Source organism: Pseudomonas sp. (genome assembly GCF_035512415.1).
Classification (GTDB): domain Bacteria; phylum Pseudomonadota; class Gammaproteobacteria; order Pseudomonadales; family Pseudomonadaceae; genus Aquipseudomonas.
Genome location: NZ_DATKDZ010000026.1, coordinates 111,762 through 169,432, shown reverse-complemented (window position 1 = coordinate 169,432; position 57,671 = coordinate 111,762). Strand labels below are relative to the sequence as shown.

The following is a 57,671-nucleotide window of genomic DNA, read 5'->3' as shown; positions in this document are numbered from 1 at the left end:
GGCGCACTTCTGGAGCAGCACCCAGGGCCTGTTGCAGCAGCAGGTCAGCCAGCTCGATGGCAGCGTCGAGGCGCGGCGGCGGCTGGCCAACGAGATCGCCCGGCTGGCGGTGGAATACGTACGCAACCAGTTGCTCAACCGCCGGGAGCATCTGTTGGCCGAGCAGGCCTTTCAGCAGGAAGCCCTGCTCAACCCGCGTCTGCATGCGCTGGTGCGGGCCCATCGGCAAATTCTGCTGCAGGGCGTCACACACTTTTTCCAGGTGCTGGGTTCGCAGCAGCCGGAGCAGGATGCCAAGCTATTGACGGCGATTATTCTGCGCATGGAGTATCAAGGCCTGCTCGACGGTGTCGACCATCTGGACAGCGAGGATATGTTGGCCATTCTTAAACGTTATATGCATCTGGTGCTGGGCCTCTGAGCCCCGCGTATGTGCATCCACAAGGAGAGTTTGATGAAGGCTTGGCGCGCGTTGTTTGCCCTGTCTTTCCTGTTACTGGGTGGCTGCCTGGTCACCTTCAAAGACCCGATCCCGGCCAACGAGGCGGCTCCTATTCCCTTGCTGGGCGAGTGGTCACGCAAGAACGAATGGGGCGAGCAGCTGTACCTGCAGATCAGCCGTGCCGGCTCCAACCTGTACAAGGCCCAGACCTATGTGGACAGCCCGGATAACCTCGACAGCCTGGAAGAATACGGCTTTACCGTGGCTCACCATGGTCGCCGCTGGTACCTCTCGGCGGGCTTGCCGAAAAGCCTGGGGGCGAACTTCACCATTGCCGGTTTTGAACTGACCCTGGATGGCGAGCTGGTGCTCTATAACCTGGACGTCGAGCGCATCATGCAGGAGCTGGAAGCCGGCAGCCTGACGGGTGAGGTGTTCGACAGCGGCCAGGGCGATGGCGTGCTGGTGACCAGCCCATTGGAGCTGGTGTTCGCCTACCTCGACGACCAGGCCAATACGGACGTGTTTATCGAAGTCGCGCGCTATCAGCGCGCAGGTGAATGAGAGGATTGACGGGTGGTTTTTCGGCGACCCGCTGGACGAATATGGGGCAAGCATGAATAGCCAGGCAGGGTTGGACGACTACCAGTTGATCGTACGGGCATTGTCCGACCGGATTGTCGAGGCGCAGACGCCGATCCGCGTGCTGGATGCGGTGAAGTGGGACGACAGCGTGCGCGCCGAGTTTCTCAAGCACAAAGGCCGGCAACTGCCGGCAGTCGACCGCGCCTATTACCTGAACCGCCCGCTGGCCTTCGATGCATCGGCCAAAAAGCTGGAATTCCAGAATATCGAGCGCGATGTCACCCGCCAGCTTGGCCAGTTCAACCCGGTCGGGCAGATCATGCGGCGCATGTGCCGCGAATACCGCATGGTGATCCGCATGCTCGAGGCGCGCGGCACCGAGGACTTCGGCCTGATCTCCCAGGAGCTTTACGGCGCGGCCTCCGATGCCTTCCATGCTGGCGACCCGACCCTGGCCGACCTGGGCATGATGTTTTCCGGCTTTCTCAATAACATCGACAAGCGCGGCGACCTCAAGGACGAACCCAAGAACCTGAACGCCAAGGAGGCCGTCGATATGCTGCAGCGGCGGCTGAACAAGGTGTTTGGCGAGGAAGAGAGCACCATCCGCGTGTTCGAATCCGACGGCATTCTCGCCGATGCCGCCGCCGGTGCCGATTACATCAAGATCCGCAGCGACGCCACCTTCAACGAGCGCGACGTCAAGGCTCTGGAAGTCCACGAAGGTCTGGTGCATGTGGCCACCACCCTCAATGGCCAGAACCAGCCGGTCTGCACCTTCCTGTCCAAGGGCCCGCCATCCTCCACCGTGACCCAGGAAGGCCTGGCGATCCTGATGGAGGTGATTGCCTTCGCTTCCTACCCGACCCGCCTGCGCAAGCTGACCAATCGCACCCGCGCCATTCATATGGCCGAGGAGGGCGCGGACTTTCTTCAGGTATTCGACTTCTATCGCGAGCAGGGCTTTAGCCAGGAAGAGAGCTACAGCAACGCCAACCGAGTATTCCGCGGTTCAACCCCCACCGGCATGCCTTTCACCAAGGACCTGTCCTACCTGAAGGGTTTTATCATGGTCTACAACTACATCCAGCTGGCCGTGCGCAAAGGCAAGCTGGAGCAGATTCCCCTGCTGTTCTGCGGCAAGACCACCCTGGAAGACATGCGCACCCTGCGCCAGCTGGTGGATGAGGGCCTGGTGACACCACCCAAATACCTGCCGCCGCAATTCAGCGACCTCAACTCGCTGTCGGCCTGGATGTGTTTCTCCAACTTCCTGAACCATTTGAGTCTGGATCGAATCGAAGCCGACTACGCCAATATTCTTTGATGGAATGATGTCTGTCGTCGGGTGTAGGAGCGGTCCATGACCGCGATAAGTCATGCGCCCCAAAGGCATCGCGGGCATGGGGCTGGGCGTCCCCCCCGCTCCTACGAATTCACAGTTTTGTAGCCTGGATAAGCCTTGGTGCAATCCGGGATCAGGCTACCCGGATTGCGCTGCGCTTATCCAGGCTACGGGGTTGCGCGCCCCTATAGATTGCCTTCCCCTAATCGTCCTCCAACCTGCCAGGAGCTCCCCATGCCCAGCCATCAACTCGACTACGAAATCCTCGGCGCTTCGGCGCAGAGCGTGGAAATCATCCTCGACCCGGGCGAGACGGTGATCGCCGAGGCCGGAACGATGAATTACATGACCGACGGCGTGCGTTTTGAAACGCGCATGGGCGATGGCTCGGCCACGGGTGTGCTGGGCAAACTGTGGGGCATGGGCAAACGCATGCTGACTGGTGAGTCGCTGTTTATGACGCACTTTTCCAATGCCGGCAAAAGCCAGGCGCGGGTGGCGTTCGCCGCGCCCTACCCGGGTACCGTGGTGCCGATCCAGTTGAGCGAACATGGCGGCACGCTGATTTGCCAGAAAGACGCCTTTCTCTGCGCCGCCCATGGCACCGCGGTCGGTATCAGTTTCAACAAGCGCCTGGGAGCCGGCTTCTTTGGCGGCGAGGGATTTATCCTGCAGAAGCTTGAGGGCGACGGCCTGGTCTTTGTACATGCCGGCGGCACGGTGATTTGCAAGGAGCTGCGCAACGAAACCCTGCGCCTGGACACCGGCTGCCTGGTGGCCTTTACCCAGGGCATCGACTACGACATCGGCCTGGCGGGCGGGCTGAAGAGCATGCTGTTTGGCGGCGAGGGGATTTTCCTGGCGACGCTCAAGGGCACCGGCACGGTGTGGGTGCAGAGCCTGCCGTTTTCGCGTCTGGCCGAACGTGTCTACGAGGCCACGTTTAAGGCCCGGGAGGAAGTGCGCGCAGGTGGCAAGTGATGCGGCAATCTAGGTCTTTGCAGGCGAGAGAGTTTGTTGCAAGCTGCGCCCCCTGTGCTTAGCCCGCTAACTGTTAATTCCGAGAGTCTGTAATGAGCGAACTGAACCCCATCCCCTTGATCCTTACCGCCATTGTCAGCGTCTGCGCCACTGTGGCGACGCTCGGCTACTACGGCTATCTGCATATCGCCAAGCCGGAAGACGCCCTGTTGCTGTCCGAGTTCACCATGCTCAAGACCATTCCCGGCGAGGACTACAAGGTGTCGCTAAAGCCCGCCAGCCAGGTGGCGCAGTGCGTCGATGGCGTGCTGGTGCTGTTTGATCTGCAACAGAAGGGGCTCAGTGGCGTGCTGGTCGACCAGCGCAAGCAGGCCGTGCGCTGCACCAGCGAACAGGCTGCCGCTGCCAGCCAGTGAGCTGAAATCGCTGGTGCCGGCGTCAGCGCCAGACCGCAGTAGTTGTGGCGGGTTGCCCCCGCCCTACATGACCTCGGCGGCCCTTCAGTGGCTGCTGCTGTCCGGCTGGTCGTCGAGCTCGTGCAGGTATTTACGCGCCAGGGCGAGAAAGCGCGGGGTCGGGCCGATGTCTTCGTAGAGTGGGTCGCCTTGCTCGTCGGTGGCCACCACATGGTTGCCCTGTATATAGGGCATGCTGGCTTCCAGTTCTTCCAGCGCCGCGCCTATCAGCTCGCCCAGCAGCTCCTGCGGGCCGCGTTTGGGGTACATCTCGCACAGGGCGGCAATGCGCGCCGCCGACTCCAGGTCGAGATGGATATGGTAGGTCGTCGGCGTCAGACGGCCTTTGGCCTGGTCTTCCCAGGTACTTACTAGTTCGCGAATCTTCATGCTGGATAGTCCTTGGCCCTTTGTAACAGGCCGTTAGGGGCGATCGAAGTGTGCTTAGGCAAAGCCTAGACCGCCGTTAAGCCTCCATGCAGTTGGAGTCGCGCCCTTGTAAGAAGTTGCCGCGCTGGGCACTCTTGAGAGCCTGGGATCAATGGAGGCAGCAGTCATGGCAGAAATCGACGCGCGTTTGCGTGAAGACGTGCATCAGCTCGGCGAGCTATTGGGTGACACCATCCGCAGCCAGCGTGGCGCAGCCTTTCTCAACAAGATCGAGCGCATCCGCAAGGGGGCCAAGGGCGCGCGGCGTGGCTCGGCGGCCGGGGCCGAACAGCTGAGTGCGACCCTCAATCAGCTCGACGATGACGAGTTGCTGCCGGTGGCACGCGCCTTCAACCAGTTTCTCAACCTGGCCAATATCGCCGAGCAGTACCATCGGGTGCGCCGCCGTGGGCCCGACGAGGCCGAGCCGTTCGAGGCCAGCATACTGGCCGACCTGTTGCAGCGCCTGCTGGCCAATGGTCAGGGTGGCGAGGCTCTGGCCCGGCAGTTCGGCCGGCTGGATATTGAACTGGTGCTGACCGCGCACCCCACCGAGGTGGCGCGGCGTACCCTGATCCAGAAATACGACGCCATCGCCGAAGAGCTGGCGGCTGGCGATCACAGCGATCTGTCGCTGGCCGAGCGCGAGGGGGTCAGGCAGCGCCTGCACCGGCTGATCGCCGAGGCCTGGCATACCGAGGAAATCCGCCGCAGTCGGCCCAGCCCGGTGGATGAGGCCAAGTGGGGCTTTGCGGTGATCGAGCATTCGCTCTGGCATGCCCTGCCGAATGTGATGCGCAAAGCCGACCAGGCCCTGCATGTCGCCACCGGCTTTCACCTGCCGCTGGATGCCGCGCCGATCCGCTTCGCCTCCTGGATGGGTGGCGACCGCGACGGCAACCCCAATGTCACCGCTGCGGTAACCCGCGAAGTATTGCTGCTGGCGCGCTGGATGGCTGCCGACCTGTACCTGCGTGATATCGATCAACTGGCCGCCTCGCTGTCCATGCAGCAGGCCAGCCCTGAACTGCTGGCGCGGGTCGGGGCCAGCGCCGAGCCTTACCGCAGCTTGCTCAAGCAGCTGCGCGAGCGCCTGCGTGCCACCCGTAGCTGGGCCCAGGCGGCCCTGGCTGAGCGCCTGGAGGCACCGGCGGCGGTCTTGCAGGACAACCGCGAGCTGCTTGAGCCCCTGACCCTTTGCTACCAGTCGCTGCACGCCTGTGGCATGGGCGTGATCGCCGATGGCCCGCTGCTCGACTGCCTGCGCCGCGCCGCCACCTTCGGCCTGTTTCTGCTGCGTCTGGATGTGCGCCAGGACTCCAGCCGGCATGCCGCGGCCATGAGCGAAATCACCGAATACCTGGGCCTGGGGCGTTATGCCGAGTGGGACGAAGAGGCCCGCGTGGCCTTTCTCCTGGCCGAGTTGGAAAACCGTCGGCCGCTGCTGCCCGGGCACTTCAAACCCAGTGGCGAAACCGAGGAGGTGCTGGCCACCTGTCGCGAGGTGGCCAACGCCCCAGCGGCGTCCCTGGGTTCCTACGTGATCTCCATGGCCGGCGCGGCTTCCGATGTGCTGGCGGTGCAGCTGCTGCTCAAGGAAGCCGGCTTGCAGCGGCCGATCCGCGTGGTGCCGCTGTTCGAGACCCTCGCCGACCTGGATAACGCAGGCCCCGTGATCAGCCACCTGCTTGGCCTGCATGGCTACCGCGCGCGCCTGCACGGCCCGCAGGAAGTGATGATCGGCTATTCCGACTCGGCCAAGGATGCCGGCACCACCGCCGCGGCCTGGGCGCAGTACCGCGCCCAGGAAACCCTGGTCCAGGTGTGCCGCGACAACCAGGTCGAGCTGCTGCTGTTCCACGGCCGTGGCGGCACCGTCGGGCGCGGCGGCGGCCCGGCCCATGCGGCCATCCTCTCGCAGCCGCCGGGTTCGGTGGCGGGGCGCTTCCGTACCACCGAGCAGGGCGAGATGATCCGCTTCAAGTTCGGCCTGCCGGATATTGCCGAGCAAAACCTCAACCTCTATCTGGCCGCCGTGCTGGAAGCCACCCTGTTGCCGCCACCCAGCCCGGAACCGGCCTGGCGCGAGCTGATGGACAAACTGGCTGCCGATGGCGTCAGTGCATACCGCAGCGTGGTGCGCGAGCATCCGCAGTTCGTCGACTATTTCCGCCAGGCCACCCCGGAACAGGAACTCGGCCGCCTGCCCCTGGGCAGTCGCCCGGCCAAGCGCCGCGAGGGTGGAGTGGAGAGCCTGCGCGCGATTCCCTGGATCTTCGCCTGGACCCAGACCCGCCTGATGTTACCGGCCTGGCTGGGCTGGGAATACGCTCTGGGCAATGCCATGAAGCGCGGCGAAGGCGAGTTGCTGGCGCAGATGCGCGAGCACTGGCCGTTCTTCCGCACCCGTATCGATATGCTGGAAATGGTCCTGGCCAAGGCCGACGAAGCCATCGCCCGGCTCTATGACGAGCGTTTGGTCGAGCCGAAATTGCAACCTCTGGGCGAGCATTTACGCGGCTTATTGTCGCAGGCGGTGGCCGCGGTGCTGGGGCTGACCGGGCAGTCGCAGTTGCTTGGCCATAGCCCCGAGACCCTGGAGTCGATCAGCGTACGCAACACCTATCTAGACCCCCTGCATCTGCTCCAGGCCGAGCTGTTGGCGCGCGCCAGGCAGCGCGATAACCAGGCCGACAGCCCTCTGGAACAGGCCCTGCTGGTCAGTGTGGCGGGTATTGCCGCGGGTTTGCGCAATACCGGTTAAGGCCTGCAGGCGAGGGCCCAGAGCCTGCTGGCGGATGCGCGCAGGCCCTGGGCCGAGGCGTTATCCGATGCTGCCTTGGTCGTAGTTCTATCCGACTTTCGGTGGCTTGTGCGCTGGGGGTGCGCTGTGTATCTTGATCGGCCTTTGGCAATCTGGCCGCCCCTGCGGGACCACTTGCCCGAACTATTCTGAGATTGGCCCCACGAGGCGAGTCCGACGATTTTTCTTTGAATCTTGAGGAGCACATCAATGCGCGTGATTTTGCTGGGGGCGCCAGGTGCCGGTAAAGGTACCCAGGCTGGTTTCATCACCAAGAAATTTGGTATTCCGCAAATCTCCACTGGCGACATGCTGCGTGCTGCCGTCAAGGCCGGCACCGAGCTGGGCCTGAAAGCCAAGAGCGTGATGGACAGCGGCGGTCTGGTTTCCGACGACCTGATCATCAACCTGGTCAAGGAGCGCATCACCCAGGCCGATTGCGCCAACGGCTTCCTCTTCGACGGCTTCCCGCGCACCATTCCTCAGGCTGAAGCCCTGAAGGAAGCGGGCGTGGTCATCGACCACGTGGTGGAAATCGCGGTTGATGATGAAGAAATCGTTGGTCGTATCGCTGGCCGTCGCGTGCATCCGGCCTCGGGTCGCGTCTATCACACCGAACACAATCCGCCGAAAGTTGCCGGTAAGGACGACGAAACCGGTGACGAGCTGATCCAGCGCGAAGACGACAAGGAAGAAACCGTACGTCATCGCCTGTCGGTCTATCACTCGCAGACCAAGCCGCTGGTGGACTTCTACCAGAAGCTCGCTGTCGCCAACGGCACGCCGAAGTACAGCGCTATTGCCGGCGTCGGTTCGGTCGACGAGATCACTGCCAAGGTGCTTGCAGCTCTTAGCTAAGCCTTGTTGCAGTCAGACAACGGCCCGCTTTTGCGGGCCGTTGTCGTTTCTACGGTTGGCGCGTTGGACTCGCTGAACGTCGTTCATAGAACAGTAACCTTGCTCGCCTAAGCTAGCATCGATTCTGGTCTAGACCATGACGAGGTGGTCGTAGACTTTAAGCCTTAACCCATACTAAGGAAGAGAGCGCATTCAATGACCGAGAAAACAGCAAAGAGTGCCATCTGGTTGGGCCTTGCGTTAGCGCTGGTGGGGAGTCCTGCGGCCTTTGCCGATACCGCGGCAAAGCCCAAGACCGACTGCGCGGTTGCCGAGTTCACCATGGGCCTGCGTTTCCAGCAGCAATCGGCGGAGGTTCAGGCCCTGCAGCTGCAGGCTTACAACATCGCAACGCTGAAGCTGGATGCGGCAGTGGCCGCCGCGAAGGATCCGTCGAAGTTGGCCATCGTGACCGATCTGGATGAAACCGTTATTGATAACAGCGCCCTGTTGGCGCGCGACCTGGCCAACTGTCACACCTATGACGCCTGGGACACCTGGCTGCCCTGGGAGCGCGACGGCACGCCGGTGCTGATCCCGGGTGCGAAGAAATTCCTTGAGCACGCCGACAAGCTCGGGGTGACCATTCGCTATATCTCGGACCGTGCCGACGAGCAGAAGCCACACACCCTGGCCACCCTGAGCAAGCTTGGTCTGCCGCAGATATCGGCGGAAAGTGTGCTGCTGCTGGGCCCGCCCAAGGTCGAGCGGCGCGCCATCGTCAGCGCCGATCATCAGATCGTGCTGTTGCTGGGCGATACGCTGCATGACTTCGATGGGCGTTTCCGCAAGACGCCGCTGGCCGATCAGCGCGCCACCGTGGCCGCCGAAGCGGACAAATGGGGTGCCGAGTGGATCGTCTTCCCTAATGCGAGCTACGGCACATGGTCCAAGGCACCCCTGAAAGCCTGGGAAGCCGAGACCGTGATCGAGGCCTGGTAAGCCGCTGTTGGTTGAGTGTGCACCGGGTCTGTTTGGGCCTGGTGCGTAGGCGAGTTTGTTCGCGTGGCAGGCGCGAGCCGCAGTGATTGCGCTGGAAAAAAAAGCCTCAAGCCGTTCTAATGCCGGTCCATTTTGTCACCTGTCCGAATGCAATGACCACTCTCCTGGCCCTGGATACCGCCACCGAAGCCTGCTCCGTTGCCCTGCTGCATAACGGCCAGGTGCTCAGCCATTACGAAGTGATCCCGCGCCTGCATGCCCAACGCCTGCTGCCGATGATCAAGCAGCTGCTGGCCGATGCCGGGGTGCCGCTGTCGGCGCTCGACGCCATTGCCTTTGGTCGCGGCCCGGGGGCCTTTACCGGCGTGCGTATCGCCATCGGCGTAGTGCAGGGCCTGGCTTTTGCCCTGGAACGCCCGGTGTTGCCGGTATCCAACCTGGCGGTGCTGGCTCAACGCAGCCTGCGCGAGCACGGCGCGCAGCAGGTGGCGGCGGCCATCGATGCACGTATGGATGAAATCTACTGGGGTTGCTACCGCGCCGAGCAGGGCGAGATGCGCCTGCAGGGCCTCGAAGCTGTTTTGCCGCCGGAACAGGCCAGCCTGCCCCGCGACGCCAGTGGCGAGTGGTTTGGCGCAGGCACCGGCTGGGGCACCTTTGCCGCGCGGATTCCGCTGGCGGTAACCGCCCAGGACCCGGCCATGCTGCCCCATGCCGAAGACCTGCTGAGCCTGGCGCACTTTGCCTGGCAGCGCGGCGAAGCCGTGGCGGCGGACCTGGCGCAGCCGGTGTACCTGCGCGACAAGGTCGCCACACCCAAGGCACCGCTCTGAGCCAGTTTGCTAGCCTGGCTGCGACACCTTCCGTCGCACGTATGGTCAGCTCGGCAGTGGCCGATTGCCAAGTGCCCCCGGCAAGGCTAAATTGCCGTTACCTGTATCCATCGTTGGCTGAACAGCCGAGCAGTAACTGATGCGAATCGACGGTTTTACTCCCTCATATCTGCCAGATCGCAGCGCCCGCGCGGGCTCTGCGGTTACGCCGTTTCGCGAAGCCCAACGCGAGGTAGAGGCACGTCGTGAGCAACCGGCTTCGCCCGCCAACAGCCAGGGCCTGGAGCAGACGCCCCAGGTGCGCAAGGTCGATGCCGGTAATGCCAGCAGCGACAGCCTGCCGGCGCGCATGCCGGATCAGCTCTATCAGCCCCCCTTGAACAATCGCGCCGCCCAGGCCCTGGCCAGCTACAGCTCCACCGCCAGTTTCGCCGTCGACGCGGATGCCCAGCAGGTAATGGGGCTCGACCTCTACGCCTGACTCTTTGTTGCCCTGGTCATAAGAACCGATGCTTCCCTACTACCTTGGCTGCCCGTCATGGAGCGAGCCGGCCTGGCGCGGTTCGCTGTATCCCCAGAGCTGCCGTCCGGCAGATTTCCTGCCGCGCTACGGCCAGGTGTTCAACGCCGTGGAAGGCAACACCACTTTCTATGCACAGCCCTCCGTCGCGACCGTGGCGCGCTGGGCCGAGCGTATGCCGGCGCATCTGCGTTTCTGCGCGAAGCTGCCGCGGGAGGTCAGCCATGGCGGCGATCTGCGCGAACAGCTGAGCGCGGCCGAGGACTTTCGCCGGCTGCTGGCTCCGTTGGGGCGGCGGGTTGCGCCGTACTGGCTGCAGTTGCCGGCCAGTTTCGGCCCTGCGCGTCTGGCTGAGCTGGCTGGGTTTATCGAGCCCTGGATGGCTGGCGAGCTGGCCGTCGAGGTTCGTCATCCGGCGTTCTTCGCCAGGGGCGATGAAGAACGAGCGCTCAACCGTCTGCTGCATGAGCGGGGCATCGAGCGCATCTGCCTGGATTCGCGGGCCTTGTTCAGTTGCGCGTCCAGCGCACCGGCGGTGCTCCATGCACAAGCCAAGAAGCCGCGTCTGCCGCTGCGGCCGACGGCTTTTAGCCAGTCACCGCAGCTGCGTTTTATCGGCCATCCCGAATTGCTGGCCAATGATCCCTTTATGGCTCCCTGGCTGGACAAGGTGGCGGGCTGGATCGAAGAGGGCCGCACGCCTTACGTCTTCCTGCATACCTCGGACAACCGCCTGGCTCCGCAGCTGGCCGAGCGCTTTCATCAGCAATTGATGCTCAGGCTGCCGGGTTTGGTGGCGCTGCCTGAGCTGCACAGCGAGACCGAGGTCGAGGTCGAGGTCGAGCAACTGGGCCTGCTCTGATAGGCTGCGCGGCATGACCTTTTTTCGCGCCTTTCTTATCCTTTGTGTCGTGCTCGCCGGCCTGTTGCTGGCGGTTTGGCGTGGCGTGCTGGATGTGCCGCCGCGCTGGAACCCCTGGGCTGTGCTGGATATCCGCGAGTCGCCCAATCTGCTCACCGGCTTCAAACTCTGGCGGCTGCAGGACAACCCTGCGCTGTGCCAGCAAGCCCTGAGCACCTCGGCCATGCGTTACACCCTGCAGCGCGATGGCAGCCCCGAGGCGGCCTGCCCGCTGGAAAATGCCCTGCGGGTGCAGGCCTCCGGTGTGCAGTTCAGCAGCAGCTTTCTGGCCAGTTGTCCGCTGGCGGCGGCCTTTGCCCTGTTCGAGCGCCACGGCTTGCAGCCTGCGGCCCAGGCGGTGTTCGGCCAGCCGGTGGTGCAGGTCGAGCATGTCGGCAGCTTCGCCTGTCGCAGCATCGCCGGTAGCCAGCGGCGCAGCCAGCATGCCTCGGCCAATGCGCTGGATATCATCGGTTTCCGTCTGGCCGATGGCCGGCGCATCAGCGTGCTGCATGACTGGCCCAAGCAGGGCGAAAATGCGCAGTTTCTGCGCCAGGTTCAGCAGGCGGCGTGCAAAAGCTTCAACACCACTCTCGGCCCGGAATACAACGCCGCCCACCGCGATCACTTTCATGTGGATATGGGAATGTGGCGGATGTGTCGCTGAGAACCTGGTTCGGATCTGCTGCGCGTCGGCCCTGCGGCGTTAAAAACAGGTTCGGAATGCTCATGTACAAAAGTACACTCCGCTTCCTCGCCGTTTTGACCAGCCGGAGGCTGTTACTACGTAGCGCCTTGCATGGCTCTAGCTCGCGAGATCGGAACACAGGTTCTGCAAGCGTCCCTGCGGGCTGCCGCGCTTAACGCTGCGCCAATAGCAGGTCGGCGGCCTGGCCGCTGCGGCCGTCGGCGAATTCGAAGCGGCCGAGCTGGGCGATCTCGTCATAGGCCCCCAGGGCAATCTTCACATCCCGCGCTTGCAGCTCGATGGCGCTGACCCCGGCCTGGCTCAGTGTCTGGCTGGATTGTCGGCCCTGGGCGTCGAAGCGCAGCAGGCTCAGGCGCTCGAAGATGGCGTCCTGGGCGTCGATACGGCCGTCAGCGTTGTCGTCGTACTTGCCCAGCTCGGCAAAGCCGTTGGCCGCGCCATGCTGGTCGCCGAACAGCTCACGGCCATCGTCGATCCGCCCGTTACCGTTGCGGTCATAGGCGAGGAGGGCGTCGTCACCAGTGGGCACGCTGATCTGGTCGAGCTTGCCGTCGGCATCCAGATCGAAACGCACCGAACGGCTCAGGCCGCTGGTGCTGAAACCATTGCCGGCGATATCCAGCACCAGTGGGTCGGTCTGCTGTAGTGCGGGGTTGAAGCTGACGTTCAGCTCCAGCTGGCGCTGGGCGGCCAGTTCCTGAAAGTCACTGGCCTGGGCCGTGACGGCCGCTGGCTCGCTGGGCGTTTCGGCGGGGTTGTCGGGGCCTGCTGGGGCCTCGTCTTTATCGATCTTCAGGGTGCGCCGCAGGATCTGGTAGTCCAGCGAGGCGCGCTTGCCCTCATCCAGCGTCTCGCTGATCGAACCGGTGCTGGCGGCCGACGGGGCGACGCTGCGCGGCGCGGAAATTACATCGAACATGGCGAACTCGGTGCGGCTGGAAGCTGCCGGGTCTGGCAAAATGCCGCTCAGGCAGGTTGTCGGCTGTTTTGGCAGTCAATTGAGTGATTTTTGAGCACATTTTCTGATGAGTGATGAGCGGCTAATAGCCAGAATTCGTATGCAGGCCCTGGCCCCCCATCTGCAGGCCGCGGCCGAAACCTGGGCTGCGCGCCTGGGTTTGCCGCTGGAGGGCGACAGCGAGTTTGTCCTACAGCTGGGCGAGGGCGGTCTGCAGCTGGTCGAGCTGGGGCCCCAGGCTCCCGGGCCGGTCAAAGTGGATTTTGTCGAAGGTGCGGTGGCCCATCGCCGGCTGTTTGGCGGCGGCAGCGGGCAGATGATCGCCAAGGCGGTCGGGGTACAGGCCGGGGTGCGCCCGATTGTGCTGGATGCCACGGCTGGTCTGGGCCGCGATGCCTTTGTGCTGGCCAGCCTGGGCTGCCGCATGACCATGATCGAGCGTCAGCCGTTGATCGCTGCCTTGCTGGAAGACGGCCTGACGCGTGCGGCGCTGGACCGCGATGTCGCCCCGATTGCCGCGCAGATGCGCCTGCTGACGGGCAATGCCATCGAGCTGATGCGCGCCTGGCAGGGCGAGCCGCCGCAGGTGATCTACCTCGACCCGATGTTTCCCCATCGCGACAAGAGCGCTCTGGTGAAGAAGGAGATGCGCCTGTTCCGACCCTTTGTTGGCGACGATCTGGACGCGCCGGCCCTGCTCGAAGCGGCGCTGAACCTGGCCAGCCATCGGGTCGTGGTCAAGCGCCCGCGCAAGGCCCCGCTGATTGACGGAGCCAAGCCGGGCTATGCCCTTGAGGGCAAATCCAGCCGTTACGACATCTACCCGAAGAAGAAGCTGCAGGCCGCCAGCGAGTAGGTCTGAGCCGTTCTACGCCGCTGCGTGCCTACTCAGCGCGATAGGCGCGCAGAAAGACCCCCACCGCATCGCGCACATGCTGCTCGGCGGCCTCGCCCTGCTGGGCTTCGCCGCAGCCGATCAGCAGGCGGAAGTTGGCTCCGCCCTTGATCAGGCAGTAGAACTGATCCGCCGCGCTCAGCGGGTCGGGTACGTGCAGCTTGCCGGCCTGGCCGGCCTGGCGCAGCAGATCAGCCATCGCGTGCAGCACCCGCTGCGGGCCGGCTTCGTAGAACATCTTCGACAGCTTCGAGTCCTGCGCGGCCAGGCTGACCATCAGGCGGTGCAGCGCCACCGACTCACAGCTGTTGATCAGCACATGGAAGCCGCGGCCGATGCTCAGCAGCACCTGCTCGATTGGCGCGTCTTCGTTCAGCTCGAACAGCAGCTCCGGCAACTGCTCCTGGCACTTGGACTGCACCGCGGCGGCGAACAGCGTCTCCTTGTCGGTGAAGTGGCTGTACACCGTGAGCTTGGACACGCCGGCCTCGGCGGCAATCGCGTCCATGCTGCTGCCGTCGTAGCCATTACTCAGGAACAGGGTTTTCGCCGCTTCGAGGATGGCTTGGCGCTTGACCAGATCTTTGGGGCGGCCTGGGCCGCTGGGTGGCAACACTTTGTTTGGCATTGGTCGTTTTTAATACTGGACTAGTGAGTTTGCTATTTTTACTATACCCGTCAGTTTAAATATTCCATAGCCTCCTGAAAGGTTAGCCATCATGTTCCGCCAAGCCCTGTCTCTTGCCTTGCCTGCCAGTCTAATTGTATTGCTCGCCGCCTGCGGCAATGGCGAGCCGGTCGAGGTCGCCGTGCGCCCGGCCATGGTGGTGCAGCCGCAGCTATCCGGCGATTTGATGGATGCCTACCCCGGTGAGGTGCGCGCGCGCCTGGAGCCGGAGCTGGCCTTCCGCATTGGCGGCAAGGTGAGCAAGCGCCTGGTCGAGGTGGGGGAGCGGGTGAAGAAGGACCAGCCCCTGGCCGAGCTCGACCCCCAGGACGTGCGCCTGCAGCTTGAGGCCATGCGTGCCCAGGTCGCCGCCGCCGAAGCCAATCTGCATCTGGTCCGCGCCGAGCGCGATCGTTACAAGACCCTGCTGGGGCGCAATCTGGTCAGCCGCTCGCAGTACGATAATGCCGAGAACACCTACCGCGCTGGTGAGGCGAGGGTCAAACAGGTGCGGGCCGAATTCAACGTGGCCAACAACCAGGCCGGCTACGCCGTGCTGCGCGCCTCCGAAGATGGCGTGGTGGCGCGGCGCATGGTCGAAGTGGGGCAGGTGGTAGCGGCCGGGCAAACGGTCTTTACCCTGGCGGCCGACGGCGAGCGTGAAGTGCTGATCAGCCTGCCGGAACAGGCCTTCGAGCGCTTCAAGGTCGGCCAGGACGTAGCCGTCGAGCTGTGGTCGCAGCCGGATCAGCGTTTCTCCGGGCGTATTCGCGAGATGTCGCCGTCGGCCGACCCGCAGTCGCGCACCTTCGCCGCCCGGGTTGCCTTTGTTGAAGGCAAGGTGCCGGCCGAATTGGGCCAAAGCGCCCGGGTATTTATCGCCCACAACGGTGAAGTGCCGCTGGCGGTGCCGCTGTCGGCGCTGACCGCCGAGAAGGGCCAGCCCTATGTCTGGGTGGTCGAGCCCAAGACCTCCACCCTCAAGCGCACTAACGTGAAGATCGGCCCCTATGGTGAGAAAACCGTGCCGGTGCTCGAAGGCCTGCAGGCCAGCGACTGGGTGGTGGCCGCCGGCGTGCAGGTGTTGCACGAAGGCCAGCAGGTGCGCCCGGTCAATCGGGATAATCGCGCCGTTCAGCTGATGGCCGAGGAGTAATCCCGATGGATTTCAACCTCTCCGCCTGGGCCCTGCGCAACCGCCAGATCGTGCTCTATATCATGCTGTTGCTGGCTGTGGTCGGCGCTATGTCCTACACCAAGCTGGGCCAGAGCGAAGACCCGCCCTTTACCTTCAAGGCCATGGTGGTGAAAACCAACTGGCCGGGGGCGAGCGCCGAGGAAGTAGCGCAGCAGGTCACCGAACGCATCGAGAAGAAGCTGATGGAGACCGGCGACTACGACAAGATCATCTCCTTCTCGCGCCCCGGCGAGTCCCAGGTGACCTTTATGGCCCGCGACTCGATGCGCTCCAAGGACATTCCCGATCTGTTCTACCAGGTGCGTAAGAAGGTCGGTGACATCCGCCACACCCTGCCGTCGGGTATTCAGGGGCCGTTCTTCAACGATGAATTCGGTACCACCTTCGGCAATATCTACGCCCTGACCGGCGATGGCTTCGACTACGCGGTACTCAAGGACTATGCCGACCGCATCCAGCTGCAGCTGCAGCGGGTCAAGGACGTGGGCAAGGTCGAACTGCTCGGCCTGCAGGATGAAAAGGTCTGGATCGAGCTGTCCAACACCAAGCTGGCCACCCTCGGCCTACCTTTGGCCGTGGTGCAGCAGGCGCTGGAAGAACAGAACGCGGTGGCCGCTGCCGGCTTCTTCGAAACCACCAGCGACCGCGTGCTACTGCGCGTCACCGGGCGTTTCGAGTCGGTTGATGAAATCCGCAACTTCCCCATTCGCGTGGCCGAGCGTACCTTCCGCATCGCCGATGTGGCCGAGGTCAAGCGCGGCTTCAACGATCCACCCGCGCCGCGCATGCGCTTTATGGGCGAAGACGCCATCGGCCTGGCGGTATCGATGAAGTCCGGCGGCGATATTCTGGTGCTGGGCGATGCCCTGGAAGGCGAGTTCTCCCGCCTGCAGGAAACCCTGCCGGCCGGCATGCAGCTGCGCAAGGTCTCCGACCAGCCGGCGGCGGTGAAGACCGGCGTGGGCGAGTTCGTTCGCGTGCTTGCCGAGGCGGTGATCATCGTCCTGTTGGTGAGCTTCTTCTCCCTTGGCCTGCGCACTGGCATGGTGGTGGCGCTGTCGATTCCCCTGGTGCTGGCGATGACGTTCGCGGCCATGTACTACTTCGGCATCGGCCTGCACAAGATCTCCCTCGGCGCACTGGTATTGGCTCTGGGCCTGATGGTGGACGACGCGATCATTGCCGTGGAGATGATGGCGATCAAGATGGAGCAGGGCTACGACCGCATTAAGGCGGCCAGTTACGCCTGGACCAGCACTGCCTTCCCCATGCTCACCGGCACCCTGATCACCGCCGCCGGCTTTCTGCCGATCGCCACCGCGATGTCCGGCACTGGCGAGTACACCCGCTCGATCTTCCAGGTGGTGACCATCGCCCTGCTGGTGTCGTGGATCGCCGCCGTGGTCTTCGTGCCTTATCTGGGCTCCGCGCTGCTACCGGACCTGGCCAAGCTGCACGCGGCTAAACATGGCGGCAACGCCGGGGGGCATGATCCCTATTCGACGCCGTTCTATACGCGGGTACGCGGGGCGGTGGAGTGGTGCGTGCGCCGGCGCAAGACGGTGATCCTGCTGACCATTGGCCTGTTCGTCGCCTCGATCCTGCTGTTTCGCTTCGTGCCGCAGCAGTTCTTCCCGGCCTCTGGCCGTCTGGAATTGATGGTTGACCTTAAACTCAGCGAAGGCGCGTCCCTGGCCGCCACTGAAGAGCAGGCCAAGCGCCTGGAACAGCTGCTCCGCGACCACGAAGGCATCGACAACTTCGTCGCCTATGTCGGCACCGGCTCGCCGCGCTTCTATCTGCCGCTGGACCAGCAGCTGCCGGCCGCCAGCGTCGCGCAGTTCGTGGTGCTGGCCAAAAGCATCGAGGAGCGCGAGAAGATCCGCCTGTGGCTGATCGACCTGCTGCATGACGAGTTCCCGACCCTGCGCACCCGTATCTCACGCCTGGAAAACGGCCCGCCCGTGGGTTACCCGGTGCAGTTCCGGGTTTCCGGTGAGCATATCGACGAGGTGCGCGCCCTGGGCCGCCAGGTCGCCGACAAGGTGCGCGACAACCCCCATGTGACCAACGTGCACCTGGACTGGGAGGAGCCGAGCAAGGTGGTGCGCCTGAATATCGACCAGGAACGCGCCCGCGCCCTGGGCGTCAGCACTGCCGACCTGTCGCGCTTCCTGCGCAGCTCGCTGACCGGCTCGCCAGTCAGCCAGTACCGCGAAGGCAACGAGCTGATCGAGATCCTCCTGCGCGGCACCTTGAGCGAGCGCCAGGAGCTGGGCCTGCTGCCGAGCCTGGCGGTGCCCACCGATAGCGGCAAGAGCGTGCCGCTGGCGCAGATCGCCACTCTGGAATACGGCTTCGAGGAAGGCGTGATCTGGCACCGCAACCGCCTGCCCACCGTCACCGTGCGCGCCGACGTGTACGGCAAGGAACAGCCAGCCAGCCTGACCAAGCAGATCCTGGCGACCCTGGAACCGATCCGCGAGGTGCTGCCGGACGGTTATCAGCTGGAGGTTGGTGGCACCGTGGAAGACTCCAGCCGCGGGCAGAAGTCGGTCAACGCCGGTATCCCGCTGTTTATCGTGGTGGTGCTGACCCTGCTGATGCTGCAGCTGAAGAGCTTCTCGCGCTCGGCCATGGTGTTCCTCACCGCGCCCCTGGGGCTGATCGGCGTGACCCTGTTCCTGCTGATCTTCCGCCAGCCCTTCGGCTTCGTTGCCATGCTCGGCACCATCGCCCTGTCGGGGATGATCATGCGCAACTCGGTGATCCTGGTGGACCAGATCGAGCAGGACATCGCCTCGGGTATGGACCGCTGGCACGCGATTATCGAAGCCACCGTCCGGCGCTTCCGCCCCATCGTGCTGACAGCTCTGGCGGCGGTACTGGCGATGATCCCGCTGTCGCGCAGCATATTCTTCGGGCCGATGGCGGTGGCCATCATGGGCGGCTTGATCGTCGCCACGGCGCTGACCCTGTTGTTCCTGCCGGCACTCTATGCCGCCTGGTTCCGGGTCAAGGAAACGGAGCGTCAGCCGGGGTAACAGACGGCTGAAGCTGAAAAAGCCAGACCTTAGGGTCTGGCTTTTTTATGCAAGGTTGTCCCGTATTTGTAGGCGCGGGGGGGATGCCTAGTTCCATGCCCGCGAAGCTTTTGCCGTCTCGCCATACCCCTATGCTCACCCACTTAAACCATCGCTCCTTGGTGCGCATGGCGCACCCTACGGGAGAGGCCGCAACCTATAACCGCGATATGGCCTTTTATTCGGCCCTTCGGGGGGCCATCGAACCGATACCGATGGTTGCTGTCGACCCATCTGTCCGCCTCAAGCTGTTAGGGTTGTGGCGGACAGTTGCCGGTGGGCAGGCTCTTTTGCACGTTGCTCCGTTGTGTTGCAGGCCTGATTTCTGCGCCGGCTGTCCTGGGCTGTTGGTTATAGCAGGCAGCTGAAACTCATGAATTCAGGGAGGCCGCACATGCCGCTGAACAATACCGTCCATTTGATCGCCTATCCCAACCGCATCGGCTCGGGGCTGGCCGATCTGGCTGATTTTGTCGAACACAAGCTCGGCCGCGCCGTCGGCGGGGTGCATGTGTTGCCGCCTTTTCCGTCGAATGCCGACAGTGGTTTCTCGCCGCTGACCCACAAGCGCATCGACCCGGCCTTTGGCGACTGGGCCGATATCGAACGCCTGAGCGCAAACTACGATGTCTGCCTGGATCTGGTCCTCAATCACCTGGCTGACGACTCGCTGGAGTTTCAGGACTACCTGCAAAAGGGCAAGGACTCGGCCTGGGCCGAGCTGTTTGTCGACGTCGACCGCCTGGGCGAGATTGGCCCGGACGATCTGGCCAAGATCCATATCCGCAAGGAAAAGGAACCGTTCCGCGACATCACCTTTGCCGACGGCAGCAGCGGGCGGGTCTGGTGCACCTTCACCGAACGGCAGATCGACCTCAACTTCGACTCGCCGCTGACCTACCAGATGATGGCCAACACCATCGCCTATCTTGCCGAGCGCGGGGTCAAGCTGCTGCGTCTGGATGCCTTCGGCTACACCACCAAGAAAATCGGCACCAGCTGCTTTCTGGTGGAGCCGCAGGTGTGGCATATCCTCGACTGGTTCAAGACCACCGCGGCGGCCAGCGGCATAGAACTGCTGCCCGAGGTGCACGACCACCCCAGTTGGCAGTACGCCATTTCCGCGCGCGGCATGTGGTCCTATGCCTTCGCGCTGCCGCCCCTGCTGCTGTACACGCTGCTCGACGCCAACAGCCAGTACCTCAAGTCCTGGCTGCGCATGTGCCCGCACAACCAGATCACCGTGCTCGACACCCACGACGGCATCTGTATTCCCGATGTGGAAGAGATCCTGCCGCGCGAGCATATCGAAGCGCTGATCCAGAACGTCTCCGAGCGCAGCGCCGACCCCATCCTGCGCCGCTCGGCCGCCAACGTGCACAGCGTCGGCGCGATCTACCAACTCACCTGCACCTTCTTCGATGCCCTGCAGGGCAACGAAGACGCCTATATCGCCGCCCGCGCCATCCAGTTCTTCACCCCCGGCATACCGCAGGTCTACTACGTCGGCCTGCTGGCCGGCCAAAACGACACCGAACTGATGGACGAAACCGGCGAAGCGCGGGAAATCAACCGCCACCACTACTCCCTGGATGAAGCCGAGGAAGCCTTGCAAGCCCCGGTGGTACAGCGCCTGCTCAGCCTGATGGAACTGCGCTCAACCCACCCGGCCTTCGCCGGCGAGTTCGAACTGCATCAGTCGAACATGTCCAGCGTCTCCATGGGCTGGCGCGCCGGGGCGCACAGCTGCCACCTATTCGTCGACCTGAACTTCCGCACCTCCACCGTGACCAGCACCGACCCGGACAGCGGTGAGGAGACGAGCTTTAGGTGTTGAGTTGGGTATTGCCGCGTTTATGAGTGGGTATCGCGCTGCTCAACCGATCCTGCGGGGCTTTCGCAATCCTGTAGGAGCGGGCCATGCCCGCGATGCTTCTGCCTTTGCCGTGACAAGTGCTCCAGCAACGCGATCTTCGAATCCAGTCACTGAGTAGGATGGGTTGAGCGCAGCGATACCCATCAATGAAGCGCATGGGTATCGCGCTGCTCAACTCACCCTGCGGGCTGAATTCGGTTTGCTTACGCCGCTTGTGCTGTTCCTCGGCTACCGGTTGACTCGCTGCGCTCGCCCTGCGGGCCAGCCTGCGGCTGTTACTTCGCTGCGCTGCGTTTCGCCCTTACGGCGGCTTACTTTTGGCAAACGCCCGGATGGCCGGCCCCGCCAAAAGTAACCAAAAAGTCTTGCCCCTTGCATCCGGCCCGACTTCGTCGACTTGATTCGCTGCGCTCACCCTGCGGGCCAGCCTTCGGCTGTTACAGCGCTTCGCTCCGTTTCCTCGTTCCATCCTTGCTCCAGGGGCCGGCGTACAAGGGCCGTCCCTGGCCCCTTTACGCCTCTCGCCGCATTCATGCGGCTCGCTCCCTTCCGCAACGATTCCACTACTCGCTGCGCTCGCCCTTCGGGCCAGCCTGCGGCTGTTACTCCGCTTCGCTACGTTTCGGCCTCCTGATGGGGCGTTTGGCGTCGTCTGCGAGAATGGTGTTCTAGAAACAAAGCAAACTGTAGGAGCGGGCTTGCCCGCGATGCTTTTGCCTCGGCTTTTACGTTCTGCTTTGCCTTCCACAATCGCATAGGCAACTCGGTCCCCGAACCCCGTCAGGAGGCCGAGCGTAGGTGCTGTGGAGAGGGGCGTTTGGCATGGATGCCAAACGAGGCATGTCGGGCCATGGATGGCCCGTCTTGCCGACCCTCGGAACAGCGCCGGAGCGAGGGGAGTTGAGCGCAGCGAAACCCGGATGCCGGGCGCGCTTTCTCTTTGGTTACTTTCTGCGCGAGTAAAGAGATACGGAGCGAAGCGCAGTAACAGCCGAAGGCTGGCCCGCAGGGTGAGCGCAGCGAATCAAGTAACTCGCCGTAAGGGCGAAAGGGTGACTCACAGGCAAAGCAGATGCGACGGGTGTTAGAGGCTTGATGAGTATCGCGCTGCTCAACCCATCCTACGAGCTTGCCCCCGGACCCCAGCATTATGAATCGCTTGAGGGTGGCCATAGTGAACCTCAGGGCCCATAGAGCGAGCCTCTCAGCAGGCCGCCGACCTCACCAGAAAAAAGCTTTCCAGAAAAATGGCTTGACGTAGTCACTACCCGCCTATTTACGTGACGTGGTTCACCCTGTAACTTCACCTCTGCAGGCATTTTGCCTTTATGGAATTGCTCTGGGGCTAAGGATGACCTTTTTCTCTATCTACAGGTATTCCAAACACTTAAAGTCTGGCTCTTACTTGTATTTAAATTTCGTAAAACAGCGAATTTAATTTGATTCCAACTGCTTAGGAAGGATTGCGTATGTCCGGATTTTGGCATGCTGCTTTGAGAGTGCTCGGAGCTGGCGCTGTTTCTGCATTTGTTTTTAGTCAGTGTTATTCCGCTATTCTTAACTCTGAGTTGCTGGAAGGAGTGCTTCCCTGGCAGCGTTTCACCTTGTTGTTAATAATCGTTATAGCCGTGTTTGTTTTTTGTTTTTTGCTTTTAGGTTATGGGCTGAGGCTGGTTAAGCGAGAGGCTGGTACAGGTGGGAGAGTTATTGTTGTTGAGGATTCAACTGTCGGCGGGGATGTAGTAGGCGGTGATAAGGTCTCATACAAGGATCGTCCATGACGACAGTCAAGGTTGTTAACTCCTCTGTTAAAGGCTCCGTTATTGGTGGGAATAATTACGAGATTACTATAAGTCCGCCTGCTCCCGATCCTGAGTTGTTGAGAGGCGCAATTAAGCAACTTGAAACTCTAAGCGCTCAAGATGAGGAGTTCGCGGATTTTCTAGAAAGATTTGAGTACTATGTAAATGATCATTCTGGAAGGCCTGTTATTGGTCTTGAGAATAAGCTGATAAATGGTGGTCGTGAAGATCTTATTGAGTCTGCCATTGAGCATAAAGATAGATTTGTTAAGCGGATTTCGCGTGGTCAAATGGCAGGGAGGCGGCAGTATATATATTATTATGTGCTGCAGAAATTGCATGTCCAGTTCGATGTTCAGATTCGGCCTTTGTTGCGGATAGATACACCATCTCACGTAGTGGATATGGCAATTCTTAATGAAATTGTCTCGGTGGTATATTCTGAGGTTTCTCAGGTTGACCCATCGATAGATATGCATTTGATTTATGGGATGCTGTATTTTCTGACTGGCAAATGTCACTTGGTGTGGGAGGTTTAAATGCTAATTTATCATCCTGCATTTGATGCTAGTCATTGTGTTTATCGTGTAATTGCAATACTGATGGGTGTTAAAGGTAACTCAGTTGCCTGGGATGTTCTTAGAGTTCTTGATTATTTTTATTTATTTCCTGCGCAGTTGAAGAAAATTGAGCCGTGGCCTGTATCTATTAAGGAGTATAAGGGGAAAGTTAAAGCTATTCCTGACCAGTTTGAGGATATTTCAAATCCTGCACGTCTGTTTTTTGATCTGAAAGAATTTCAGCGGTCAGCAATTATGGAGCTGGTCGCTAAGGGTATTGTTGATAGAGAGGGTTTTGAAAGGGGCGAAATTAAGCTTAACAAGGATATGTTGCCGGACGAGTTTATTGGCTTTGTTTTGGCTGATGAGTTCGTTAATGGTATGGCGTATAAGATAATTTCTCATGCTTTACCAGATGTTGAGTTCAATGGAGCTTCTGGTCTTAAGAATCGCTCGGGGTTGATGGAGTATCGGTATGATGTCATCTCAAAATAAATCTACGTTATTTATTAGGCGCTTTCTGATTATGAAGGGCAGCTCAGCTGTCTATGATCAAAGCTTCAGTTTGGGTGTCAATATTATTCGTGGCGTCAATAGTGTTGGTAAATCCACCCTCATGGACCTTATTTTTTATGGTTTGGGAGGGGATCTTAAAGAGGACCGCTGGACCATTGAGGCGGCTTCTTGTGAGTGGGTTGTACTTGAGCTTTTTATTAATGGTAGGCCAATTACTATTTGTCGTCATATCGAGCCGGGTAAGCGCCCTCCGATAATGATGTATTCTGGCGAATATGAATCGTCTCAAAAAAGCTCTGATTGGAGCCAATATGGCGCTGTGCGTACGGAAAATAAGCACAGTTTTTCACAGCAGTTTTTCGAACTCCTTGGTTGGCCAGCCCACAAGGCCGAAGAGGGTGAGTCACTGACCATGCATCAGGTTCTACGACTTATCTACGTAGACCAAGGCACAGCGGTTAACAAGATCTTGCGATCTGAGCCTGCTTTCGATAAAGCAAGTATGCGACAAGCCATTGGCGAGTTTCTGCTGGGCATCGATCAATTAGACTCTTATGAGCTTAGGCAGAAACTTTCTCGGGCAGAGGCTGAGTTCAATAAAATCTATGGTCAGCTTGACTCTGTTTATAAGTTTATATCCCCTACGGAAGGGGTTTTACGGGCTGGTCATCTTGAGAATGAGCTGAAAGAGGCCGGTGAAACTTTATCTAGGCTTATGCTCGAAAGAGAGCAAGCCATGTTGTTGCCACAAGATTTTCTTGGGGGGGAACATAAAAGACAAGCTGAACAGCTCGCTAGCGAGATTGCTGGTTTGGCAAAAGAGATCGGCATTAGAACGGAGCGCCGAGCAGAGCTGCATGATGAGGTGGTTGAATCTGAGCTTTTTATTCAGTCTATAGATCAGCGTATAAAAGCCTTGCAAGAATCTAGAGCAGCTTCAACTTTTTTTGGCGGGGTGCAGTTTAAATATTGCCCATCCTGTCTGTCACCTCTAGTTGAATCCTCTTCTGAGAGTTGTCATCTGTGCAAGGGGGTTGTTGATGATGAAAGCAAGCATGGGGCTTATCTTGCTGCTTTGAATGAACTAAATTTTCAGAAAAGAGAAAGCACAAAGGTCCTTGAAGAATACAGGCTTCGTCTGGCTGAACTAGACAACCTAATTGCTATTGAAATTAATAGGCTCTCTACTGTAAAGGGCTTGCATAGAAATGCACTCGTTGTCACTAGTGAGAAAATATTAAAGTTAAATCAGTTGTCAATGGAGATCGGGGCGACTGAGGAGAGGATTAATAATCTAAAGTCTAAGGTCAAGCTGATTTCAACGATTGAAGGCTTGGTTTCTAGGAAAGAGAAGTTAAATGCTGAGATAAGTTCTATTAAAGATATTTTGATTCAGCAGGCATCATTTAATGAAGAGAGGAAAGGTTCTGTTGAATCTAGTATGTCTGAATTGACTGTGGCTCTATTGAAGCAAGACGGGGGATATGAGCCGTCCTTCATAGAGCCAAAGAGTTTTGAATTTGATTTTGGTCGAGATTTGATGTTGGTCGATGGGCGCTCTAAATTTTCTTCGAGTTCAGAAACTGTAGTGAAGAACAGTTTTCATTTGTCTGTTCTGCAACAGTCGTTGAGAGATTCCACCTTCCGATATCCTCGTCTGCTTCTAATGGATAATATTGAAGACAAAGGAATGGCTCCCGAAAGAAGTCAGAATTTCCAGAGGCTTATTTTTGAGTCTATGCGTGAATATCATGAAGATGAGTATCAAGTGATTTTTACTACCTCCATGATTGACCCAGGTCTTAATCATTCTGATGTATGCGTCGGGCCATTCTACGCAAAAGGAATGCATACCCTTAATTTTGGTTAACCTGTATTCCTTTTGCTGCATAGATACCTAATATTTTTTGGTTATCTATGGGGTGTAAAATTGTTTTAATTCGAAATTTGAATAAGGGGAAAGGGGGCAGTTTTATTTTCCAATAAATCAGATTTCTGCAGTGCCAAAGAAGCCAGACCCCAAGGTCTGGCTTTTCACATCTACCCAACCCTTCCTACAACGCCCCAAACACCTTCTTAGCCAAACTGGTCGCCGCCCCAGCCGGATTTTGGCGAATGCTGGCTTCCTGTTGGGCAATCATTTCAAACAACCCGTCCAGCGCCTGCTCGGTGACATAGCTTTCGATATTCGCGCTTTTCGCGTCGATCACCCCGAACGCTGCAGCCTGGCCGGCGAAGCTGTTGTATTGCTGGGCCAGGCCGACCTGGGCGGTGGTTTGCTGGACGATGGGCAGGAACTTGGCGCGGAGCTGTTCGCGGCTGGTCTTGTTCAGGTACTGGGTGGCCGAATCCTGCGGGCCGGCGAGGATGCTTTTGGCGTCCTGTACGGTCATTTTCTTTACCGACTCCACCAGCAGGGCCTGGGCCTGGGGTACGGCCGCTTCGGCGGCTTGGTTCATGCTGGTTTCCAGCTGCGTCACCTGGGCACCCATGCCCATCATCTTCATGGTGCGCGCCGCTTTGCCGAGGTCGCCGGGCAGTTCGATGCGCACGTCCGGGTTATTACTGAAACCACCGGGCGCGCCCAGTTGTTGGATTGCCACCTGCGCGCTCTGGATCAGGGCGTCCTTGAGGCCGCCGCTGGCGTCGGTCTGGCTCAGGTCGGCGAGGGACAGGGCGAAGGCGCTGGTGGAAAGTGCAAGAGCGGCGGCGAGGGTGGTAATGCGCAGCATGGGGCGATCCTTCTTGGGAGACAGATAGGGCGAGCTTAGCGGAGCGTGACAGTGTCAGCAAAAGACTTGAGTTTGAGCGGTGCCGAACTATTTTCTGGCCCCGCGTAGTGGGCCGCAGCGGGGCCTGTGAAGGAATTGTGATGCCCTAGCCTTAAAGCCTGCGCAGCAGTGGCTTTTGGCTACTCGCAGGGTGTTTCAATGCTGCTATGCTCGGGCAAGACAGGGGGTTTTCCCGCTTACTCGCGGCTATGGACAGGCCTTAAGGATTCTCAATGCCGCCACCCGCCGAATTGGGCCGCAACCCCGGCAAAGCTGCTGCCACTTTAGATGTCACTCGCCACGCCCTGCTGTTTATGGCTGCGCTGCTTTTGCTGCTGTTCGTCGTGGCCAGTGTGGGCTTGGTGCAGATTGCCCTGCAGCAGAATACGCGCGCGACCCAGCAGAGCCTGTTCTATGTCGACAAGGCCATCCAGACTCGGGAAAAGTCGATGTTGGCGACCCTCAGGGATTACGCCTACTGGGGGGAGGCCTATCAGAATCTGCATGTCACGGTCGACTACGAGTGGGCTTATATCCGGCAGAACCTCGGCCCCAGCCTGTTCGAGGATTTCGCCTATGAGGGCGTGTTTGTACTCGACCCTCAAGGTCGTACTGCTTATGCGGTGGTCAATGGCCAGCGGGTGGCGGTTTCGCTGGCGCAATGGCTAAAGCAAGACGTAGCCGAATTGCTGGAGCAGGCCCGTGGGCAAACCGAGGATGAAGAGCCAGTGGTGGGCTTTGTACAGGTTGACGGGCAACCCGCGCTGCTGGCCGTCACCGGCCTGACCACCGGCGGCGACCCTCAGGTCAGCGCGTTGGCAGGGCCGCCCTCGCTGTTGCTCTTCGTTGATCTGCTCAGCCCGGAGAAGCTGCAGGCCCTGGGTGAGGATTTTGGCGTCACAAACCTGCGCTTGGCCACCGACCCTGTTGATGCCCAGGCCACGCCTGCATTGACGCTGGCCAGTGTGGGCGCGCAGCCGCTGTTGTTGCGCTGGGAGCCTGCGCAGCCTGGCCGTCAGCTGCTGTACTGGATTCTGCCGCTGCTCGCCTTGGGCGGGACGATCTTTGCCCTGATCACCTGGTTGACCCTGCGCCGGGCCATTGCTTCGGCAAGGGAGGTGGATGCCAGCTACGCCTCGCTGTATGCCAGCCAGCAGGCTCTGGCCGCCAGTGAAGTGCGCTTTCGCGATGTGGCCGAGGCCGCTACGGACTGGATCTGGGAGGCCGACGCCGAGTTGCGCCTGACCTATCTGTCGACCCGCTTCCAGGCGCTGACCGGGCATGCGGCAAGCGCCTGGCTCGGTCATCCGCTGGGCGAGCTGATGCAGTGCCCTGGCGGCCTGGATGTCTGGCTGGAGACCTGTAGCAGCCGAGCAACAGTTAGTCATAGTCGCCAATGCCATTACCGCGCTTGCGATGGTGAGTTGCGCACCTGCCATCTGTCATTGCGGCGTATCGCGGACGGTCAGGCGGCGGGTGGTTATCGCGGTACGGTCAGCGATATCACCGAAGAGCTGCAGGCCCAGGCGCGTATCGAACACCTGTTATTGCACGATGCGCTGACCGGCCTGCCCAACCGCCACCGTATGCAGGAATTCCTCGAAGCCAAACTCAAGGCGCTGCCCTCGGCCGCCAAGCCGCTGGTGATGCTGAGCATCGATCTGGATCGGTTCAAGCCGGTCAACGACTCCTTCGGTCATGAAGTGGGCGATCAGGTGCTGGCCGAGGTGTCCCAGCGTTTGCGTTTGGCCTTGCACGAGGGTGACCTGGTGGCGCGCATGGGCAACGATGAATTTATCCTGATCGTCAGCGGCATCTCGGCCGCGGAGGAAGTGGAGCAGCTCTGTGTGGGCCTGATCGGCGCAATCGAGCAGCCTTTCGAGATCGATAATCACCGCATTTTCCTCGGTGCCAGTATTGGGGTGGCCATGGCTCCGACCGACACCCGCCAGGCTGATGAATTGCTGCGCTTTGCCGAGATTGCCCTCTACCAGGCCAAGGGTGCCGGGCGCAGTGCCTGGTGTTTTTACGCCAATGATATGAACGAGCGGGTGATCGAGCGCCGGCAACTGGAGAACGACCTGCGCCACGCCCTGGCCAATGAGGAACTGAGCCTCGTGCTGCAGCCCCGCTATAGCGTCAACGGCCTGCGCATGATGGCAGCCGAAGCGCTGGTGCGCTGGCAGCATCCGCAGCGTGGGTTGCTGGGGCCGGACAGTTTTATCGCGATTGCCGAAAGCACCGGGCTGATCATTCCACTCAGCGCCTGGGTGCTGCGTGCGGCCTGTCGCGAAGCTTTGAGCTGGAGCGAGGCGCTGATTGTTTCGGTCAATTTGTCGCCGGTGGAGTTTCGCGGTGGCCAGCTGGTGGCGCAGATTCGCAGCGCACTCGAAGAGACTGGGCTGCCACCCGGACGCCTGGAGCTGGAGCTGACCGAAAACGTGATGCTGGAGGATGCCGAGGGGGCTCTGGTGTTGATGCAGGAGCTGAAAGGTCTGGGGGTGCGGCTGTCCATGGATGACTTCGGCACCGGCTACTCTTCCCTCAGTTACCTGCGAGCCTTCCCCTTCGATGGCCTGAAGATCGACCGCAGCTTTATGACCGACCTGCACGCCGCCGACGATAGCAAGGCGATTATCCAGGCCATTATCGGCCTCGGCCACGCCCTGAGCCTGACCGTGACCGCCGAGGGCGTGGAAACCCAGGAGCAGCTGGAGCTCTTGCGCCAATATGGCTGCGATGAGGCCCAGGGCTACTTACTCAATCGGCCGATGCCGCCCGAAGAGCTGCGTCTCCTGCTCTAAAGGCTACGAGCCAGATGTCTGTAGGGTGCGCCGTGCGCACCGCGGCTTGCGCGGTTATTCGCCACATGCATCTCCCGCTTACGACAACGGCTTGATCGGTTGGTGGCCTGGAAGATCGGCGGTTAACCCCGGTGCGCGCAGCGCACCCTACGGGGCCGCGGCACCCCCGCATCGCCGCAAGGCATCGCACCCTACTTAATCGGCGTTTAAGCGCTGCAGCTCGCGGCGCACCATCTGCGCGTAGGCGGCGGGCTTGAGGGCATACAGCTCTGCGGCTACCCAGGCCAGCCAGCGCCCACCCAACTCCGTTTTGGCCGCCAGCAGGCGCTGAGCTTCGGCCTCGGCGCGGGACTGGTTGGCCTGGTGGAATTCGGCGCGGGACGGGTTGGCGGTTTTGTCGTTATCTGGGGGCATGGGGCGGGCTGCCTGGAGGTTTTTGTAGCCTGGATAAGCCCTGGCGCAATCCGGGGCCTTGGTGGATAAATCGAAACATGAACCCTGCGGGAAGCGGCCTGTTGCAGCTCGTAGGGTGGATGACGCTTTATCCATCCACCAAATCGCATGGTGGATGAGAAAGGCGTCATCCACCCTACGTCTGTGCAAGTCTCGCAACACGTAGGAGCGGCTGGGACGCCCAGTCCATGCCCGCGATAAGGCTGTCGGGCATGCCAAATTCGCGGCCATGGGCCGCTCCTACAGTCCCGTGTGCGCTGCCAGCTGGGGGTTACACCGTCTCGGCCACGTCCTCGTTTCTATCCATGGCCACCTGGCGAATTGACAGGCGAATCTCTGCCGGCAGCACGCGCTTGGCTGCGCCTTCGGCCAGTTCGTTGAGCAGTGGGTGATGGCTGAGCTTGCCGGCTTCGTCCTGACGCAGCACGCCTTCATCAAGCAGGCTCTGGATAAAGTGGCGGAACAGGCTCTTGTCGAAGAACTCCGGGGCGTTGAGGCCATGCAGGATCGACAAGCGCTGGGCCATCACGGTGCAGAGGTCTTCCAGTTCTTCGGCGCTGATGGTGTTCTGCCCGGCGTTGAGCAGCAGGGCAGTGGCCATATAGAAGCGCTGCAGGGTCTGCACGATGGCGCGGGCCAGCAGGGTCAGCAAAACGAACTCGCGCGAGCTGGGGGCAGGGCGTATATACACGTCGCCCTCGAACTTGAGCAGGCCCTGTTCGACAAAGGCCGCCAGCCACTGGTCGACCACGCCATCCAGTTCGTCGAGGTTCCAGCGGATAAACAGCTCCGACTGCAGGTAGGGATAGAGCGCGCGGGTGTAGCGCAGGATCTGCTCGCGGCTCATCCGCGCGCTGCTCTGGAAGAAGCTCGCCAGCAGCGCCGGCAAGGCGAAGATATGCAGCACGTTGTTGCGGTAGTAGGTCATCAGAACGGCGTTGTGCTCGTTCAGGTAGAGAATCTTGCCCAGGGCGTCGCTCTGTTCGGCGAGCAGGTCCATCTTCTGCACGTATTCGATCAGCGCCTGGCCATTGCCCTCTGGCAAGGTGGTGTGCGGCGAGTAGGGCACCGTGCGCAGCAGCGCCAGGTAGAGGTCGAGCACCCGCGCCAGGGCGCGGTCGTCCAGGGCCAGCTTGCTGGTGGAGAGCAGCGCCAGGGCCACCAGGTTGACCGGGTTGATCGCCGCCGCCTCGTTGAGGTGCTGAGCCACCTTGTCGCCCAGACGATTGGTGGCGCTGTTCAGCCACTCGGGGCGGAACTGCGTGCCGTAATCCTGGCTGCGCCAGTCCGGCTGCTCGGCGTCGAGGAATTCGGCCAGCTTGATCGGCTCGCCGAAGTTGACCCAGACCTGGCCGAAACGCTGCTTGAGCGCGCCGATAACCTTGAAGATGTCGAAGATCGACTCCTTCTTCTTGCTCGCCCCGCGCAGCTCGCCCAGGTAAGTGCGACCTTCCAGCACCCGCTCGTAGCCGATATACACCGGCACGAACACCACCGGCAGGCGGTTGCTGCGCAGGAAGCTGCGCATGGTGATGGCCAGCATGCCGGTTTTCGGTTGCAGCATGCGCCCGGTACGCGAACGCCCACCTTCGACGAAGTACTCCACCGGGAAACCCTTGCTGAACAGGGTGTGCAGGTATTCGTTGAACACCGCGGTGTACAGCGGGTTGCCCTTGAAGGTGCGGCGCATAAAGAACGCGCCACCACGGCGTAGCAGGCCGCCGATGACTGGCATATTGAGGTTGATACCAGCGGCGATATGCGGCGGCGTCAGGCCGTTGCGAAACAGCAGATAGGACAGCAGCAGGTAGTCGATATGGCTGCGGTGGCAGGGCACATAGATCACCTCATGGCCCTGGGCGACGTCCTGCACGCCTTCGATATGGTTGACCTTGATGCCGTCGTAGATCTTGTTCCAGAACCAGCTCAGCACCAGTTCGAGGAAGCGAATCGCGGTGTAGGTGTAGTCCGAGGCGATCTCGTTGCCATAGCGCAGGGCTTGGCTTTCGGCCTTCTCCAGGCTGATGTTCTCGCGTTCGGCTTCGTCGATGATCGCCTGACGCACCTGCGGGCCGTGCACCAGGCCCTTGACCAGGTTGCGCCGGTGCGACACGTCCGGGCCGATAACCGCGGCCTTCTGATTGCGAAAGTGCACCCGCAGGATGCGCTGGACCATGCGCAGGGTGCGCTCGTGGCCTTTGTCCTGCTCGATCAGCTCGCGCATATGAATAGGTGTAGAGAACTGCACGCGGGTCTTGCGGCCGAGAATCAGGATGCTGACCAGCCGGCGCAGACGCCCGGTAACCGCCCAGCTGTCGGCGAACAGCAGCTTCCACGGACTGGTTTCGCGATCCGGCGACTGGCCCCAGAACACGCTGACCGGAATGATCTGCGCATCGTCCACCGCATGCTGGCTTAGCGCGCTGACCAGGCGTTGCAGGGTCGGCGAGGTGCCGCGTTTGTCCTGGCGGCCGAGCCAGTCCGGCTCTGGGGTCAGGTAGAAGAAGGCTGCCGGCTCCTCCAGCGCTCCCACCGATACTGGCAGCACCGGGCGCGGCAGGCCGGCCTTGCGGCACTCGGTATCGACCACCGCCAGGTCGCTCAGCGACGGCAGCTGCAGCACGTAGAACACCGGCTTGCTGCGGTCGAGCTTGAGGGTAAAGGCCGACTGGTTGATGGTTTCCGAGCGCACCCAGAGGTACAGCAGGCGGCGCAGGGTGCCAAAGACAAGGCGGCGGAACGGGGATCGGGTCATACGGAGTCTGCTGGCTTGGCAAAACGAGCATTTGCTCGGGGGGCGTAGTGTGCCGGATCGCTAGGCTGCCGGCAAAATCTTGTAACTGCTTGATTCGTTGAATCTAGCTTGGCTTACGCGGCGTCAGCAGGCACGCCGCATGATGGGTTGCAGCGCGCCTAGAATGCGCTCTGGCCACGTAGCGCCTGGGCGGCTAACCCATCCTACGGGGCTGCGCTAACAGGTAGCCCGGATGCAATCCGGGGGCGGTTTGTGCGGCTACGCAACTCCCCGGAGTTTATCCGAGCGAGCATATGCACGGCATGACCCCCGGGTTCCCGGCTTGCACTGGCCCTGGCCGACTCCTTATAGTCCGCCGGCATTTAAACGCCCGGCTTGCACCTGCACGGGTCGCGAGCAGGGCCTGTTACCGCAATGGTGAGAGGCCATGATCGAAATAAAAAACCTGACCAAGCGTTTTGCACAGCATACCGTCGTGGACAATCTGTCCTTTAGCGTCCAGCCTGGCGAAGTGCTGGGCTTTCTCGGCCCCAACGGGGCTGGTAAATCCACCACCATGAAGATGCTCACCGGCTTTCTTGCGCCGACCTCGGGCAGTGCCAGCATCCTCGGTTTCGATATCCAGAAAGACACCCTCAAAGCCCAACGGCAGATCGGTTATCTGCCTGAAGGTGCACCCTGCTACGGCGATATGACGGTGCGCAGCTTCCTCGAATTTATCGCCGAGGTGCGCGGCTTCAAGGGTGCCGAGAAGCGTGAGCGGGTGGCCAAGGCGGTTGCTCAGGTCGAGCTGGAAGCCGTGCTGGAGCAGTCTATCGAGACGCTCTCGAAAGGCTTTAAGCGCCGCGTCGGCCTGGCCCAGGCGATTCTGCATGACCCCAAGGTACTGATCCTCGACGAGCCCACCGATGGCCTCGACCCGAATCAGAAGCACCAGGTGCGCAAGCTGATCCAGAGCCTGGCTTACGACAAGATCGTGATCATCTCCACCCACATTCTTGAAGAGGTGTCTGCTGTCTGCACCCGCGCGGTGGTGATCGCCCACGGCAAGCTGCTGGCCGATGGCACGCCGCTGGAGTTGGAAAGCCGTTCGCGTTACCACCAGGCCGTCACGCTGGTGGCCGAAGAGGCGCTGGATCAGGCTGCACTGGCCGCCTTGCCGGGCGTTGCCGGGGTGGAGGAAAACGCCCTGGAACACAGCCTGAGCGTGCTGGCCAAACCGGGGGAGGTGATCTTCCCGCAGGTCAATGCCCTGATCGCCGAGCGCGGCTGGAAGGTGCGTGAGTTGAATGTCGAACGCGGTCGGCTGGACGAAGTGTTCCGCAGCCTGACCCGGGGGGAGAGCGTATGACCAAGCTGTCGGTTATTTTCAAACGCGAGCTGGCGAGCTACTTCGCCACGCCGCTGGCTTACGTATTTATCCTGATCTTTCTGGTGCTGTCCGGGGTGTTCACCTTCTACCTCGGCGGTTTCTTCGAGAGCGGCCAGGCCAACCTGTCGGCATTCTTCAACTTCCACCCCTGGCTCTACCTGTTTCTGGTGCCGGCGATTGCCATGCGCCTGTGGGCCGAGGAGCGCAAGAGCGGCACCATCGAGCTGCTGATGACCCTGCCGATCACCCGTTTTGACGCGGTTACCGGCAAGTTCCTCGCCGCCTGGGCCTTTGCCGGCCTGGCGCTGCTGCTGACCTTCCCGATGATCATCACCGTCAACTACCTGGGCGAGCCGGATAACGGCGCGATCTTTACCGGCTATATCGGCAGCTGGCTGCTGGCGGGTGCTTATCTGGCGATTGGCTCGTGCATGTCGGCGCTGGCGAAGAACCAGGTGATCGCCTTTATCCTCGCGGTCAGCGTGTGCTTTCTGTTTATCGTCAGCGGCTTTCCCATGGTGCTCGACGGCTTCAGTGGCTGGGCCCCGCAATGGCTGGTGGACGCCGTGGCTTCGCTAAGCTTTCTGACCCGTTTCGATGCGATCAGCAAGGGCGTGATTGACCTGCGCGACCTGCTGTATTTCCTCACCCTGATCGCCGCCTGGTTGGCCGCGACCGCGGTGGTTATCGATCTGAAAAAAGCTGACTGAGGCCGCCCATGAAAAAGCTGATGCTTTCCAGCGCCGGGCTCGTACTTATTGCCCTGGCGTTTCTCGCCTTTAACCTGTTCGCCAGCCTGGGCCTGAGCAATGCTCGCCTGGACCTGACCGAACAGAAGCTCTACACCCTGACCGACGGCAGCCGGCAGATCCTTCGGGAGCTGGACCAGCCGCTGGAGCTGAACTTCTTCTACTCCGACGCCGCAACCAAGGAGCTGCCGGTGCTGCGCACCTACGCCAAGCGCGTCGAGGAGATGCTCAAGGCCTATCAGCGCGAGGCCGGTGACAAGCTCAAGCTGAATATCATCGACCCCGCGCCGTTCTCCGAGGACGAAGACAAAGCCGCCGAACTCGGCCTGCAGGGCGTCCCCTTGCAGCAGGGCGGCGACTCCATCTACTTCGGCCTGGCCGGCAAGAATGCCGAAGGCCTGACCCAGGTGATCCCGTTCTTCGCCCTGGATCAGGAGGAGTTCCTCGAATACGAACTCAGCCGCCTGGTGCAGAGCCTGGCTAAACCCGAGCGCCCGGTGGTCGGTGTGCTGTCCGGCCTGCCGGTTAACGGCGGCTTCGATATGGCCGCGCGCCAGCCGACGCCAGCCTGGATGCTGATCGAGGAAGTACGCCAGCTGTTCCAGATCGAAAGCCTGAAAGCCGATGTGGACCTGATCCCTGAGCAGGTGTCGGTACTGCTGCTGATCCATCCCAAGCAGTTGCCCGAGCAGACGCTGTATGCGATCGATCAGTTTGTTCTGCGCGGCGGCAAGCTGCTGACCTTTGTCGACCCCTTTAGCGAGGCCGATACCCAGGCCGAGATGCCGGGTGAAATGGTCCTCGACAAGACCTCCGATCTGCCCGAGCTGTTCAAGGCCTGGGGGCTGCGCATGGTGCCGGAGCAGGTGCTCGGCGACGGCTCCTACGCCATGTCGGTCAGCATGGGCCAGGGCCAACGCCCGGTGCGTCACGCCGCCTGGCTGAGCCTGCCGAAAAAGGCCCTGGATCAGGACGACATCAGCACCGCCTCGCTGGAAACCATCACCGTGGCCACCGCCGGCATACTGGAACCGCTGGAAGGGGCCAAGACCCAGTTCACCCCGCTGATCAGCAGCTCGCAGTACGCCATGCCCTTCGATGTCAAGCGCTTCGGCATGCTGCAGAACCCCGAGGAGCTGATCCGCGAGCTGGAGCCCACCGGCGAGCGCTACACCCTGGCCGCGCGCATCAGCGGCCCGGCGCAAACGGCCTTCCCTGATGGCATTGAGGGGCAGAAGGATGGTCTTAAGCAGGCCGACAATATCAACGTGATCGTCGTGGCCGACACCGATATGCTCACCGATCGCATGTGGGTGCAGGTGCAGGACTTCTTCGGCCAGCGCATCCCGCAGCCCTGGGCCGACAACGCCGCCTTCGCCATCAACACCCTGGACAACCTGGCCGGCAGCGATGCGCTGATCAGCGTGCGTTCGCGGGGCCGCTTTAGCCGGCCGTTCGAGGTGGTGGAGCGGATTCAGCGCGAAGCCGAAGTGCAGTTCCGCGAGAAGGAGCAGACCCTGCAAGCGCGCCTGGCGGAAACCGAGCAGCAGCTCGCGGCCCTGCAGCAGAACGATGACCCGAGCAAGGTGCTCGAACTGACCCCCGAGCAGCAGGCAGCGGTGCAGCGCTTTGTGCAGCAGAAACTGGCGATCCGCAAGGAACTGCGCGACGTGCGTTACCAGCTCAATGCCGATATCGAAGCCCTAGGGCGCACCCTCAAACTGCTTAATATCGTCCTGGTGCCGGTACTCCTGACCCTTGGCGTGTTGGCGCTGTGGTTGTGGCGTCGGCGCAAGCACGGCTGATGGCGTAACTCGGGTAGGGTGGACATGGCGCAGCCTTGTCCACCGTCTGCGCCATTGCTGGCGGACAAAGCTGCGCTATGTCCGCCCTACGTCTGCATTTCGCATGGGTGATGCGGCCGGGCACCCCGCCATGCCCGCGAATCGAGGCCATACGTACTCGGTCGTTTTCCTCTGGTTAAATCTGCGACAATCGCCACCCTCCTGCTCTTCCCCTTGACCCCACCCCCGCGATTACCCGATGACCGAAGCCACGCCCGCCGTTGACCAACTGCTGAAAAACCTCGACCAGACCCTGCTGGGCGATCGTCATCGCCTGCGCCGCCAGTTGCATGAACTGCGCAAGCAGAACCCGGTGGACGAGGCCAAGCTGGCGCAGTGGCTGCAGCGCTTCGAGGCGTCCCGGGCCAAGGTGGAGGCGCGCCGGTTGAGCGTGCCGCCCATGCGTTATGACGACTCCTTACCGATTGCCGCCAAGCGCGACGAGATCAAGGCCGCCATCGCTGCGCATCAGGTGGTGGTGATCGCCGGGGAAACCGGTTCGGGCAAGACCACCCAGTTGCCGAAGATCTGTCTGGAGCTGGGCCGCGGCGTGCATGGTTTGATCGGCCACACCCAGCCGCGCCGTCTGGCTGCGCGCAGCGTGGCTACTCGGGTTGCTGAGGAGATTGGCACGCCGCTGGGCGAGCTGGTCGGCTATCAGGTGCGTTTCGAGGATCAGAGCAACGAGCGCAGCCTGATCAAGCTGATGACCGACGGCATTCTGTTGGCGGAAACCCAGCACGACCGCTACCTGGAAAAGTACGACACGATCATCGTCGACGAAGCCCACGAGCGCAGTCTGAATATCGATTTTCTGCTGGGCTTTCTGAAAACCCTGTTGGTGCGCCGGCCGGACCTCAAGCTGATCATCACCTCGGCGACCATCGACCTGCAGCGCTTCTCCGCGCATTTCGATGGCGCGCCGATTGTCGAAGTGTCCGGCCGCACCTTCCCGGTGGACACCTGGTACCGGCCGCTGACGGCCGAGCAGGACGAAGACGGCAACCGCGTCGAGGAAGACCTCAGCGTCGACCAGGCGCTTCTCGCGACGCTGGATGAAATCAGCGCCTTCGAGAAGGCCGAAGGTACGCGCCCCGGCGATGTGCTGGTGTTCCTGCCTGGCGAGCGCGAGATTCGCGACGCCGCTGAGGTGCTGCGCAAGGCCAACCTGCGCCTGACCGAAGTGCTGCCGCTGTATGCGCGGCTGACCCCGGCCGAGCAGCAGAAGATTTTCGCGCCGATGGGCGCACGCAAGATCGTCTTAGCCACCAACGTCGCGGAAACCTCGCTGACCGTGCCCGGCATCCGCTATGTGATCGACAGCGGCACGGCGCGCATCAGCCGCTACAGCTACCGCGCCAAGGTGCAGCGCCTGCCCATCGAGGCCGTGTCCCAGGCCAGCGCCAACCAGCGCAAGGGCCGTTGCGGGCGGGTCGAACCGGGTATCTGCATTCGCCTGTACAGCGAAGAAGATTTCAACGGTCGCCCGGCCTTTACCGATCCGGAAATCCTCCGTACCAACCTGGCGGCGGTAATTCTGCAGATGCTCCATCTGCGCTTGGGCGAGATCGAGGCATTCCCCTTTATCGAGCCGCCGGATGGCAAGGCCATCAGCGACGGCTTCAATCTGCTGCAGGAACTCTCGGCGGTTAACCGCGAGGGCCAGCTGACGCCGCTGGGTCGCCAGTTGGCGCGTCTGCCGGTGGACCCGCGCCTGGGCCGTATGGTGCTGGAAGGGGCCAAGCAGGGCAGTCTGGAAGAAATCCTGATTATCGCCAGCGCCTTGTCGGTGCAGGATGTGCGCGAGCGCCCGTCTGACCGCCAGCAGGCTGCCGACCAGGCTCACGCGCAGTGGAAGGATGTGGATTCCGACTTCGCCGCGCTGATCAACCTGTGGCGCGGCTTCGAGGAGCAGCGCCAGGCCCTGGGTTCAAGCGCGCTGCGCAGCTGGTGCCGGAAGAACTTCCTTAACTACCTCAGGCTGCGTGAGTGGCGCGACGCGCACCGCCAGCTGGTGCTGATTACCCGTGACTTGCAGCTCTCGCCAGGTAACAGCGCACAGGGTAGGAGCGGCCTTGGCCGCGATGCGGTTGCCGCACCAGAGGCCAATCGCGGCCAAGGCGGAGTGCCGCCCAACCGCTCCTACAACGAGCAGACGCAGGCCAAGGAACTGGCCGACAAGGACGAAGCCGCCCAACGCGCCAAAGGCTACGCCTCCGTGCACAAGGCGATTCTCGCCGGCCTGCTTAGCCAGATCGGCCAGAAGACCGAAGATGGCGACTACCTTGGCGCACGTCAGCGACGCTTCTGGGTGCATCCGTCCTCGGTGATAGGTCGCAAGAAACCCAGTTGGTTGATGGCCAGTGAGCTGGTGGAAACCACCAAGCTGTTTGCCCGTATGGTGGCCAAGATCGAGCCGGACTGGATCGAGCCGCTGGCCGGCCATCTGATCAAGAAAAACCACCTGGAACCGCACTGGGAGAAGAAGCGCGGCCAGGTCGTGGCCTTCGAGCAGATCAGCCTCTACGGTCTGATTGTGGTTGGCCGCCGTCCGGTGCATTTCGGTCCTATCGAGCCGGCGGTCTGTCGCGAGCTGTTTATCCGCGAGGGCCTGGTCGGCGGCGAGATCAACTCGCGCGCCAAGTGCCTGACCGCCAACCGCCTGCTGCTGGAAAAACTCGACGAGCTGGAAGCCAAGGCGCGTCGCCGCGACATTCTCGCTGACGATGAAACCCTGTTTGCCTACTACGAGGCGCGTCTGCCGGCGGATATCTACCAGAGCGCGACTTTTGACAGCTGGTACAAAAGCGAAAGCGCGAAGAACCCTCAGCTGCTGCTTATGCGCGAAGAGGACGTGCTCGCCCGCGATGCCAAGGAAGTCACCGCTGCCCAGTACCCGGACAGCTTGCGCCTGGGCGAACTGACCCTGCCGCTGAGTTATCACTTCGAACCCAATCACCCGCGCGACGGGGTCACTCTGCGCGTGCCTGCGCCGCTATTGCCGCAACTGCCGCCGGAACGCCTGGAATGGCTGGTACCGGGCCTGCTGGAGGCCAAATGCATGGCCCTGGTGCGTGGCCTGCCCAAGGCGCTGCGCAAGAACTTTGTACCGGTGCCGGACTTTGTTGGCGCAGCCCTGGGCAAGATCAGCTTTGCCGACGGCAGCTTGCCCGAAGCCCTTGGCCGTGAGCTGACGCGCATGACCGGTACGCGGGTTAGCGAGGAAGCCTGGACTGAGTCCGCTTCCCAGATCGAAAGCCATTTGCGCATGAATATCGAAGTGGTCGACAACCAGGGCAAGCCCCTGGGCGAAGGCCGCGATCTGAGTGAACTGACCGCGCGCTTTAGCGAAGCCACCCAGGCCGGCCTGGCCCTGCCAAAAACCGCCAAGAGCCAGCAGCCGGTGGAGGCCAAGGCCTTTAGCGAAGTGGCTGCGAAGACTCAGCAGCAGGTCGCTGGCCTGTCCATGACCGTCTACCCGGCGCTGGTGGAGGAGGCGGGCGTGGTCAAGGAAGGGCGCTTCCCGACTTTGGCCGAAGCCGAGTTCCAGCATCGCCGTGCGCTGCAGCGTTTGCTCTTGCAGCAGTTGGCTGAGCAGGCGAAGTTTCTGCGCGGCAAGCTGCCGGGGCTGACCGAGCTGGCGCTGCTGTATCGCGAGCTGGGCCGGGTCGATGCCTTGGTCGAAGACATTCTGTTGGCCAGCCTCGATAGCTGCATTCTCGAAGGCAGCGAGCCGCTGCCGCGCGACGGCGCTGGTCTGGCTGCCCTGGCTGAGCGCAAGCGTGGTGACTGGACCGGTGAAGCCGAGCGCCTGGCCAAGTTGACCTTGGAAATTCTCAAGCTGTGGCACGGCTTGCAGAAACGCTTCAAAGGCAAGATCGACCTGGCCCAGGCCATGGCGCTGAATGACATCAAGCTGCAGCTGAGCAATCTGGTGTATCCCGGTTTCGTCCGCGAAACCCCGGCGCAGTGGCTGAAGGAAGTGCCGCGTTATCTCAAGGCCATCGAGCAACGCCTGGACAAGATCGCCGGCCAGGTGCAGCGCGACCGCGTCTGGAGCGGCGAGCTGGCCGGCTACTGGGAGCAATACCAGGCGCGCCTGGGCAAACACAGTCAGGAAGGTAAGCGCGACCCACAACTTGCCCTGTACCGCTGGCTGCTGGAGGAGTACCGCGTGTCGCTGTTTGCCCAGCAGCTGGGCACCAAGCTGCCGGTATCGGACAAACGCCTGAGCAAGCAGTGGAGCAGCGTCGAGGGTTAAGCCGTCGCGTGCGCACCTCGGCGTTCTCCGTGGGGACGCCGGTGCGCACGGCCTAGGCGGCCCCGCCCACCCTACGGGATAGGGTGACGGGCGCGCTGTCGGCACCGCTCAATCGTCATCGTGCTCGCACTTGACCTCTTTCTTGTACTCGTCGTACTTGGCTTCGATCTTTACCTTGCAGCCGCGCTCCCAGTATTCGTCCTTCCACTCGCCGCGCGGCCAGTAGGTCCCGCGACCGCCTGGGCACTTGATCTCTTCCTTGTAGTCGCCGTCGTCGGCCTCGCGCTTGACCCTGCATGGTCCGTCCCGAAACTCTTCTTCCCACTCGTCATCGTCGTGGCGATGGTCTGCCGCCACTGGGCTTAGCCAGCTACAGAGCAGGATGCACGCCAGCCACAGGCCGGGCCTGGATTTCGCCTTCATTGCAGTACCTCCGCTATAAACGCCCGCCCTGGCGGTCGAATTGACTCTGTCGATATGACAACGGCGGCGGGTGGCTTTATCCGTGGCGCTGCAAGAATGCAGGGACGTTGCAGCCTAGGCTCATTTCAAACCAAAACTGGCCAGCTCTTGCGCCGACAGCAGCTTCATCCGCTGCGGCGCGATGCGCTGCATTTCCTCGGCCAGACGGCTGGGCAGATTCATTTCGCGGAAGTAGGCGGCCGGGCTGTAGCGTTCGTGACGGTGGGCGGCCTGGGCCTGGGCGGAGTCGCCGCTGGAGAAGGGCGGACGATGCAGGCCGACATGGCCGCTGACGGTCTTCTTGTGGCCGGCGGCCAGCAGGTAGATGCAGCTGCCCTGGCAGACGCCCGTGCTCGGCACCAGGGCATTGAAGCCGGTTTCGCGCAGCAGGCGGCCCATGCGCATGGCTTCCGGGGCGCTGCCGCCGATGGTGTCCAGCAGCACGATCTTGCGCTTGAACTGGCCGGGGTTGGCCTGGATGCCCTTGAGCAGGGCCTCGTAGTCGCCGGGAGCAATCTCTTCGCTGACCTTAACCGCCAGCACCCGGCCCAGGCTCGGGTGTTGCGCGGCTTCCACCTCGACCTTGGCCGATACGGCGGCCGCATACAGCGCGGCGAGGCAGAGCAGGGCGGTAAGCGGCAGACGTGAGCGCATGGGGGGATCCTGAAGAGCGGTGAGGTGCAGACAATACCGGCAGGTGGCGATGGGCGCACGTTGTGTCGTGTTGTCATGCGGTTTTGCCCGCAAGCAGGTATGGTTTAGCCCACCTCAAGCCCTGGTTAACGGAGAACCCAGATGAGCCTGCACGGCGATTACGATGCGCAGAATATCTTTGCCCAGATCATTCGCGGCGAAGCCCCTTGCTACAAGCTGTACGAGGACGAGGATGTGCTGGCTTTCCTCGATGTGTTTCCGCAGTCCTACGGCCATACCCTGGTGATTCCCAAGCGCTCTGCTGCGCGCAATATCCTGGATATCGACGTGGACAGCCTGGCCAAGGTGATGGCCGTGGTGCAGCGCCTGACCCGGGTATTGGTGGAGGAGCTGGAACCTGCCGGGGTGCAGGTGGCGCAGTTCAACGGTGCCCCGGCCGGGCAGACGGTGTTCCATATCCACATGCATATCGTGCCGCGCTTTGCCGGGGAGCAGCTGGGCATCCATGCCAGCGTCAAGGCCGAGCCGGCCGAACTTGCGCAATTGCAGGCGCGCCTGCTGCGGCGCATGGGCCACTGAGCCCTGGCCAGCGTGACCGGGCGCGGTGGCACTTGAGGCTAGCCGCGGCTAGGCCGATACTCGAAACGTTTTGCTTTATCCCCCTTACATCCTTGCGCCCATGGAGGGCTCCCATGCGATTGATTTGTGCCGTATTACCGCTGTTGCTGTTGGCCGGCTGCTCGTCCTTCAGGGGCGACCCGGAGAATGTCACTGCGGTACCCGAAGACCGTCTGCTGGGCTATCAGGAACCCCTGGGCAAGGCCGGGCAACTGGTGGTCAACCGCGATTTCGGCGGTATGGGTGCAGGCTGTTATGTGGCCATTCTGGTGGACCGCACAGTGGCGGCGCGCATCGGTATGGGCGAGGTGGCCAGCTTCCAGGTGCCGACCGGCACGCGGGTGCTGGGCATCGGTATCGACGAGATGGACGACACTCTGTGCGGCAAGGGGCGCTTGCGCCGCGAGCTGGCGGTCAAGGTCGAACCCGGCACCAAGCAGAACTTCCGCATCGTCAGCGATAACCGCAAGGGTTTCGATATCGAGGCGGAAACCCGCTGATAGACCGCTGCAAAGATCAATGCCGCCGTAGGGTGTGCCGTGCGCACCCGTCATAGGTTTTTATCTGAGGTGCGCCGCACGGCGCACCCTGTCTACGCGAACCGTTGGGCAAGACGACCCTGGCCTATAGCCGTGGGTTTCTGTTGAGGCCTGCACCCTAAAGATTTCTGCCCATGCACCCCTCATCTGCCTAGCGGGCAGGCCCAGCATTGATCCGTTGCTGATGGGCAGTAACGGGTACCTCTCTGTTGGGTAAAACCACGCGGCTTTAGAGCCAATGATGGTTGCCTACAGGCATAGGGTTATAGCCTGCGTGGCGTCAGGGGGCTTGTTTTTTATAGGTATATGACACTTTTCCGTAACTTTCTATTGGCTATTAAGTGGTGTGAGAAGTGCTATCAATTTTGTATGTGCGCTATCCAACATATGACGGACTTTTATTTATTCTTATTGCTGCTAAAGCTGTAGGCCGTCAGGGACTTATAGTCTTTGCGATAAATCACGCTTCATAATCTCGATAAATTCTCTAGCGTATTTTTTTACTGTGCTATACATTGCTGATACGGTTGTTTGTATAGCGGAAGTTTTCTGGCTATGAATGCTGGCAACAGCTCAGTCGTTCGCTTGATGTGGCGGTTGTTGATTTTTTGCTGATCGCTACAAACGGGCCAGCCCCAGCCTAGAGCTGCCCGTAAACGCTTTTAGCGGGCCGTCGCGGCTGGCGAGCCGAAGCAGGCTTAATTAAGTAAGTGGTTAGTGTGAACTTTTATTAATATTCGAGTTCGCGGCACGACGCTGGGTCTGTTTGGGTAGCGTTCTCATCTTCTTGTTTGTTTAACACCTTCAACGAATTTCGCGTGAATAAAAACGCGAGACGGGCCTCTGCGGGTTTTCGCTAGGCGCGTTTCAAACAGTTAGAGCATGCCCAGGGGTAATATAATAATGCAAAGAAAGTTTATGACGTTTGCGCTGCTGACATTGAGTTCCGGTGTATTTGCCGCTCAGTTTCCAAGCGGCGGTAGCCAACTCCAACAAATACCACCATCCCCTAGCCTGCAAAAAGCAGAGCCCGAGATTCGTGTTGAGCAAAGCCAGGTGCCTGTCACTCCGGCGGCGGACTCGGCGAAAATACAGGTCAATTCACTGCATTTGACCGGCCAGAGTCTGTACTCCGAAACCGAACTGCTCGGCCTTACCGGGTTTACTGCGGGCGAAGAGTTGAGCCTCGGTCAATTGCAGCAAATGGCCGCACGAATCGCCGCTTTCTATCACGAGAACGGTTATTTCGTAGCCCAGGCCTATCTGCCTGCTCAAGAGATCCAGCAGGGTGCCGTGACTATTGCGGTGGTTGAGGGGCGCTACGGCGATATCAGCCTGCGTAACCAGAGCAATCTTTCCGATCGACAGGCGAACAGCGCCCTCGATGGCCTCAACAGTGGTGAGGTGATCGACTCGGCTCCGCTCGAGAGCCGCCTGCTGCTGCTCTCGGACACGCCAGGGGTGAACGTCCGCTCGACCCTGGTTCCGGGTGCGTCTGTCGGTGCCGCCGACCTGATCGTTGATGTCACGCCTGGGCAACGGGTAACCGGCAGCATTGATGCCGACAACGCCGGCAACTATTACACCGGCGAGTATCGCCTCGGCGCGACCTTGAATATCAACAACCTGGCCGGTCAGGGTGATGTCGCCACCCTGCGTGCGCTGAGCACCTTTGATGGCTTGAACTATGGGCGTGCGGCCTACCAGATGCAGTTTGGCAAGGCCACCGCAGGCGTTGCCTACAGCCGCATGGAGTATGAGCTGGGCAAGGGCTTCAGTGACCTGGATGCCAACGGCACGGCAGATATCTTCAGCGTCTTCGGCAGTTACCCGCTGCTGCGCTCGCGCAGAAGCAACCTCTATGCCCAGCTTGGCTATGACTACAAAACCTTCGAAGACCGCATCGACGCGATTCCGCTGGTTACCGACAAGAATATCCATGTGCTGATGGCCAGCCTGCACGGCAACCATCGCGATGATTTCGCCGGTGGCGGCCTGACGGCAGCTTCTCTGACCTGGTCCACCGGGGTGCTCGATATCGAAACCCCCGAGGCCCGCGCTGCGGATTCCATCACGGCGCGTAGCAATGGTCACTACGACAAGCTGGGTTTCCATGTGATGCGCCTGCAACACATCACCGACAGGGTCTCGCTGTATGGCGCGGTCAGTGGGCAGGTCGCTTCGAAAAATCTCGACAGTTCGGAACAGATGTCCCTTGGCGGCATGTACGGCGTGCGCGCCTACCCCCAGGGCGAGGCCTTTGGCGATGAAGGCTATCTGGCGACGCTGGAGGCCAGGCTGTTGCTGCCGCAGTTCTCCGACCAACAGGTCGGGCAAGTGCACCTGATCGGTTTCGTCGATGGCGGCTCCGTCACCGTCAACAAGGATCCCTGGGATGGCTCAGACAACAGCCGGACCCTCAGCGGCGCTGGTGTCGGTGTCAACTGGATCGACAATAACAATTTCTCTGTAAAGGCTTACTACGCGCAAAAGCTGGGCAGTGAGGAGGCAACCGCTGCTCCGGATTCGAACGGCCGCCTCTGGGTGCAATTGGTCAAATATTTTTGATCGGCGCATTCAGTACCGCAACGAACACGGGCCTGACCACGCCTGCAAAAACGCCTGAAACAGAGTAGGAAGACGCCATGAATAATATTTACCAGTCGATCTGGAACGCCAAGAGCGGCACTTTTGTTGCGGCATCCGAGCACGCCAAGAGTGGCGGCAAGAAAACCGCCAGTGCCCGCAAAAGCAGCGTAACCCGAGGCGTGGGATTCGCCCTCAAATCGCTCGCAGCCTCTGTCATGCTGGCTGCGGGGTTCAATGTTTACGCCCTGCCCACTGGTGGCGCGGTGTCTGCTGGCGGTGCCAGCATTGCCGGTAGCGGCGGCAGCATGACCATTACCCAGACCACGCAGAATGCCAGCATCAACTGGCAGAGCTTCAATATCGGTCAGGGCGAAGCGGTGACTTTTGCTCAGCCCAACAGCAGCGCAATTGCGCTCAACCGGGTATTGGGTTCCGACCCTTCGAGCATCCTGGGTAACCTCAACGCCAACGGTAAGGTGTTCCTGATCAACCCCAATGGCGTGCTGTTCGGCCAGAGCGCCTCGGTCAATGTTGGCGGCCTGGTGGCCTCGACCCTGAATCTGAGCGACAGCGACTTTATGTCGGGCAACTATCAGTTTGCCGGCACAGCTGACGGCAGTGTGGTCAACCAGGGCACGATCAATGCGGACGGTGGCTATGTCGCCTTGCTGGGTGCCAATGTGAGCAACCAGGGGGTTATTCAGGCCAATCTTGGCACTGTGGCGCTGGCGGCGGGCGATGCCATCACCCTCGACGTGGCTGGCGATGGCTTGCTCAATGTCGCCGTCAACCAGGGCGCGGTGGATGCTTTGGTGCAGAACGGCGGGATGATCCAGGCCGATGGCGGCAAGGTAGTGATGACCGCTCGATCGGCGGGCAGTCTGGTCCAGTCGGTGGTTAACAACACCGGGGTGATCCGCGCCCAGAGCATCGAAAACCGCAATGGCACCATCATGCTGATGGGCGACATGCAGAGCGGCACCCTGAATATTGGCGGCACCCTCGATGTGTCCGGCACCGATGCCGGGGAGACTGGCGGTAGCGTTACGGCGACTGCCCATCACGTCGGCCTGGTCGGCGCAGAAATCAACGCTTCCGGCGATGCCGGCGGCGGCACCGTGCTGCTTGGCGGTGGCTACCAGGGCAAGAACACAGCGGTGGCGAATGCCAGCGCCACCTATATGAGCGCTGACTCCAGCATCAACGCCGATGCCATCACCAAGGGCGACGGCGGCACTGTGGTGCTTTGGGGTAACGAGTCGACCCGCGCCTATGGCACTGTCACTGCCCGTGGCGGTGCACAATCGGGTGACGGTGGTCTGGTTGAGACTTCCGGTGGCTGGCTGGATGTGTCGGGTATCAAGGTCAATACCAGCGCCGCGCAGGGCCTGTTCGGCATGTGGTTGCTCGACCCGGCCGATATCACCATCTCCAGTGCATCCACTTCGGGTGCCACTTCCACCGGCAACGTCTTCGCCCCGGATTCCGGGGTCAATGTGGCCAATATCAATGTCAATGACCTAGTGACCGCCCTGGGCGGCAGCAACATCACCGTGACCACGGAAAATACCGGTGCCAGTGGCAGTGGTAATGGCGATATCACGGTGATGAACGCCATCACCTGGGTGGCACCGACCACGCTGACCCTGAACGCCGATCGAGACGTTAACGTAAACCTGGGTGCCGATATCACCGCCACCCTGGGTAGCCTGGTGGCCAACGCCGGGCGCGACGTCAACGTCAATGCGGACATCACCACCACCACCGGTGGTCTTAGTTTTATTGCCGTCAATGACGTCGATATCAACGCAGCCACGACCATCACCACGGGTAACCTCACCGCGGTCGCCGGGCAGAACGTCAACCTGAACGCGGCCATGACGGTCACCACCGGCGATGTCATCCTGCGTGCCGACAATGACGGTACCGGGCCGGGTGCGGTTCTCGGTGGCACCGTGCTGATTACCTGCGGCATCAACTGCATCACTATCGGTACGGGTGATCTGAGCATCCGTTTCAATCCGGTGAGTTACGCCCAGACCAACGCTGAAATCCTCGCCTACGGTTTGAACCTGACCGGTGGCGGAGCCCTGGATGCCAAAGCCTGGGTATTTGGGCAGGGCACCGACAAGGTTTACGACGGCCTGCGCGACGCTACCGTCAGTGGCTTTGAGCCTGATGTCACCGCAGCGCCGCCTCCTGTCGCCCTGGGTGCGGTCAGCAACGCGCTGTTCGACACCAAGGATGTCGGCGTGGAGAAGCTGATCACTTATGAAAGCACCTTCTTCGATGCGGTCTTTGAGCTCTTTGCCCCCTTCGGCACGGCCCTGGGTACCTATGTCACCCGGGCCGATATCACCCCGGCCCCGTTGACCATCACGGCCAACGATGCCACCAAGGTATTCGGCGACACGCTGGTTCTGGGCACATCGGCTTTCACCTCGGTCGGCCTGGTGGCCGGTGAGACCATTGGCGGGGTTACCCTGACCAGCCCCGGCACGGTGGCGACGGCCTCCGTGGACGGCAACCCCTATGCAATTACGCCCAGCGATGCAGTTCCGGGTACTTTCGATGCAGACAACTACGCCATCAACTATGTCGATGGCACGTTGTTGATCAGCCAACTGGTGCCGGTAGATCCAGTCGATCCGGTAGATCCAGTAGATCCAGTAGATCCAGTGGACCCAGTCGATCCGCCCATTGACTCAACGCCGCCAGGCTCGACTCCGCCGGGTTCAACGCCACCCGACTCGACCCCGCCGGATCTGCCGACGGAGACGCTGCCGACCGAGACATTGCCAGGGGTCACCAGTCCGAGTACCACCAGCCCCTATGACGATGATACCGGTCGCGAATTTGTATCTGCGCCGCCACTCCTGGCTGCTGGCTTGAACTTCGCGACAGAGGGCGCAGGGATCAATATGCAGGTTGCCCAGTTGGACCAGCTAACGGCCTTGCCCGTGGTAATGGAGGAAGAGGAGCCGCCAGTACGCTATGTCACGCCGATCTATCCGCCTAGGCAGGATCGCAACTAAGTTGTAGAGTTTATTTGCCTTCACCTGACCAGGGCCTTAGCGGGCCCTGGCTACAGGGGCACAGCCCACTCAATGGGAATGTTGGTGGCATGAGCGGATGTTTATGGACAGGTTGGTTGTCCAACACCTGGACAGACTATGAACACTGATGAAAGCAGCCTTTCTCTGCCGTCGCTGCCCGGACCAGAAGCCAATAAGCTAGCGGTTGGCAGTCGCGCGGGCGGTGCAAAAAAAATCTGCCTGGGGTTTCTGCTCATTGTGAGCATTAGCGCCCAGCAACAGGCCTGGGCGGAAGATCCCTGGCAAGCATTTACGCTGACTCAGCCGGTGGCTGGGCAGCAACCTCTGGTGACCGAAACAGCCAGCGCGGTAAGCGTCGTGCGCCGGCGGGCGAACTTCAAGGACGAACAAGCCTCCTTGCCCGCGCGGCAGGCCGCGAACTGGGTTGTCGACTCGGGCGATAACCTGGGCATGCCCTTTATGATTGTTGACAAGGCGCAGGCTCGGGTCTTGCTGTTCGATGCAAACGGACAGCTCAACGGTTCGGCCTCGGCGCTGCTCGGCCTGGCAGTGGGGGATGACTCCGTGCCCGGTATCGGAACGCGCAAGTTATCCAGCATTCGCCCGGAGGAACGCACCACCCCGGCGGGGCGTTTTGTGGTGTCGTTGGGTCGCAACCTTCAAGGCAAGGAAATTCTCTGGGTGGATTATGAAAATGCCATCTCGCTGCACCGGGTCGCGACCGGTAACGCCAAAGAGCGGCGTGCCGAACGCCTGGCTTCGGCGAATATCCACGACAAGCGGATTTCCTATGGCTGCATCAACGTACCGGTGGAGTTCTTCGACCGTCATGTCAGCCCAGCTTTCAGCGCAACCAATGGCGTTGTCTATGTGCTGCCGGAAACCCGGGCGAACAATAAGGTTTTCGCCTCCTACTATGCGGTGGAGTAGCAGCGCTTAGCCGTGCCGGCGCAGCCCGATGATGGCGATTCGATCGAGCTTGCCAGCCGCCGTGTCGCTGCTGCGTTCGATACGCTCACAACCTCTGACTCGATTCCGTATCGTCACCCAGTCCCAGGGCGGCTTCGATATCCTGGCCGAAACCCAGTGATCCACTGAGCGTGCTCGCGCCATAACCGTCCCTGGTTGTATCCGGGACGGAGCCGGTAGGGCGGGTAAGTCTGCGGCACGCAGGCTAATCGGGCGGCAGGTCGTGCACCAGCCAATAGTGGCGAAAGGCTTCGCGGATGTTGTCGCGCAGGGTCTTGTTGTCCCAGGGCTTGGTGTAGAAGCGATAGATCGCCCCGTGGTTGATCGCCTCCAGAATGGATTCCAGATCGGTATAGCCCGACAGAATGATTCTGAAGGTGTCGGGATAGAGGTTCTTGACTCGGTCGAGGAACTCGGTGCCGCTCATGTCGGCCATGCGCTGGTCGCAGAGAATGACCTGCACCGGATGCAGTGCCAGCAGCTCGAAGCCCTCGGCGGCAGAGCGCGCCGACAATACCTGGTAGCCGTCCTGATAGAGCAGGCGCTGCAGGGATGCCAGTACATGGGTTTCATCGTCCACCAGCAGCAGGGTCTTGGGTGGACGAATTTCATTCTGGGGCGGCGGCAGGCATTTTCCCTCCCGCAGTAACTGTTCCAGTGCGGCCACTGGTTGCGGTGGGCTGAAATAGAAGCCCTGGATCTGATCGCAGCGGTTGCGCCGCAAATAGGACAGCTGCGCCGCGGTTTCCACCCCTTCGGCGACCACCTCCAATTTCAAGCTGTGGGCCATGCGGATAATCGCCAGGACGATGGCGGCATCGTCCGGGCTGCAGGTGATATTGCGCACAAAGGCGATGTCGATCTTCAGCTTGTCGATGGGGAAGCGGTGTAAATAGGCCAGGCTCGAATAGCCGGTGCCGAAATCGTCGATGGAAATCTGTACGCCGCGTTGCTTCAGGTTCTGCAAACAGGCGATGGTGGGCGCGGTGTTCGCCATCAGCGTGCTTTCGGTCAGTTCCAGTTCGAGCAGGTCAGCGTCGATGCCGTTATCGTCGATGGCGCGGGTGATATCGCCCTCCAGATCGCCTTCGATAAATTGGCGGCCGCAGACATTCACCGCCACTTGCATAGGCCCGACCGAGGAGCGCAGCCAGAGGGCGATCTGCGCGCAGGCTGTGGCGATCACCCAACTGCCCACGCGGACGATCAAACCGGTTTCTTCCAGAACCGGGATAAAGTCCTGGGGCGACATCAGACCGTGTCCGGGACGTTGCCAGCGCAGCAAGGCTTCGACGCCGGTCACCCGCCCGCTATGGAGTTGCACCTTGGGCTGGTAGAACAGCACGAACTCGCCCCGCTCGACTGCCTTGCGCAGGGCTATTTCCAATTCGAGGCGGGCCAGCACTTCGGTATTCATCTGCGCCGTGAAAAAACGGTAGGTGTCGCGCCCGGCCTGTTTGGCCCGGTACATGGCGGTGTCCGCGTACTTGATCAGGGTGTCGGCGTCCGCAGCATCGTCGGGATGCAGAGTGATGCCGATGCTGGCGGTCAGCGTTACCTCGCGGCCTTGCAGGTCGAAGGGCGTGCGCAATGCCTCGCGGATCTTGTTGGCCACCAGGGTTGCGCCTTGCTGGCTGTCCTGCATCACCAGGATCAAGGCGAACTCGTCGCCACCCAAGCGGCCGACCGTGTCGCGCACACGCACGCATTGCACCAGACGGTCGCTGAACTGCCTGAGCAACTCATCGCCGCTGGCATGGCCGAGGGTGTCGTTGATGTATTTGAAGTGATCCAGGTCGATAAACAGGACGGCGATCAGCCACTGCTTGTCCGCAGCCTGGAGCAGAGTTTTTTTCAGGGTGTCGTAGAACAGCATGCGGTTGGGCAGGCCGGTGAGGGTGTCGTAATGGGCCAGGCGGTGCAGATGCGCTTGGGCCTCCTTGCGTTCGGTGATATCGCGCACCACGTCGACGATGATCCAGTCCGCACCGGAACGCTGGGCCTGGCGCTGCACCTCGACCTGAAGCAGGGAACCATCCTTGCGCTGTATCTGGCTTTCCGACAATTCGCCGGCGTCGCTGCCCGCGATCAGGCCGTCGTACAGCTGTGTGAGGTGCTCGAACGTTCCTCCGCCCAATTGCGCCGGGCCCAGCAGCAGCAGTTCGTCGCGGCTGTAGCCGAGCATCCTGCAGGCGGTCGCATTGACCTCAAAGAAACGCATGCTGGCGCGATTCACCAGGAAAATCGCATCGGCGGTGGCGTCCATCGCCGAGCGAAAACGCTGCAAGTCGGCGGCGCGTGCCTGCACCTGTTGCTCTAGTACCCTGGTATGGTTCTGCACGAAATCGCTGAAGGCTTTCAGGCGCAACAGGTTGCGTACCCGCAGCCACAGTTCGGCGCGGTCGACCGGTTTGGTCAGAAACTCTTCCGCCCCTGCATTCAGGCCGGCCAGGCGGGCTGCGCGGTCGATCTGCGCTGAGACCATGATGATCGGGATAGTCGAGGTGATGGGGTTGGCTTTGAGCCGGGTGGCCACCGCGTAGCCGTCCATGCCCGGCATCATGACGTCCAGCAGAATCAGGTCCGGTGCGCATTGGGCGATTGAGGCCAGCGCCTCTGCGCCGTTGGCGGCGGTCTGGGTGAGATAGCCTTCGGGCCGCAGCAGCACTTCCAGCAGTTTGCGGTTGTGCAGTTCGTCGTCGACGATCAGCACAGTGGCCATGGCACTGGCAGTGGACTCGGTTACGGACGGAATAATCGTAGGACCGGTCATGGGCGGCTAATCAACGGGGGTTTTGGCATGGAGCGCGGGCAGCGTGCGTTTGGCCAATAGTCTGTCTATCACGGTATAGAGCTCCAGGTAGCGCAGCGGTTTACTGATATAGGCGTCGCAACCGGCAAGGCGGCTTTTTTCCTGATCCTCTTTCATCGCCATGGCGGTCAGGGCGATGACCGGAATGGCGACGGTGAGCGGATCCTGTTTGAGCATGGCGGTCGCGGCCAGGCCGTCCATTCCGGGCAGCTGGATATCCATCAGGATCAGGTCGGGCGGGTCGGCACGGGCCAGCAGCAGGCCGGCCTCGGCGTCGGTCGCGCCAAGCACCCGGTGGCCGGCGCTGCGTATCAGCAGGGAGGCCAGCTTCATGTTCGCCGGGTTGTCTTCAATGACCAGGATGCTTGCCATCGGTGAAGTCCTTTTAAGGTGACAGCGTACGCCGCACTTCGGCGATAAAGCGGTCCTTATTGAACCCGGCTTTTTCGACGATATGAATGACCTGGCCGGGATTGCCGTTCAGCGTGGCACGGTCCTGGGCAGTGATTTGTTTGGCGGTCACCACCAGGATCGGGATATGCGCCGTGGCGTTATCGAGTTGCAGGGCCGCGACCACATCGAAGCCGTTGACGTCCGGCATCATCAGGTCGAGCAGGATCAGGTCGGGGTGCAAGCGCTGCGCCAGAGTGATCGCCTCGCTGCCGCCGTAGGCGCGTACCACTGCATAGGCCGGCGGCGGCAGGAATGCGGCTATCACTTCGACGGCTTTGGGGTCGTCGTCCACCACCAGTACGGTGTGGGTGCGTTCGGCAATCGGGTGCAGCTTCAGCGAGGTCAGGGAGGCTTTCAGTTGGGTGCGGCTGACAGGTTTTTGCAGCAGAGCGGCGGCCCCGGCGGTGAGCGCCATATTGCTGGTGTTGTCGGCCAGAACCGAGATGATCATCACCGGCACCCTGGCCAGGGTCGTGTTTTCCCGTATGCACTGCAGGAACTCCCAACCGTCGATACCCGGCAGGAGAATATCCAGGGTGATCAGGCTCAGCTTGTGTTGGGGTGCCAACAGCAGGGCGGCTTCGGCGTTGGTCGCGTGTAACACGCTGAAGCCTTCTGCTTCGAGCAATAGACGAATCAGCTCGGCGGCCTGATCGTCACTCTCGATCACCAGGGCGATACGTTGCTGAGGCGGCTCTGCCGCAGGGTTCGGGATGGCGATGTTGGCTTCCTGGGTTGGCCGCGGCGCGACGGCTTGCGCCAAGCTGCGCAACGGCAGCCAGACGGCGAAACACGCCCCCTCGCCCTCGGCGCTGGCCACGGCGACGCTGCCGCCGTGTAACTCGCTCAGTTGCTTGACCATCGCCAGGCCCAGCCCGGTGCCTTCGAATTTGCGCGCCAGGCTGCTGTCGATCTGGCTAAAGGCTTGGAACAGCTTAGCCATGTTTTCCTGGGCAATGCCGATGCCGCTATCGCTGACGCTGATTTCGAGAAAATCACTGAACTCGTTATCGGCCAGGGGGAAGTTGTGCACCGGCCAGACCCCTGGCAGGGTGCCGACGACGGCGCGCGAAACGCGGCGCGCACGCAGGGTCACGTTGCCGTTCTTGGCGCTGAATTTGACCGCATTGGACAGCAGGTTGTAGACGATCTGTTTGGTCTTGCGCATATCCAATTGGGGTACGCCCAGCTCTTCGCCGCTTTCCAGTTCGAGGCGCACGCCCTGGGCGGCGGCCTTTTCCCGCACGATGGACAGGCTGTTCGTCAGCAGGCTGTGCATGTCCACCGCTTCCAGTTCGAGCGCCATCATGCCGGCCTCGACCTTGGACAGGTCGAGGATGTCGTTGATCAGCGAGAGCAGATGCTGGCCGCTGGTGAAGATGTCGCCGATATATTCGTGCTGGATGGCGCTCATCTCGCCCATCAGGCCATCCTTGAGCGCTTCGGAGAAACCGATGATGGCGTTCAGCGGGGTGCGTAGCTCGTGGGACATGGTGGCCAGAAACTCGGTCTTCATCCGGCTGGCGTGCTCCAGCTCGATGTTCTTTTCCTGCAGGGCGCGTTCGAAGCGCTTGCGCTCGGTCACATCGCGTGCCGCCGCGAAGACGCCTTGCAGCTTGCGCTCGCGGTCGTAGAAGGTCGCGGCGTTGTAGGACACCATCACTTCGCTGCCGTTCTGGGCACGCACGGTCAGTTCGTAGTCATTGACCCTGTTCTCGCTGAGCACCCGTTTGATCGCGGCGTCGGCGCGCAACGGGTCGGTGAAGAACTTGCGGCAAGGCGCTCCTATCAGTTCATCGCGGGTGCAGCCGGTGAGCGCGATCATCTGCTGGTTGACGTCGGAGATGTTGCCCTGGGGGTCGGTCATCATCAGCGCGTCGATATTCGATTCGATCAGCGAGCGTGTGTAGAACTGCTGGTCGCGCAGGCGTTGATCGAGCAACGCCTGGGCCGCCTCGGCCTGCTTGCGGATGGTGTTATCGGTGCCGATCAACAGATAGCCGATGATGTCGTCCTGCGCGTTGCGCAGGGCGGTGACCGAGACCATGGCGGGAAAGCGGCTGCCGTCCTTGCGGATATAGGTCAGCTCGTAGATGTCTTCGATGCCGCGCGAGGCCTTGAATACCAGCGCCTCAAACCCCGGGGTAATGCGGGTGTCCAGCTCCAGGCTGAGGGCCGCTGCCCGTGTGATCAGTTCCTGGGGGTCGGAGATATCGGCCGGGGTGATGCGGTTGAGCACATCCAGCGCCGTATAGCCGAGCATGCGTTCGGCACCGACGTTGAAGATCTGGATCACGCCCTGTTCGTCGGTGGCGATGCTGGAGAAATAGGCACTGTTGAAAATGGCGTCTTGCAGGGCACCGGTCTTGAGTAGGGTCGCCTGTCGACGGAATTCGATGTTGCCGTCAGCGTTACTGCGCGTGCTCCCAGCGTTATCGCCAATTTTGCTCATGATCTCTTCCGTGTGAACGATCACATACCAGTCGGCACCAGGCTAAAGCTAGGCGGTGCCACTGCACAGCAGGCTCACAGATTGCCGTGTCGAGCCGCTTGGATAAACGCAACGCCCGATAGCGAAGAGGAGATGGATGAACGATTCAAGAAATTTGTTGTCCTTGCGCTTCCGGAGCGTAGCAGAGGGCGTGCATTGATCAATGACTATCGTCTAGCGGCAGGTAGCCTGCTAGACGTCCAGGGTGCATCGGTTATCGCCGCAGGGGCGGCGGGCCGGGGCTTCGGGGCCCGGCGTGGGATGCTGGCGATGTGCTTAGGCTTCCGACCACTGGTTGGTCGCGGCGGCGATCAGGGGCAATACCTGCGTGGCAAGCGAGCGGCTCGGTGCCACTTAAGCGGGATTGCGTTCGCCTTGTTCCAGCTCGCTCGGCAGAACTGCTGATACGAGGACGAGTTGCAGCGTAGAGGTTGGGCCTACCCGCGGCTGAGCGGCTCGCTTTCGCAGCGCGTCGAGCAAGTGCTGGAGCATCTGGTTGCGCAACGCTAAGCACGTGCGGGCTCAGCGATACCGTGCAAGCAGGGCGTCAAATTCGCCGTCCTGTTTCATCTGCACCATGGCGCGCAGCAGGGCCATGGTGGGGACTTCCGGGTCATCGCGGATGATGCAGGCGATGGGGTCGGAGGCGATTTCGCTGAGCGTATGCAGGCGCTGGTGCGCCGGGCGCTGGCGATTGAACCAGTGCAGGCTGAGCTCGTTGCTGATGGCATAGCTGTAGCGTGCGGATTCCAGTTTGAGCAGCACCTGGTGTTGGGTGCGGGCGTCTTCGCGCAGCAGCTGGCGGCTGTCGAACAGCGGCTGCAGGCGTGGGTAGGTGAAGCCGAGTACGGTGCCGAGACGTTTCTTTTCGATATCTTCGGGTTGCACCAGGCCCGGGATGCGCCCTACCAGCACATCGCGCTGGGTCATAAAGGGCAGGCTCCAGATATAGCGATAATGGCCGCTGTTGACCCAGTTCGGGCTGACGTAGCAGCGCACATCGATCTCGCCAGTATCCAGTGCGTTCTGTACCCGCAGGCGCGGCATCACCAGCAGCTCGGCCTTGCGCCCGACCTTTGCGGCCAGGCGCTGTTGCAGGTCGACCAGAATACCTTCCACTGCCTTGCCGTCTTCGATACGCACCATGGGCATGGCCCAGCTGTCGTTGATCGAGAAGCGCAACGGGCGCTCCGCGGCCAGCAGCGGGGCGGCCCCCAGGACGAGCAGGAGTAGCAGGCCTCTCATCAAGGGCCAGGTGCTGCGTGTGGGCGCGCAGGGCGGGTGGCCGCGTGCTGCTCGCTCGGAACGGAGCTGGCGGGTGGCTGGATTTTCCAGGCCCAGTAAAACACCAGCAGGCCGGCCAAGGCCGTAGCGGCCCCGATATAGCCGGTGACGGTCCAGGCAAAGCCGGCCCTGATCGCCAGGCCGCCGAGCCAAGGGCCGAGGGCGTTGGCGATATTGAAGGCGGCATGGTTGGAGGCGGCGGCCAGGGTCTGCGCGCCGTGGGCTACATCCATCAGGTGGGTCTGCAGGGCCGGCGACAGGGCAACCATGGTGCCCACAGCGAATACTGCTGGAAACAGGCTCCAGGGCGACTGCGCCGCCAGGGGAAACAGCGCCAGTACCAGGGCGCTCCACAGCAGCAGCCAGGCCACGGCCTGAAAGCGCAACTTGTCGAACAGCCAGCCGCCAAACATATTGCCGAGGATGCCGCCCAGGCCGAACGTCGCCAGGGCGAGGGGGATCCAGCGGGCGTCGAGCCGGGTCACTTCAAGCAGGGTTGGGGCCATATAGCTGAACACGCAGAACATCCCGGCGAAGCCGACCGAGCTGATCGCCAGGGCCAGCCAGACCGGGGCGCGGTTGAAGGCGCGCAGCTCGCCCAGCGGGTTGCTGCGCACCTGCTGTTTATCCAGCGGCAGGAAGATCGCCACCATCGCCACGGTGAGCAGGGCGATGGCCCCGACCATGACAAAGGCATAGCGCCAGCTCAGCCACTGGCCGAGCCAGGTGGCCACCGGGTTGCCGATCAGGATGGCGATGGTCAGCCCCATCAGCACCCGGCTGACCGCCTTGGCGCGCTTGTGCGGGGCGGCCATGGCGGCGGCCACCAGCATGGCCACGCCAAAGTAGGCCCCGTGGGGCAAGCCGGCGAGAAAGCGGTACAGCATCAGCGTCTGGTAGTCGGGGGCCAGGGCGCTGGCAAAGTTGCCGATGGCAAAACAGCTCATCAGCAGAAGCAGCAGGTGCCGGCGATACAGGCGTGAGCCGAGGATTGCCAGCAAGGGGGCACCGACCACCACGCCCAGGGCATAGCTGCTGATCACGTGGCCGACCTGGGGTTCGCTGATGCCGAGGTCCTGGGCGACATTGGGCATCAGCCCCATGATGGCGAACTCGCCCGTGCCGATGGCAAAGCCACCGAGCGCCAGGGCCAGCTCGATCAGGATGATCGCGCGGGCAGACAGACGTGGGGCCGCAGTTGCGGTGGTTGGGGTCATGGCAAGCCTTGGGGCGCGGGTCAGGCGCCGGGGTTGTGGGGGCGGTGTAGCGGGGCGGGCGTGCTGGCTAGCGGGTCATCGGCAGGGCGGCCCCCATCAGGGCAAACAGGCTGCCGCAGCA

General features: G+C 61.4%; 43 protein-coding genes and 3 pseudogenes (2 of these 46 cut by a window edge). 30 read left to right on the top strand and 16 right to left on the bottom strand.

Annotated features, from left to right (window positions below; translation table 11 throughout):
• From VMP31_RS13375 to VMP31_RS13355, 5 genes are all read left to right on the top strand, one after another.
• Window positions 1-421, top strand: the 3' portion of a protein-coding gene (locus tag VMP31_RS13375) for a TetR/AcrR family transcriptional regulator (RefSeq protein WP_325507887.1). Its footprint begins 290 nt before the window's first position; only the last 421 of its 711 coding nucleotides appear in the window; its start codon lies beyond the left edge, outside the window; its stop codon occupies window positions 419-421.
• 33 nt (window positions 422-454) lie between these two features.
• On the top strand, window positions 455-1,006 hold the full coding sequence (locus VMP31_RS13370; protein WP_325507885.1) for a hypothetical protein: 552 nt from the start codon (window positions 455-457) through the stop codon (window positions 1,004-1,006).
• A 52-nt stretch (window positions 1,007-1,058) separates the two neighbouring features.
• Window positions 1,059-2,354 carry a flavohemoglobin expression-modulating QEGLA motif protein gene (locus tag VMP31_RS13365; RefSeq protein ID WP_325507883.1) on the top strand — a complete coding sequence of 432 codons (1,296 nt, stop codon included), beginning with the start codon at window positions 1,059-1,061 and terminating at the stop codon, window positions 2,352-2,354.
• 252 nt (window positions 2,355-2,606) lie between these two features.
• Entirely contained in the window at window positions 2,607-3,353 is a 747-nt protein-coding gene (locus VMP31_RS13360) for a TIGR00266 family protein (RefSeq protein ID WP_325507881.1), read from the top strand.
• A 92-nt stretch (window positions 3,354-3,445) separates the two neighbouring features.
• Window positions 3,446-3,769, top strand: coding sequence for a hypothetical protein (locus VMP31_RS13355; RefSeq protein ID WP_325507879.1), 324 nt, complete (start codon window positions 3,446-3,448; stop codon window positions 3,767-3,769).
• 84 nt (window positions 3,770-3,853) lie between these two features.
• Here VMP31_RS13355 and VMP31_RS13350 read toward each other — a convergent pair whose 3' ends face one another.
• On the bottom strand, window positions 3,854-4,198 hold the full coding sequence (locus VMP31_RS13350) for a pilin assembly protein (protein ID WP_325507877.1): 345 nt from the start codon (window positions 4,196-4,198) through the stop codon (window positions 3,854-3,856).
• 166 nt (window positions 4,199-4,364) lie between these two features.
• Between VMP31_RS13350 and ppc the strand changes: the two genes are divergently transcribed.
• From ppc to VMP31_RS13315, 7 genes are all read left to right on the top strand, one after another.
• Window positions 4,365-7,001 (top strand): phosphoenolpyruvate carboxylase, encoded by a 2,637-nt coding sequence (gene ppc, locus VMP31_RS13345; protein ID WP_325507876.1) that lies wholly within the window; start codon window positions 4,365-4,367, stop codon window positions 6,999-7,001.
• A gap of 249 nt (window positions 7,002-7,250) precedes the next feature.
• Entirely contained in the window at window positions 7,251-7,898 is a 648-nt protein-coding gene (adk, locus tag VMP31_RS13340) for an adenylate kinase (protein ID WP_325507874.1), read from the top strand.
• A gap of 195 nt (window positions 7,899-8,093) precedes the next feature.
• Window positions 8,094-8,879: a 5'-nucleotidase, lipoprotein e(P4) family gene (locus VMP31_RS13335; RefSeq protein ID WP_325507872.1), complete on the top strand. Its 786-nt coding sequence runs from the start codon at window positions 8,094-8,096 to the stop codon at window positions 8,877-8,879.
• A 152-nt stretch (window positions 8,880-9,031) separates the two neighbouring features.
• The gene (tsaB, locus tag VMP31_RS13330; protein ID WP_325507870.1) at window positions 9,032-9,712 is read left to right on the top strand and encodes a tRNA (adenosine(37)-N6)-threonylcarbamoyltransferase complex dimerization subunit type 1 TsaB; all 681 of its coding nucleotides are present in this window, start codon (window positions 9,032-9,034) and stop codon (window positions 9,710-9,712) included.
• A gap of 139 nt (window positions 9,713-9,851) precedes the next feature.
• Window positions 9,852-10,193 carry a hypothetical protein gene (locus tag VMP31_RS13325; RefSeq protein WP_325507869.1) on the top strand — a complete coding sequence of 114 codons (342 nt, stop codon included), beginning with the start codon at window positions 9,852-9,854 and terminating at the stop codon, window positions 10,191-10,193.
• Window positions 10,194-10,221: 28 nt separating this feature from the next.
• Entirely contained in the window at window positions 10,222-11,094 is an 873-nt protein-coding gene (locus VMP31_RS13320; protein WP_325507867.1) for a DUF72 domain-containing protein, read from the top strand.
• A gap of 13 nt (window positions 11,095-11,107) precedes the next feature.
• Window positions 11,108-11,800 (top strand): extensin family protein, encoded by a 693-nt coding sequence (locus VMP31_RS13315; protein ID WP_325507865.1) that lies wholly within the window; start codon window positions 11,108-11,110, stop codon window positions 11,798-11,800.
• A gap of 193 nt (window positions 11,801-11,993) precedes the next feature.
• Here VMP31_RS13315 and VMP31_RS13310 read toward each other — a convergent pair whose 3' ends face one another.
• Window positions 11,994-12,761, bottom strand: a complete 768-nt coding sequence (locus VMP31_RS13310; RefSeq protein ID WP_325507864.1) for a hypothetical protein — start codon at window positions 12,759-12,761, stop codon at window positions 11,994-11,996.
• A 106-nt stretch (window positions 12,762-12,867) separates the two neighbouring features.
• Between VMP31_RS13310 and VMP31_RS13305 the strand changes: the two genes are divergently transcribed.
• Window positions 12,868-13,656, top strand: coding sequence for a class I SAM-dependent methyltransferase (locus VMP31_RS13305; protein WP_325507862.1), 789 nt, complete (start codon window positions 12,868-12,870; stop codon window positions 13,654-13,656).
• A 28-nt stretch (window positions 13,657-13,684) separates the two neighbouring features.
• Here the strand turns inward: VMP31_RS13305 and VMP31_RS13300 are convergent, their stop codons facing one another.
• Complete coding sequence (locus VMP31_RS13300; RefSeq protein ID WP_325507860.1) at window positions 13,685-14,323, bottom strand: TetR/AcrR family transcriptional regulator; 639 nt, start codon at window positions 14,321-14,323, stop codon at window positions 13,685-13,687.
• Between the two features lie 91 nt (window positions 14,324-14,414).
• Between VMP31_RS13300 and VMP31_RS13295 the strand changes: the two genes are divergently transcribed.
• The 7 genes from VMP31_RS13295 (at window position 14,415) to VMP31_RS13265 (ending at window position 25,267) form a co-directional block, all read left to right on the top strand.
• Window positions 14,415-15,518, top strand: coding sequence for an efflux RND transporter periplasmic adaptor subunit (locus VMP31_RS13295; RefSeq protein ID WP_325507858.1), 1,104 nt, complete (start codon window positions 14,415-14,417; stop codon window positions 15,516-15,518).
• Window positions 15,519-15,523: 5 nt separating this feature from the next.
• Window positions 15,524-18,604 (top strand): efflux RND transporter permease subunit, encoded by a 3,081-nt coding sequence (locus VMP31_RS13290; protein ID WP_325507856.1) that lies wholly within the window; start codon window positions 15,524-15,526, stop codon window positions 18,602-18,604.
• Window positions 18,605-19,037: 433 nt separating this feature from the next.
• The gene (gene gtfA, locus VMP31_RS13285; protein WP_325507854.1) at window positions 19,038-20,480 is read left to right on the top strand and encodes a sucrose phosphorylase; all 1,443 of its coding nucleotides are present in this window, start codon (window positions 19,038-19,040) and stop codon (window positions 20,478-20,480) included.
• 1,508 nt (window positions 20,481-21,988) lie between these two features.
• Window positions 21,989-22,300 carry a hypothetical protein gene (locus VMP31_RS13280; RefSeq protein ID WP_325507852.1) on the top strand — a complete coding sequence of 104 codons (312 nt, stop codon included), beginning with the start codon at window positions 21,989-21,991 and terminating at the stop codon, window positions 22,298-22,300.
• The gene (locus VMP31_RS13275; RefSeq protein WP_325507850.1) at window positions 22,297-22,860 is read left to right on the top strand and encodes an ABC-three component system protein; all 564 of its coding nucleotides are present in this window, start codon (window positions 22,297-22,299) and stop codon (window positions 22,858-22,860) included. Before VMP31_RS13280 ends, VMP31_RS13275 begins: the two co-directional genes overlap by 4 nt.
• Window positions 22,861-23,376 (top strand): ABC-three component system middle component 5, encoded by a 516-nt coding sequence (locus VMP31_RS13270; protein WP_325507848.1) that lies wholly within the window; start codon window positions 22,861-22,863, stop codon window positions 23,374-23,376. It abuts the gene before it with no gap.
• Window positions 23,357-25,267: a hypothetical protein gene (locus VMP31_RS13265; protein ID WP_325507846.1), complete on the top strand. Its 1,911-nt coding sequence runs from the start codon at window positions 23,357-23,359 to the stop codon at window positions 25,265-25,267. Before VMP31_RS13270 ends, VMP31_RS13265 begins: the two co-directional genes overlap by 20 nt.
• A gap of 184 nt (window positions 25,268-25,451) precedes the next feature.
• Here VMP31_RS13265 and VMP31_RS13260 read toward each other — a convergent pair whose 3' ends face one another.
• Entirely contained in the window at window positions 25,452-26,129 is a 678-nt protein-coding gene (locus tag VMP31_RS13260; RefSeq protein ID WP_325507844.1) for a DUF4197 domain-containing protein, read from the bottom strand.
• Window positions 26,130-26,401: 272 nt separating this feature from the next.
• On the opposite strand from VMP31_RS13260, the gene VMP31_RS13255 reads away from it, so the two are divergent.
• Window positions 26,402-28,972: a bifunctional diguanylate cyclase/phosphodiesterase gene (locus VMP31_RS13255; RefSeq protein ID WP_325507842.1), complete on the top strand. Its 2,571-nt coding sequence runs from the start codon at window positions 26,402-26,404 to the stop codon at window positions 28,970-28,972.
• 195 nt (window positions 28,973-29,167) lie between these two features.
• Here VMP31_RS13255 and VMP31_RS13250 read toward each other — a convergent pair whose 3' ends face one another.
• Together VMP31_RS13250 and plsB are read right to left on the bottom strand one after the other, a co-directional pair.
• On the bottom strand, window positions 29,168-29,386 hold the full coding sequence (locus tag VMP31_RS13250) for a hypothetical protein (protein WP_325507840.1): 219 nt from the start codon (window positions 29,384-29,386) through the stop codon (window positions 29,168-29,170).
• A gap of 310 nt (window positions 29,387-29,696) precedes the next feature.
• Window positions 29,697-32,180: a glycerol-3-phosphate 1-O-acyltransferase PlsB gene (gene plsB, locus VMP31_RS13245; RefSeq protein WP_325507838.1), complete on the bottom strand. Its 2,484-nt coding sequence runs from the start codon at window positions 32,178-32,180 to the stop codon at window positions 29,697-29,699.
• Between the two features lie 427 nt (window positions 32,181-32,607).
• Here plsB and VMP31_RS13240 point away from each other — a divergent pair, with 427 nt between their 5' ends.
• From VMP31_RS13240 to hrpA, 4 genes are all read left to right on the top strand, one after another.
• Window positions 32,608-33,531 (top strand): ABC transporter ATP-binding protein, encoded by a 924-nt coding sequence (locus VMP31_RS13240; RefSeq protein WP_325507836.1) that lies wholly within the window; start codon window positions 32,608-32,610, stop codon window positions 33,529-33,531.
• Entirely contained in the window at window positions 33,528-34,262 is a 735-nt protein-coding gene (locus VMP31_RS13235; RefSeq protein WP_325507834.1) for an ABC transporter permease subunit, read from the top strand. The genes VMP31_RS13240 and VMP31_RS13235 overlap by 4 nt, the downstream gene beginning before the upstream one ends.
• An 8-nt stretch (window positions 34,263-34,270) precedes the next feature.
• On the top strand, window positions 34,271-36,106 hold the full coding sequence (locus VMP31_RS13230; protein ID WP_325507832.1) for a GldG family protein: 1,836 nt from the start codon (window positions 34,271-34,273) through the stop codon (window positions 36,104-36,106).
• 238 nt (window positions 36,107-36,344) lie between these two features.
• A complete protein-coding gene (hrpA, locus tag VMP31_RS13225) occupies window positions 36,345-40,406 on the top strand; it encodes an ATP-dependent RNA helicase HrpA (RefSeq protein ID WP_325507830.1) in 4,062 nt (1,353 codons plus the stop codon).
• Window positions 40,407-40,514: 108 nt separating this feature from the next.
• Here the strand turns inward: hrpA and VMP31_RS13220 are convergent, their stop codons facing one another.
• On the bottom strand, window positions 40,515-40,829 hold the full coding sequence (locus tag VMP31_RS13220; protein WP_325507828.1) for a hypothetical protein: 315 nt from the start codon (window positions 40,827-40,829) through the stop codon (window positions 40,515-40,517).
• Between the two features lie 120 nt (window positions 40,830-40,949).
• Window positions 40,950-41,522, bottom strand: coding sequence for a hypothetical protein (locus VMP31_RS13215; protein ID WP_325507826.1), 573 nt, complete (start codon window positions 41,520-41,522; stop codon window positions 40,950-40,952).
• A gap of 141 nt (window positions 41,523-41,663) precedes the next feature.
• On the opposite strand from VMP31_RS13215, the gene VMP31_RS13210 reads away from it, so the two are divergent.
• The 5 genes from VMP31_RS13210 (at window position 41,664) to VMP31_RS13190 (ending at window position 49,254) form a co-directional block, all read left to right on the top strand.
• Window positions 41,664-42,101 (top strand): HIT family protein, encoded by a 438-nt coding sequence (locus VMP31_RS13210; RefSeq protein ID WP_325507824.1) that lies wholly within the window; start codon window positions 41,664-41,666, stop codon window positions 42,099-42,101.
• Window positions 42,102-42,214: 113 nt separating this feature from the next.
• Window positions 42,215-42,640 (top strand): 3-isopropylmalate dehydratase, encoded by a 426-nt coding sequence (locus tag VMP31_RS13205; RefSeq protein ID WP_325507822.1) that lies wholly within the window; start codon window positions 42,215-42,217, stop codon window positions 42,638-42,640.
• A gap of 1,095 nt (window positions 42,641-43,735) precedes the next feature.
• Window positions 43,736-45,247 carry a ShlB/FhaC/HecB family hemolysin secretion/activation protein gene (locus VMP31_RS13200; protein ID WP_325507820.1) on the top strand — a complete coding sequence of 504 codons (1,512 nt, stop codon included), beginning with the start codon at window positions 43,736-43,738 and terminating at the stop codon, window positions 45,245-45,247.
• A gap of 77 nt (window positions 45,248-45,324) precedes the next feature.
• Window positions 45,325-48,303, top strand: coding sequence for a filamentous hemagglutinin N-terminal domain-containing protein (locus tag VMP31_RS13195; RefSeq protein WP_325507818.1), 2,979 nt, complete (start codon window positions 45,325-45,327; stop codon window positions 48,301-48,303).
• A 138-nt stretch (window positions 48,304-48,441) separates the two neighbouring features.
• Window positions 48,442-49,254 (top strand): hypothetical protein, encoded by an 813-nt coding sequence (locus VMP31_RS13190; protein WP_325507816.1) that lies wholly within the window; start codon window positions 48,442-48,444, stop codon window positions 49,252-49,254.
• A gap of 244 nt (window positions 49,255-49,498) precedes the next feature.
• Here VMP31_RS13190 and VMP31_RS13185 read toward each other — a convergent pair whose 3' ends face one another.
• From VMP31_RS13185 to VMP31_RS13150, 8 genes and pseudogenes are all read right to left on the bottom strand, one after another.
• Window positions 49,499-49,873, bottom strand: coding sequence for a response regulator (locus tag VMP31_RS13185; protein ID WP_325508046.1), 375 nt, complete (start codon window positions 49,871-49,873; stop codon window positions 49,499-49,501).
• A gap of 63 nt (window positions 49,874-49,936) precedes the next feature.
• A pseudogene (locus tag VMP31_RS13180) lies at window positions 49,937-52,066 on the bottom strand (putative bifunctional diguanylate cyclase/phosphodiesterase); the annotation flags it as partial.
• A gap of 6 nt (window positions 52,067-52,072) precedes the next feature.
• Window positions 52,073-52,477 (bottom strand): response regulator, encoded by a 405-nt coding sequence (locus VMP31_RS13175; RefSeq protein ID WP_325507814.1) that lies wholly within the window; start codon window positions 52,475-52,477, stop codon window positions 52,073-52,075.
• Window positions 52,478-52,490: 13 nt separating this feature from the next.
• Window positions 52,491-53,219, bottom strand: a pseudogene (locus tag VMP31_RS13170) (response regulator); the annotation flags it as partial.
• Window positions 53,220-53,294: 75 nt separating this feature from the next.
• Window positions 53,295-55,010: pseudogene (locus tag VMP31_RS13165) on the bottom strand (PAS domain-containing sensor histidine kinase); the annotation flags it as partial.
• Window positions 55,011-55,571: 561 nt separating this feature from the next.
• Window positions 55,572-56,294 (bottom strand): transporter substrate-binding domain-containing protein, encoded by a 723-nt coding sequence (locus VMP31_RS13160; RefSeq protein ID WP_325507812.1) that lies wholly within the window; start codon window positions 56,292-56,294, stop codon window positions 55,572-55,574.
• A complete protein-coding gene (locus VMP31_RS13155) occupies window positions 56,294-57,550 on the bottom strand; it encodes an MFS transporter (protein ID WP_325507810.1) in 1,257 nt (418 codons plus the stop codon). The genes VMP31_RS13160 and VMP31_RS13155 overlap by 1 nt, the downstream gene beginning before the upstream one ends.
• A 67-nt stretch (window positions 57,551-57,617) precedes the next feature.
• Window positions 57,618-57,671 carry the end of a LysE family translocator gene (locus VMP31_RS13150; RefSeq protein WP_325507808.1) on the bottom strand. 558 nt of this gene lie beyond the right edge of the window, so the window shows 54 of its 612 coding nt (coding positions 559-612); the start codon falls outside the window, past its right edge; the stop codon is at window positions 57,618-57,620.

Bases quoted from the DNA above. Each gene is read 5' to 3' on its own strand.
- VMP31_RS13175 (WP_325507814.1), bottom strand. From the start codon at position 52,477: ATGGCAAGCATCCTGGTCATTGAAGACAACCCGGCGAACATGAAGCTG.
- ppc (WP_325507876.1), top strand. From the start codon at position 4,365: ATGGCAGAAATCGACGCGCGTTTGCGTGAAGACGTGCATCAGCTCGGC.
- VMP31_RS13295 (WP_325507858.1), top strand. From the start codon at position 14,415: ATGTTCCGCCAAGCCCTGTCTCTTGCCTTGCCTGCCAGTCTAATTGTA.
- VMP31_RS13370 (WP_325507885.1), top strand. From the start codon at position 455: ATGAAGGCTTGGCGCGCGTTGTTTGCCCTGTCTTTCCTGTTACTGGGT.
- VMP31_RS13310 (WP_325507864.1), bottom strand. From the start codon at position 12,761: ATGTTCGATGTAATTTCCGCGCCGCGCAGCGTCGCCCCGTCGGCCGCC.
- VMP31_RS13205 (WP_325507822.1), top strand. From the start codon at position 42,215: ATGCGATTGATTTGTGCCGTATTACCGCTGTTGCTGTTGGCCGGCTGC.
- VMP31_RS13300 (WP_325507860.1), bottom strand. From the start codon at position 14,323: ATGCCAAACAAAGTGTTGCCACCCAGCGGCCCAGGCCGCCCCAAAGAT.
- tsaB (WP_325507870.1), top strand. From the start codon at position 9,032: ATGACCACTCTCCTGGCCCTGGATACCGCCACCGAAGCCTGCTCCGTT.
- VMP31_RS13355 (WP_325507879.1), top strand. From the start codon at position 3,446: ATGAGCGAACTGAACCCCATCCCCTTGATCCTTACCGCCATTGTCAGC.
- VMP31_RS13275 (WP_325507850.1), top strand. From the start codon at position 22,297: ATGACGACAGTCAAGGTTGTTAACTCCTCTGTTAAAGGCTCCGTTATT.
- VMP31_RS13315 (WP_325507865.1), top strand. From the start codon at position 11,108: ATGACCTTTTTTCGCGCCTTTCTTATCCTTTGTGTCGTGCTCGCCGGC.
- VMP31_RS13350 (WP_325507877.1), bottom strand. From the start codon at position 4,198: ATGAAGATTCGCGAACTAGTAAGTACCTGGGAAGACCAGGCCAAAGGC.
- VMP31_RS13280 (WP_325507852.1), top strand. From the start codon at position 21,989: ATGTCCGGATTTTGGCATGCTGCTTTGAGAGTGCTCGGAGCTGGCGCT.
- VMP31_RS13360 (WP_325507881.1), top strand. From the start codon at position 2,607: ATGCCCAGCCATCAACTCGACTACGAAATCCTCGGCGCTTCGGCGCAG.
- VMP31_RS13155 (WP_325507810.1), bottom strand. From the start codon at position 57,550: ATGACCCCAACCACCGCAACTGCGGCCCCACGTCTGTCTGCCCGCGCG.
- VMP31_RS13220 (WP_325507828.1), bottom strand. From the start codon at position 40,829: ATGAAGGCGAAATCCAGGCCCGGCCTGTGGCTGGCGTGCATCCTGCTC.
- VMP31_RS13235 (WP_325507834.1), top strand. From the start codon at position 33,528: ATGACCAAGCTGTCGGTTATTTTCAAACGCGAGCTGGCGAGCTACTTC.
- adk (WP_325507874.1), top strand. From the start codon at position 7,251: ATGCGCGTGATTTTGCTGGGGGCGCCAGGTGCCGGTAAAGGTACCCAG.
- VMP31_RS13195 (WP_325507818.1), top strand. From the start codon at position 45,325: ATGAATAATATTTACCAGTCGATCTGGAACGCCAAGAGCGGCACTTTT.
- VMP31_RS13305 (WP_325507862.1), top strand. From the start codon at position 12,868: ATGAGTGATGAGCGGCTAATAGCCAGAATTCGTATGCAGGCCCTGGCC.
- VMP31_RS13230 (WP_325507832.1), top strand. From the start codon at position 34,271: ATGAAAAAGCTGATGCTTTCCAGCGCCGGGCTCGTACTTATTGCCCTG.
- VMP31_RS13270 (WP_325507848.1), top strand. From the start codon at position 22,861: ATGCTAATTTATCATCCTGCATTTGATGCTAGTCATTGTGTTTATCGT.
- VMP31_RS13215 (WP_325507826.1), bottom strand. From the start codon at position 41,522: ATGCGCTCACGTCTGCCGCTTACCGCCCTGCTCTGCCTCGCCGCGCTG.
- VMP31_RS13320 (WP_325507867.1), top strand. From the start codon at position 10,222: ATGCTTCCCTACTACCTTGGCTGCCCGTCATGGAGCGAGCCGGCCTGG.
- VMP31_RS13260 (WP_325507844.1), bottom strand. From the start codon at position 26,129: ATGCTGCGCATTACCACCCTCGCCGCCGCTCTTGCACTTTCCACCAGC.
- VMP31_RS13290 (WP_325507856.1), top strand. From the start codon at position 15,524: ATGGATTTCAACCTCTCCGCCTGGGCCCTGCGCAACCGCCAGATCGTG.
- VMP31_RS13255 (WP_325507842.1), top strand. From the start codon at position 26,402: ATGCCGCCACCCGCCGAATTGGGCCGCAACCCCGGCAAAGCTGCTGCC.
- VMP31_RS13160 (WP_325507812.1), bottom strand. From the start codon at position 56,294: ATGAGAGGCCTGCTACTCCTGCTCGTCCTGGGGGCCGCCCCGCTGCTG.
- VMP31_RS13325 (WP_325507869.1), top strand. From the start codon at position 9,852: ATGCGAATCGACGGTTTTACTCCCTCATATCTGCCAGATCGCAGCGCC.
- VMP31_RS13335 (WP_325507872.1), top strand. From the start codon at position 8,094: ATGACCGAGAAAACAGCAAAGAGTGCCATCTGGTTGGGCCTTGCGTTA.
- gtfA (WP_325507854.1), top strand. From the start codon at position 19,038: ATGCCGCTGAACAATACCGTCCATTTGATCGCCTATCCCAACCGCATC.
- VMP31_RS13190 (WP_325507816.1), top strand. From the start codon at position 48,442: ATGAACACTGATGAAAGCAGCCTTTCTCTGCCGTCGCTGCCCGGACCA.
- plsB (WP_325507838.1), bottom strand. From the start codon at position 32,180: ATGACCCGATCCCCGTTCCGCCGCCTTGTCTTTGGCACCCTGCGCCGC.
- VMP31_RS13265 (WP_325507846.1), top strand. From the start codon at position 23,357: ATGATGTCATCTCAAAATAAATCTACGTTATTTATTAGGCGCTTTCTG.
- VMP31_RS13240 (WP_325507836.1), top strand. From the start codon at position 32,608: ATGATCGAAATAAAAAACCTGACCAAGCGTTTTGCACAGCATACCGTC.
- hrpA (WP_325507830.1), top strand. From the start codon at position 36,345: ATGACCGAAGCCACGCCCGCCGTTGACCAACTGCTGAAAAACCTCGAC.
- VMP31_RS13365 (WP_325507883.1), top strand. From the start codon at position 1,059: ATGAATAGCCAGGCAGGGTTGGACGACTACCAGTTGATCGTACGGGCA.
- VMP31_RS13250 (WP_325507840.1), bottom strand. From the start codon at position 29,386: ATGCCCCCAGATAACGACAAAACCGCCAACCCGTCCCGCGCCGAATTC.
- VMP31_RS13210 (WP_325507824.1), top strand. From the start codon at position 41,664: ATGAGCCTGCACGGCGATTACGATGCGCAGAATATCTTTGCCCAGATC.